Origin of the sequence: Citrobacter portucalensis (assembly GCF_002042885.1) — a bacterium.
GTDB lineage: Bacteria > Pseudomonadota > Gammaproteobacteria > Enterobacterales > Enterobacteriaceae > Citrobacter > Citrobacter portucalensis.
This window is the reverse complement of the sequence record NZ_MVFY01000020.1, coordinates 1-57671: the sequence shown is the minus strand read 5'-3', so window position 1 is coordinate 57671 and position 57671 is coordinate 1. Positions and strand designations below refer to the sequence as shown.

General features: G+C 54.5%; 46 protein-coding genes (1 of these 46 running past the window's edge). 33 read left to right on the top strand and 13 right to left on the bottom strand.

Going from position 1 to position 57671, the window contains the following annotated elements; translation table 11 throughout:
* A protein-coding gene (gene hcaE, locus BZK40_RS21870) for a 3-phenylpropionate/cinnamic acid dioxygenase subunit alpha (protein WP_032944240.1) crosses the window boundary here: on the bottom strand, nt 1-1237 show its 5' portion. It extends 125 nt beyond the left edge of the window; the window shows 1237 of its 1362 coding nt (coding positions 1-1237); its start codon is at nt 1235-1237; its stop codon lies off the left edge, out of view.
* 135 nt (nt 1238-1372) lie between these two features.
* Here hcaE and hcaR point away from each other — a divergent pair, with 135 nt between their 5' ends.
* Nucleotides 1373-2266: a DNA-binding transcriptional regulator HcaR gene (gene hcaR, locus BZK40_RS21865; RefSeq protein ID WP_079935295.1), complete on the top strand. Its 894-nt coding sequence runs from the start codon at nt 1373-1375 to the stop codon at nt 2264-2266.
* A 3-nt stretch (nt 2267-2269) separates the two neighbouring features.
* Here the strand turns inward: hcaR and BZK40_RS21860 are convergent, their stop codons facing one another.
* Nucleotides 2270-3463: an ROK family transcriptional regulator gene (locus BZK40_RS21860; protein ID WP_048215773.1), complete on the bottom strand. Its 1194-nt coding sequence runs from the start codon at nt 3461-3463 to the stop codon at nt 2270-2272.
* Nucleotides 3464-3577: 114 nt separating this feature from the next.
* On the opposite strand from BZK40_RS21860, the gene BZK40_RS21855 reads away from it, so the two are divergent.
* The 4 genes from BZK40_RS21855 to BZK40_RS21840 all read left to right on the top strand — a co-directional run bounded on the left by BZK40_RS21855 (nt 3578) and on the right by BZK40_RS21840 (nt 10435).
* Nucleotides 3578-6844 (top strand): DUF5107 domain-containing protein, encoded by a 3267-nt coding sequence (locus tag BZK40_RS21855; protein ID WP_079935294.1) that lies wholly within the window; start codon nt 3578-3580, stop codon nt 6842-6844.
* Nucleotides 6845-6916: 72 nt separating this feature from the next.
* A complete protein-coding gene (locus BZK40_RS21850; RefSeq protein ID WP_048215775.1) occupies nt 6917-8356 on the top strand; it encodes a sugar porter family MFS transporter in 1440 nt (479 codons plus the stop codon).
* On the top strand, nt 8356-9198 hold the full coding sequence (locus tag BZK40_RS21845; RefSeq protein WP_079935293.1) for an aldose 1-epimerase: 843 nt from the start codon (nt 8356-8358) through the stop codon (nt 9196-9198). Before BZK40_RS21850 ends, BZK40_RS21845 begins: the two co-directional genes overlap by 1 nt.
* Before the next feature lie 88 nt (nt 9199-9286).
* Nucleotides 9287-10435: a 3-phenylpropionate MFS transporter gene (locus BZK40_RS21840; protein ID WP_079935292.1), complete on the top strand. Its 1149-nt coding sequence runs from the start codon at nt 9287-9289 to the stop codon at nt 10433-10435.
* Here BZK40_RS21840 and csiE read toward each other — a convergent pair.
* The 7 genes from csiE to BZK40_RS21795 form a co-directional block, all read right to left on the bottom strand.
* A complete protein-coding gene (csiE, locus tag BZK40_RS21835; RefSeq protein ID WP_032944230.1) occupies nt 10430-11707 on the bottom strand; it encodes a stationary phase inducible protein CsiE in 1278 nt (425 codons plus the stop codon). The genes BZK40_RS21840 and csiE overlap by 6 nt on opposite strands.
* An 883-nt stretch (nt 11708-12590) precedes the next feature.
* The gene (locus BZK40_RS21820; RefSeq protein WP_032944227.1) at nt 12591-13190 is read right to left on the bottom strand and encodes a KpsF/GutQ family sugar-phosphate isomerase; all 600 of its coding nucleotides are present in this window, start codon (nt 13188-13190) and stop codon (nt 12591-12593) included.
* The gene (locus BZK40_RS21815; protein WP_008785469.1) at nt 13187-14824 is read right to left on the bottom strand and encodes an FGGY-family carbohydrate kinase; all 1638 of its coding nucleotides are present in this window, start codon (nt 14822-14824) and stop codon (nt 13187-13189) included. Before BZK40_RS21815 ends, BZK40_RS21820 begins: the two co-directional genes overlap by 4 nt.
* Nucleotides 14825-14841: 17 nt before the next feature.
* Nucleotides 14842-15795 (bottom strand): ABC transporter permease, encoded by a 954-nt coding sequence (locus tag BZK40_RS21810; protein ID WP_003037658.1) that lies wholly within the window; start codon nt 15793-15795, stop codon nt 14842-14844.
* A gap of 1 nt (nt 15796) precedes the next feature.
* Nucleotides 15797-16786 (bottom strand): ABC transporter permease, encoded by a 990-nt coding sequence (locus BZK40_RS21805; protein WP_008785467.1) that lies wholly within the window; start codon nt 16784-16786, stop codon nt 15797-15799.
* Nucleotides 16779-18287: a sugar ABC transporter ATP-binding protein gene (locus tag BZK40_RS21800; protein WP_079935291.1), complete on the bottom strand. Its 1509-nt coding sequence runs from the start codon at nt 18285-18287 to the stop codon at nt 16779-16781. The genes BZK40_RS21805 and BZK40_RS21800 overlap by 8 nt, the downstream gene beginning before the upstream one ends.
* A gap of 103 nt (nt 18288-18390) precedes the next feature.
* Nucleotides 18391-19374 carry an autoinducer 2 ABC transporter substrate-binding protein gene (locus BZK40_RS21795; protein WP_003037665.1) on the bottom strand — a complete coding sequence of 328 codons (984 nt, stop codon included), beginning with the start codon at nt 19372-19374 and terminating at the stop codon, nt 18391-18393.
* Between the two features lie 420 nt (nt 19375-19794).
* Here BZK40_RS21795 and BZK40_RS21790 point away from each other — a divergent pair, with 420 nt between their 5' ends.
* Entirely contained in the window at nt 19795-20433 is a 639-nt protein-coding gene (locus BZK40_RS21790) for a DUF1007 family protein (RefSeq protein WP_079935290.1), read from the top strand.
* Nucleotides 20424-21404 carry a nickel/cobalt transporter gene (locus tag BZK40_RS21785; RefSeq protein WP_079935289.1) on the top strand — a complete coding sequence of 327 codons (981 nt, stop codon included), beginning with the start codon at nt 20424-20426 and terminating at the stop codon, nt 21402-21404. The genes BZK40_RS21790 and BZK40_RS21785 overlap by 10 nt, the downstream gene beginning before the upstream one ends.
* A 103-nt stretch (nt 21405-21507) precedes the next feature.
* On the opposite strand, the gene suhB is transcribed toward BZK40_RS21785, so the two are convergent.
* A complete protein-coding gene (gene suhB, locus BZK40_RS21780) occupies nt 21508-22311 on the bottom strand; it encodes an inositol-1-monophosphatase (protein WP_003835237.1) in 804 nt (267 codons plus the stop codon).
* A 118-nt stretch (nt 22312-22429) separates the two neighbouring features.
* Here suhB and trmJ point away from each other — a divergent pair, with 118 nt between their 5' ends.
* The 11 genes from trmJ to sseB all read left to right on the top strand — a co-directional run bounded on the left by trmJ (nt 22430) and on the right by sseB (nt 31206).
* A complete protein-coding gene (trmJ, locus tag BZK40_RS21775; protein WP_003835235.1) occupies nt 22430-23161 on the top strand; it encodes a tRNA (cytosine(32)/uridine(32)-2'-O)-methyltransferase TrmJ in 732 nt (243 codons plus the stop codon).
* A 239-nt stretch (nt 23162-23400) separates the two neighbouring features.
* On the top strand, nt 23401-23892 hold the full coding sequence (iscR, locus tag BZK40_RS21770; protein WP_003037674.1) for a Fe-S cluster assembly transcriptional regulator IscR: 492 nt from the start codon (nt 23401-23403) through the stop codon (nt 23890-23892).
* A 112-nt stretch (nt 23893-24004) separates the two neighbouring features.
* The gene (gene iscS / locus BZK40_RS21765) at nt 24005-25219 is read left to right on the top strand and encodes a cysteine desulfurase (protein ID WP_003835233.1); all 1215 of its coding nucleotides are present in this window, start codon (nt 24005-24007) and stop codon (nt 25217-25219) included.
* Between the two features lie 25 nt (nt 25220-25244).
* Complete coding sequence (iscU, locus tag BZK40_RS21760; protein ID WP_002913991.1) at nt 25245-25631, top strand: Fe-S cluster assembly scaffold IscU; 387 nt, start codon at nt 25245-25247, stop codon at nt 25629-25631.
* A 20-nt stretch (nt 25632-25651) separates the two neighbouring features.
* Nucleotides 25652-25975: an iron-sulfur cluster assembly protein IscA gene (gene iscA, locus BZK40_RS21755; protein WP_003835203.1), complete on the top strand. Its 324-nt coding sequence runs from the start codon at nt 25652-25654 to the stop codon at nt 25973-25975.
* A 108-nt stretch (nt 25976-26083) separates the two neighbouring features.
* Entirely contained in the window at nt 26084-26599 is a 516-nt protein-coding gene (hscB, locus tag BZK40_RS21750) for a co-chaperone HscB (protein ID WP_003835201.1), read from the top strand.
* 15 nt (nt 26600-26614) lie between these two features.
* Nucleotides 26615-28465: a Fe-S protein assembly chaperone HscA gene (hscA, locus tag BZK40_RS21745; RefSeq protein ID WP_071667725.1), complete on the top strand. Its 1851-nt coding sequence runs from the start codon at nt 26615-26617 to the stop codon at nt 28463-28465.
* Nucleotide 28466: 1 nt separating this feature from the next.
* A complete protein-coding gene (gene fdx / locus BZK40_RS21740) occupies nt 28467-28802 on the top strand; it encodes an ISC system 2Fe-2S type ferredoxin (RefSeq protein ID WP_003037690.1) in 336 nt (111 codons plus the stop codon).
* A gap of 11 nt (nt 28803-28813) precedes the next feature.
* Nucleotides 28814-29014, top strand: coding sequence for a Fe-S cluster assembly protein IscX (gene iscX / locus BZK40_RS21735; RefSeq protein ID WP_003037694.1), 201 nt, complete (start codon nt 28814-28816; stop codon nt 29012-29014).
* Nucleotides 29015-29075: 61 nt separating this feature from the next.
* Complete coding sequence (gene pepB / locus BZK40_RS21730; protein WP_079935288.1) at nt 29076-30359, top strand: aminopeptidase PepB; 1284 nt, start codon at nt 29076-29078, stop codon at nt 30357-30359.
* Between the two features lie 70 nt (nt 30360-30429).
* Nucleotides 30430-31206 carry an enhanced serine sensitivity protein SseB gene (sseB, locus tag BZK40_RS21725; RefSeq protein WP_016157136.1) on the top strand — a complete coding sequence of 259 codons (777 nt, stop codon included), beginning with the start codon at nt 30430-30432 and terminating at the stop codon, nt 31204-31206.
* 43 nt (nt 31207-31249) lie between these two features.
* Here sseB and sseA read toward each other — a convergent pair whose 3' ends face one another.
* On the bottom strand, nt 31250-32095 hold the full coding sequence (gene sseA, locus BZK40_RS21720) for a 3-mercaptopyruvate sulfurtransferase (RefSeq protein ID WP_048225027.1): 846 nt from the start codon (nt 32093-32095) through the stop codon (nt 31250-31252).
* 206 nt (nt 32096-32301) lie between these two features.
* Here sseA and BZK40_RS21715 point away from each other — a divergent pair, with 206 nt between their 5' ends.
* From BZK40_RS21715 to BZK40_RS21650, 13 genes are all read left to right on the top strand, one after another.
* Nucleotides 32302-37236, top strand: a complete 4935-nt coding sequence (locus tag BZK40_RS21715) for an alpha-2-macroglobulin family protein (protein WP_079935287.1) — start codon at nt 32302-32304, stop codon at nt 37234-37236.
* Nucleotides 37237-39549: a peptidoglycan glycosyltransferase PbpC gene (gene pbpC / locus BZK40_RS21710; protein WP_079935286.1), complete on the top strand. Its 2313-nt coding sequence runs from the start codon at nt 37237-37239 to the stop codon at nt 39547-39549. It abuts the gene before it with no gap.
* Nucleotides 39550-39697: 148 nt separating this feature from the next.
* Complete coding sequence (ndk, locus tag BZK40_RS21705) at nt 39698-40129, top strand: nucleoside-diphosphate kinase (RefSeq protein ID WP_003037710.1); 432 nt, start codon at nt 39698-39700, stop codon at nt 40127-40129.
* A gap of 251 nt (nt 40130-40380) precedes the next feature.
* Nucleotides 40381-41547 (top strand): dual-specificity RNA methyltransferase RlmN, encoded by a 1167-nt coding sequence (rlmN, locus tag BZK40_RS21700; RefSeq protein WP_079935285.1) that lies wholly within the window; start codon nt 40381-40383, stop codon nt 41545-41547.
* 283 nt (nt 41548-41830) lie between these two features.
* Complete coding sequence (rodZ, locus tag BZK40_RS21695) at nt 41831-42829, top strand: cytoskeleton protein RodZ (RefSeq protein ID WP_079935284.1); 999 nt, start codon at nt 41831-41833, stop codon at nt 42827-42829.
* Nucleotides 42830-42855: 26 nt separating this feature from the next.
* Nucleotides 42856-43974: a flavodoxin-dependent (E)-4-hydroxy-3-methylbut-2-enyl-diphosphate synthase gene (gene ispG, locus BZK40_RS21690; protein WP_003037720.1), complete on the top strand. Its 1119-nt coding sequence runs from the start codon at nt 42856-42858 to the stop codon at nt 43972-43974.
* 110 nt (nt 43975-44084) lie between these two features.
* On the top strand, nt 44085-45359 hold the full coding sequence (gene hisS, locus BZK40_RS21685) for a histidine--tRNA ligase (RefSeq protein WP_079935283.1): 1275 nt from the start codon (nt 44085-44087) through the stop codon (nt 45357-45359).
* A gap of 13 nt (nt 45360-45372) precedes the next feature.
* Nucleotides 45373-45993, top strand: coding sequence for a YfgM family protein (locus BZK40_RS21680; RefSeq protein WP_003835172.1), 621 nt, complete (start codon nt 45373-45375; stop codon nt 45991-45993).
* Between the two features lie 10 nt (nt 45994-46003).
* The gene (gene bamB, locus BZK40_RS21675) at nt 46004-47182 is read left to right on the top strand and encodes an outer membrane protein assembly factor BamB (protein WP_008785453.1); all 1179 of its coding nucleotides are present in this window, start codon (nt 46004-46006) and stop codon (nt 47180-47182) included.
* Nucleotides 47183-47300: 118 nt separating this feature from the next.
* Nucleotides 47301-48773 carry a ribosome biogenesis GTPase Der gene (gene der, locus BZK40_RS21665; protein ID WP_003835168.1) on the top strand — a complete coding sequence of 491 codons (1473 nt, stop codon included), beginning with the start codon at nt 47301-47303 and terminating at the stop codon, nt 48771-48773.
* Between the two features lie 300 nt (nt 48774-49073).
* Nucleotides 49074-50615: a peptide MFS transporter gene (locus tag BZK40_RS21660; RefSeq protein ID WP_048225012.1), complete on the top strand. Its 1542-nt coding sequence runs from the start codon at nt 49074-49076 to the stop codon at nt 50613-50615.
* 63 nt (nt 50616-50678) lie between these two features.
* Complete coding sequence (locus BZK40_RS21655; protein WP_079935282.1) at nt 50679-51761, top strand: Gfo/Idh/MocA family oxidoreductase; 1083 nt, start codon at nt 50679-50681, stop codon at nt 51759-51761.
* Between the two features lie 52 nt (nt 51762-51813).
* A complete protein-coding gene (locus BZK40_RS21650) occupies nt 51814-52029 on the top strand; it encodes a zinc ribbon domain-containing protein (protein WP_003835160.1) in 216 nt (71 codons plus the stop codon).
* Here the strand turns inward: BZK40_RS21650 and xseA are convergent.
* On the bottom strand, nt 52026-53399 hold the full coding sequence (xseA, locus tag BZK40_RS21645) for an exodeoxyribonuclease VII large subunit (RefSeq protein ID WP_079935281.1): 1374 nt from the start codon (nt 53397-53399) through the stop codon (nt 52026-52028). The genes BZK40_RS21650 and xseA overlap by 4 nt on opposite strands.
* 160 nt (nt 53400-53559) lie before the next feature.
* On the opposite strand from xseA, the gene guaB reads away from it, so the two are divergent.
* Both guaB and guaA read left to right on the top strand, forming a co-directional pair.
* Nucleotides 53560-55026, top strand: a complete 1467-nt coding sequence (gene guaB / locus BZK40_RS21640; protein ID WP_003037756.1) for an IMP dehydrogenase — start codon at nt 53560-53562, stop codon at nt 55024-55026.
* Between the two features lie 63 nt (nt 55027-55089).
* Complete coding sequence (gene guaA / locus BZK40_RS21635) at nt 55090-56667, top strand: glutamine-hydrolyzing GMP synthase (RefSeq protein ID WP_048216398.1); 1578 nt, start codon at nt 55090-55092, stop codon at nt 56665-56667.
* Between the two features lie 120 nt (nt 56668-56787).
* Here the strand turns inward: guaA and mscS are convergent, their stop codons facing one another.
* Nucleotides 56788-57666: a small-conductance mechanosensitive channel MscS gene (mscS, locus tag BZK40_RS21630; protein WP_079935301.1), complete on the bottom strand. Its 879-nt coding sequence runs from the start codon at nt 57664-57666 to the stop codon at nt 56788-56790.
* Between the last annotated feature and the right edge of the window lie 5 nt (nt 57667-57671).

Sequence of the window (57671 nt, the reverse complement as noted above, 5' to 3'; positions counted from 1 at the left end):
TGGTGATCCCCGGAATGCCGTCTTCACGACGTTTCTCCTGGCCCAGCCCCATTTCCAGACACAATTTGGTGTTGCGTGCGCGATGACCCTTCAGCAGTTTTTGAATTTCACACCAGTTTTCCGAGTCGTCCTGCTCCAGGAATCCGGCGGGGCCAAAAGCCCGCGTTGCGCTGTTTTCAAACGCGGCTTTCACTTCATCAGAGGCGGCTTTATCGGTAATACAGAATGCCCATACTTCAACTTGATCCGGCCCGCGCGGATGCCAGACCCTTAAGGTGGCAGTACCGTTGAGCCAGGAAAGCGTTGGGAAAATGTTGTTGTGACCGGCCAGACGCAGGGCGCGAACTTTACCCAGACGCTGCTCGGCTTCCGCGTAGGTGTCGCGGTAATAGCTGGAGACTTCGCCGTCGACCCAGACGTTGGCATCGGGATTTTCGGTAAAGAAAAATCCGCTACCGTGCCCATCCTGACCGAACTGTAGCGCGTCTTTGGCGGTTTCCCACACCGGGCGGGCGGTTTGTCCGTCGCCCAGGCGTTTGTCGCTGCCGTCGTCTTTTGCCCCCAGCACCTGCACGGCCGAGGCATGGCTGAACAGCGCGTGATACTGGTCGCTGGCAAACTGTTCGGCGGGGAATTTCCAGTTACAATCGATGGTCCACTTTTGTACGCCACCGACGATTTCGGTGCCGCCTTCACGACGATCCAGCACACCGTCGAGATACCAGGCGATGTCGCCGAGATAATCGCGCAGCGCAGGCGCGGAGGTATCCCAGTTGCCGAAAATCAGTCCCTTGTAGCTCTCTACGCCAGGAACTTCGTTCAGCCCCCAGTGCGATTTGCACAGCCCTTGCGGGTAGGCGCGCGGTTCCAGCGGGACGTCGATCAGCTCGCCGTTAATGCCGTACGACCAGCCGTGATACGGGCAGGTAAAGGCGCGGGTATTGCCGCAGTCGGCGTAGCTGACGCGCATAGCGCGGTGGCGACACTGGTTGAGAAACGCTTTGATGCTGCCGTCTTTCTGGCGAACCACCACAACTGCATCCTCGCCCATGTAGGTGTTAAAAAAATCACCGGGTTTGGGGATTTGGCTTTCGTGGGCGAGAAATAACCAGCAGCGTCCGAAGATGCGTTCCAGCTCCAGTTGGTAAATTTCAGGGTCGGTATAAATTCGTGGGGTTACGCGACCGTTTTGTGTGTCGATCAGTTGGTAGATGTCTAAATTTGAGGGTGTGGTCATATTTTTTAATCCTGAAAGCTAAGATGTATTGACCTTCTTTTTTTGTACCTTAAGGATGTTGCTGGTTAGTTATCAATCTGTGAAATAGTAAATTTCTACCAGTTGAGACATTTTTTCGATAACAAGGAGAAGGGCATGGAACTGAGGCACTTACGCTATTTCGTAGCGGTGGCGAAGGCGCTGAATTTCACCCGAGCGGCAGAAAAGCTGCATACCTCTCAGCCGTCGTTAAGCAGCCAGATCCGCGATCTGGAAACGTGCGTGGGCGTTTCGTTGCTGGTGCGGGATAAACGAAAAGTTGCGCTGACGGCGGCGGGAGAGTGCTTTTTACAAGATGCGCAGGCGATCCTCGAACAGGCGGAAAACGCCAAAGTTCGTGCCCGTAAAACGGTGCAGGAAAATAATCATTTCGCCATCGGTTTTGTCCCTTCCGCAGAGGTAAATCTGCTGCCGAAGGTGCTGCCTTTGTTTCGTTTAAAACAGCCAGATACGCACATTGAGCTGGTGAGTCTGATCACCACCGAACAGGAAGAGAAGATCCTGAGTGGAGAGCTGGATGTGGGCTTAATGCGCCACCCGGTGTACAGCCCGGATCTCGATTATCTGGAGCTGATTCATGAGCCGTTAGTAGTGGTTTTACCGGTGAATCATCCGTTAGCTAATGAGCAAGCAATCTCCGCGGAACAACTACACGGCGTGAATTTTGTCAGCACCGATCCGGCCTACTCCGGTGCGTTAGCGATGATTGTCAAAAACTGGTTTCAGCAGCAAAAAAGCCAGCCCAACATTGTGCAGGTGGCAACCAACATTCTGGTGACCATGAACCTGGTCGGCATGGGGCTGGGGGTGACTTTGATACCCGGTTATATGAATAATTTTAATACCGGACAGGTGGTTTTCCGCCCTATTGTTGGCGATGTTCCGACCATTGCGCTGTTGATGGCGTGGAAAAAAGGGCCAATCAAACCGGCGTTGACCGATTTTATCGCCACGGTACATGAACGTTTAGCGGTGAGCCTGACGGAGTAATGGCTATAACTCGCTAAGCTGTGACTCGACATACAGATAGCCAATGCCCATAAGTTGCTGGGTGCGATTAAGCTTACCGAAGCTTATCTGCGTGGCTCTGGCTCGCGGGTTATCGCCGTGATCGAATGGGTTAAACCCAGTTTGCTGCACCAGCGTATTGAGCCAGCTGTCGCCAAATGCGCAGCTACGCCCATACAACCATATTTGGTTAATATTCAGTATATTCAGAAAGTTATAAAGACTCAGCCCGATGGCGCTGGCGGCATTTTCGGCCCAGGCCTGAATGCGGACATCTCCGTGCTGCCAGGCCGCAATTAGCTGGTCAGTGGTGAGCGTTTCCGGATCGTAAAGGGATGTCGGCTGCGATTTCATCCACACCCGGGCCTGCTTTTTCAATGCGCTTAATGACGCTACGGTTTCCAGACAGCCATAGCGACCACAGTCACAGGCGACACCATCGGGATGAATGATGGTATGCCCAATCTGACCGCTGCCATACAGGCTACCGCGCCAGATGTTATCGTTAATCACAAACGATGAGCCAATACCGTAATCAACGTTAATCACGCAGAAATCACCGTTTGCCGCCGGGTTTTGCCATTTTTCCGCCAGCGCCAGCATCACGCAGTCATTGTCCAGCCGGACCTGCACGCCGAGCTTCTCCTCCAGCAGATATTTTATTTCCACCGGAGTTTTCCACGGGGCCTGGGGCATGGTTTTTGATGCACCGGTTATCGGATCAACTTGACCATGAACGCCAAGCGCCAGATTAATCGTCACATCGGGAAATTCCCGACGATACTCCCGCCAGTGTGCCGCCAGGGCTGACAGCAGCGCTTTTGGCGATTCGGGGTTGATGACTTCATGCTGCCAGTCGCCTACGGCCACCAGTCGCGCGTCCGCCAGTTGACTGGTGATGCTGGTGGGGGTGACGTTGATGCACAGCGTCCAGGCGCCTTTTTCTGGCAAATGATAGCTGCCGCTGCTCAAACCGCGCTGGCTTAAGGTTTCTCGCGAATGGCTGATTCTCCCTTCATCCATCAGTTCTTCGAGGATATTGCTGACCGCCGGGATCGACAGGCTGGTGAGCTGCGCCAGCTGTGACTTGCTGAGCTGTTTTTCCCGCCACAGGTGAGACAAAAAGATCTGTTTATTCGCCTGACGGACCCTGACGTTGTTGAACCCCGAACGCTGCATTCACTTAACTCCCTTAACTATATTGCGTGAGCATTGCGCATTTTAACGCCACCTAACTGCCGCAGAATAGCATCAAGTTGAATTTTTACTTTTGTTTATTGAGTGGAGAGCGGCATGTACGGTTCAGTTAAAGTCTGGCAGGAAACGATCACCCTCCCAACGTGGGCGGCGGGTGAAGAAGATGCCAACCCAATGTTTCTGGAAAAACGGGTGTATCAGGGATCTTCTGGAGCGGTTTACCCTTACGGCGTGATTGATACGCTGACCGGCAAACGTGAAATGCGCGACTATCAGGCGGTGTGGATGGAGAATGACTTCATTCGCATCATGCTGCTGCCGGAGTTAGGCGGGCGTATTCATCGAGCGTATGACAAAGTGCAGCAGCGCGACTTCGTCTACTACAACGAAGTGGTGAAACCCGCGCTGGTCGGTCTGCTTGGGCCGTGGATCTCCGGCGGTATCGAGTTTAACTGGCCGCAACATCATCGCCCGACCACCTTTATGCCGGTGGATTTTACTCAGCAGCAGGGTGAGCAGGGTGAATACACCGTGTGGATGGGTGAGGTTGAGCCTATGCGCGGTTTACAGGTAATGACCGGATTCACGCTGTATCCGGATCGCGCGTTGATCGAGATAACCGGGAAGGTGTTTAACGGTAACGCTACCCCGCGCCACTTCTTATGGTGGGCGAATCCGGCGGTGAAGGGCGGCGACGATCATCAGAGCGTGTTCCCTCCGGATGTGACGGCGGTATTTGACCACGGTAAGCGCGATGTCTCAGCGTTTCCCATCGCCACCGGCACATACTACAAAGTGGACTATTCGGCCGGTGTGGATATCTCACGCTACAAGAACGTACCCGTACCGACCTCCTATATGGCTGAAAAATCAGATTATGATTTTGTTGGCGCGTGGCATCACGGCGAGCGTGGTGGGTTGCTGCATGTGGCCGATCACCATGTTTCGCCGGGGAAAAAACAGTGGACATGGGGATACGGCGACTTTGGTGTTGCCTGGGATCGTAATCTCACCGATGACAACGGTCCGTATATTGAACTGATGACCGGGGTCTTTACCGATAATCAGCCGGATTTCACCTGGCTTGCGCCGTACGAAGAGAAAGTCTTCGTGCAAAACTTCTTGCCCTACAGCGAACTGGGAATGGTGCAAAACGCCAGCACGCAGTTGGCGCTTCGTCTGGTGCGTGAGCGTAGCCAGCTTTCTGTGGGCGTTTATGCGATTGCGCCGCTACGCGATGTTCAGGTTACGCTTGCTGCGCACGGGCAGCCGTTCTATGAAAATACCCTCACCCTTGAGCCAGGACAGAGCTGGCTGGCCGATGTGTCTGACAATGGCCATGCCCGGGTGACGATGACCGTCACAAGCGTCGATGGCACTACGCTTTTGCAGTACGAAGAGCACATCGCGAAAGAATTACCGCTGCCTTCGGCGGCCATTGCGCCAGCGCTGCCAGAAGCGCTTTCTAATACCGATGAACTCTATTTTATTGGTCAGCATCTGGAGCAGTACAACCACGCCAGCCGCTATGCCGAAGATTATTATCGCCGCGCGCTGGACGTTGATCCGCTGGACTACCGCAATAATGTGGCCCTGGGGACGCTGGCGCTAAACCGCGCCGACTGGGCGCTGGCGGCACAATGTGCTGGCAAGGCGCTGGAGCGGGCGCATAAGCTCAATAAAAATCCGCGTGATGGTGAGGCAAGTATGCTGCTGGCCGCCGCACAGGAACGTCAGGGCGATGATGACAGCGCGTGGGATAATTATTATAAGGCCAGCTGGAGCGGCAACTGCCGGGATGCGGCTTTCTGGTCGTTAGCGCGTTTGGCGATGAAGCGTCAGGACTACGCCGGCGCCTTGGAAAAGGTCGAGCAGAGCCTGCGCTTTAACGGCAGTAATAACCTGGCGATGGGACTGAAAGCGCTGGCGCTGGCAAAGCTTGATCGCAATGTGCAAGCGCTGGACTACATTCGCCAACAACTGGTTGATTATCCGCTGAGTTACACCCTGCACTATGCGCGCTGGGCTATTTGCCAGGATGAGGCCACTGCACAGGCGCTAATCTCGATTACCGGGCGGCGCGGTACCAACGCGTGTGAACTGGCAGGCTGGCTGACTTCTTTGGGGCAAAAGGATGCTGCCCGTAGCGTGCTGGAACTGCTCGACAGCCAGGAAACGCTGCCGATGCTGTGGCGCGCTTCGCTGAGCGATAATCCACAACCGTTCATTGAACGTGCTCGTGAGTGTCTGCAAAACCGCGTGCGCTTCCCCAATACGCTGGATGAAGTGCAGATGCTGCAAACTCTTGAGCAAAGTGCTTTTGCCCGCTATTTCCTCGGCTGCTTCTGGTACAGCAAACGGCGTTATGCCGAGGCGGTTTCCTGCTGGCAGTTCACGCTTGCGCAGGAAGCGGATTTCGCACCGGTACACCGTTTACTGGGAATCTATGCCTGGAACAAACTGCACGATGCACAGCAGGCGATGCAGTATTTGTCGCAGGCCGTGGCGCTGGAACCACAGAATGCTCGCTTCCTGTTTGAACTCGACTATCTCAAGAAGTTAATGGCACAACCCGCTGAGCAGCGTCTGCAGCGACTGGAAGCCAGTAAAGAGATTGTCTTCCATCGAGACGATCTGACGGTGGAACTGCTCAGCTTGTGGAATGGGGTGGGGCGCTACGACGATGCCGCCGCAGTGTTACGTGAACGCGTGTTCCATCCGTGGGAAGGTGGTGAAGGTAAAGCCACCGGGCAATATCTGCTGAATCAGATGCATCGTGCCCTGGCTGCCGTTCATTCCGGCGACCTGCAAACCGCCATCGCGCAGCTGCAACAGGCGTTGCACTACCCACAAAACCTCGGGGAAGGACGCTTGCCAGGGCAAACGGATAACGACATCTGGTATTTGCTGGGGCATTGCGCTCAGCTGCAAGGCCATTTCGAAGAATCTCAGCGCTACTTCTCCCGTGCGACGCGCGGCGGCAGCTCACTGGATGCCGGACGTTATTACAACGACCAGCCAGTGGACTATCTCTTCTGGCAGGGTATGGCGCAGAGAAAACTTGGCGATGACGCAGAGGCGGACGCTTTGTTCAATAGCTTCCTGCAATGGGTTGAGTCGCATCACGACAACGTGCCGGATGTCGATTTCTTTGCCGTATCGCTACCCGACCTGGTGGTGCTGGATACCTCAGCACAAGCAAAACACCAGCAACACTGCCTGTTTATCAATGCGCTCGGGCATCTGGGGCTGGGAAATAGCGCCGCCTGTCAGCGTGAACTTGATGAACTCCTGCAACTCAATCCGGCACATGACAAGGCATTACTGCTGCGTCACGCCATTAACGTAAGGCTTTTCCAGTAACACCCGAAACGGGTGGGGGTAACCTCACCCGAAACCTACTGTACCCTGCGTTTCCCTGAAAGAGGAATCATAATGAATAACGCGCAGACACATTTAAAGATTGGTTACGTCTGGACTATCTGCCTGGTTGCGGCCTGCGGAGGTTTACTGTTTGGCTATGACTGGGTGGTGATCGGCGGGGCAAAACCCTTCTATGAAGCATATTTCTCGATTACCGATCCGGCACAATCCGGCTGGGCGATGAGTTCCGCGCTGGTTGGTTGTATCTTTGGCGCGCTGATTTCCGGCTGGTGCGCCGATAAATTTGGTCGAAAAATGCCGCTGATTCTCTCAGCGATCCTCTTTAGCGCTTCCGCCTGGGGAACCGCCGTCGCCAGTAACTTCGATATGTTTATTGTTTATCGCATCGTTGGCGGCGTGGGGATTGGTCTGGCGTCTGCGCTAAGCCCACTGTATATCGCCGAGGTTAGCCCCGCTGAAAAGCGTGGTCGCTTTGTGGCCGTTAACCAGCTCACCATCGTCATTGGCGTGCTGGCGGCGCAGCTTATCAACCTGATGATTGCCGAACCTGTTGCCACAGGCGCTACGCAGCAAGCAATTGTTGAAAGCTGGAACGGTCAGACGGGCTGGCGCTGGATGTTTGGCGCAGAATTAGTGCCCGCGGTAATTTTCCTGGTGCTGATGTTCTTTGTTCCTGAATCGCCGCGCTGGCTGGTGAAAGCGGGAAAAGCCGATCGTGCGCGTGCCATGCTGCAGCGCATTGGTTCGGCGGAATATGCCGGGCAAACGCTGAAAGAGATTGAACATACGCTGCAAAAAGATAATCACAAGGTCGCGTGGTCAACGCTGTTACAACCGCAGATCAAACCGATCGTGATTATTGGTATGGTGCTGGCAGTGTTTCAGCAGTGGTGTGGGATCAACGTTATTTTCAACTATGCGCAGGAGATCTTCGCTTCTGCCGGATTCGACATCAACGGTACGTTAAAATCGATCGTAGCGACCGGGATCATCAATCTGGTCTTTACCCTTGCCGCTCTGCCGCTGGTGGACAAAATTGGGCGTCGTAAACTGATGTTGTTCGGTGCGTCAGGATTAACGGTTATTTATGTACTGATTGCCGGGGCGTACGGGTTGGGCATTATGGGCTGGCCGGTTTTGGTTCTGGTGCTGGCGGCGATCGCTATTTATGCCCTGACGCTGGCTCCGGTGACCTGGGTGCTGCTGTCTGAAATTTTCCCTAATCGCGTTCGTGGGTTGGCGATGTCGCTGGGGACGCTGGCGCTGTGGATTGCCTGCTTCCTGCTGACCTATACCTTCCCGCTGCTCAATGCGAGTCTGGGCGCGTCGGGAAGCTTCCTGCTGTACGGTGTGATTTGCGCGATGGGCTTCATATATGTTCTGCGTAATGTACCGGAAACCAAAGGCGTGACGCTGGAAGCGCTGGAAGAACAGCTGGCGGCGCAACATACAAAAGCTGGCACATCAGCCCAGCAACGAAGCGCCCGATAATGGATGGTCTGCTGACGCTACAAAACGCACATCTGCGGATGTGCGTAGACTCGCAGGGCGGTTCGCTATTAAGTCTGGTTTCGTTACAACATCAACAGGCCATTTTACGCGAAGGTCATGGTCAGCAACCCGGTGATTGCGGCCTGTTCCCGATGCTGCCGGTCGCGAATCGGATGGCGGGAAATCGTTTTATGCTGCGCGGTGAAGAGGTGGTTTTACCTCAACATGGCGCAGATGACACCTTTTTCCTGCACGGTGACGGCTGGCTGCAACGCTGGCAGGTTATCACTGTCACCCAAAGCGGTTGTTTGCTGCAGTTGCGCAGTTGGCATCCCTGTGGCTACGACTATACGGCGCAGCTTTGCTATCAACTGGAAACCTCGAGCCTGCACGCCTCGTTGACGCTCACTCATTGCGGTGAGCAGCCAATGATTTACGGCTGCGGGTTCCATCCGTTTTTCGCCTTTGATAAGCGCAGTACGGCGCAGTTCACCGCCAGCGGCTACTGGCCTGAGGGGGAGCAGCATCTGCCGCTGGAATGGCAACGTGATATCCCTTCAGCGGCTGATTTCATGCATGCGCAATACGGTGAGGATAGCTGGCTGAATGTCGGATATTCTGGCTGGAGCGGGCGGGCCGTTATTCATCGTGATGTGATGAAAGTCACGATTTTAGCGCAAACTCCGTGGTTGATGCTGTTCAGAATGTCGGGTGAGGAGTTCCTGTGTCTGGAGCCGCAAACGCATCCGGTGAATGCCCACAACATGCAGGGGCAGCCGGGATTGCAGGTTTTAGCGCAGGGAGAACGCTGCCATTTTGCGATGCAAATTAGCGTCGAATAGGGCAAAAATCATGTTATCTGCCTGTTAATGCTCTCTTGCGCCAGCCTGCGTTTGTCGCCAGACTATCGCCTCCAAACGGGAGGGATTCATGGATTTGCATTCCACGCGCTGGCTGGCGCTCGGTTATTTCACCTACTTCTTTAGCTACGGTATCTTTCTGCCTTTCTGGAGCGTCTGGCTCGAAGGGCTAGGGCTGACGCCTGAAACCATCGGTTTACTGCTGGGCGCGGGGCTGATTGCCCGTTTTCTCGGTAGTTTGCTGATTGCGCCGCGTGTGAGCGATCCCTCTCGGCTGATCTCAGCGTTACGTATTCTGGCCCTGTTGACGCTGGTGTTTGCGCTGGCCTTCTGGGCGGGAACCAACGTGGCGTGGTTGATGGTGGTGATGGTCGGCTTCAACCTGTTTTTCTCACCGCTGGTACCGCTGACCGACGCGCTGGCCAACACCTGGCAGAAACAAATCACCATGGATTACGGTCGGGTGCGACTGTGGGGATCCGTGGCTTTTGTGATCGGCTCCGCGCTAACCGGCAAACTGGTGAGCCTGTTTGACTATCGGGTGATCCTGGTCCTGCTATCGCTTGGCGTCGCCTCGATGCTGCTGGGCATGATGATTCGCCCGAGCGTGCAGCCAGCGGGTGAAAACCGTCAGCAGGAGAGTGCGGGATGGCCCGCCTGGCGCGCGCTGATAACCCAGAGCTGGCGTTTTCTTGCTTGCGTGAGTCTGCTACAGGGGGCGCATGCTGCGTATTATGGTTTCAGCGCCATCTATTGGCAGTCTGCCGGATATTCCGCTTCGGCGGTGGGCTATTTATGGTCACTAGGTGTGGTGGCGGAGGTGATTATTTTCGCACTTAGCCACAAGCTGTTCCGTCGTTTCAGCGCCCGCGATCTGCTGCTGCTTTCCGCCGTTTGCGGGGTGGTGCGTTGGGGATTGATGGGCTGGAGCACCGAGCTGCCGTGGCTGATCGTGGTGCAAATCCTCCATTGCGGAACCTTTACCGTCTGCCACCTGGCGGCAATGCGTTATATCGCGGCACGCCAGGGGAGCGAAGTTATTCGTTTGCAGGCGGTGTATTCCGCGATAGCGATGGGCGGCAGTATCGCCATCATGACCGTATTCGCGGGCTATCTGTACCAGAATCTGGGCAGCGGCGTGTTCTGGGTGATGGCGCTGGTGGCGCTCCCGGCAATCGTTCTGCGCCCGAAGGTGGTCGCGCAGCCTGCAACGTTATGATTCGAGGATTTTGCGGATCTGCTGCTGCTGATGCGGCGTAAGCGCCAGATCAGCATGAATCAACGGGGGGGAAAATAGCGGTAACGGCGTGGTGTAAGGCGTAATAATCAGCGTTACGCCGCGCGGGGCACCCTCTTTTTGAAAGTCCTGCATCGGCATATGTTTTACGTTGAGCGGCAGCAGCGTCAGTTCGCGCAGCTGTTGCTCTATATGCACTTCAAGTTGTTCGTTACTACCGGTCAGCAGGATAATCTGCTTTTCGTGTAAATCCTTCTCCTGCATCAGCCAGGCGCCGAAAATAACGGCCACCAGCCCGATCTCTTCTTCTGAAAATTGCACATCGTATTCGGCCTCGAAGCCGTGAATTGCCTCACGGGTAGTACGAACCAGCCGGGGATAAAGGCGGCTGAACTCCTCCGGCAGCGTGTTATCAATGCCGATGGCAAACACGCTGCGGTTCAGTGCCTGAGCCAGGTGGATATACAACTGGTCATTCAGCCCTTGCTCATCGCTGAAGCGCACATTGCCATACTCGCGAAAACGCAGCACCAGCCGCGCAATAGCAAGACGCAAGCGGCGATCCTGCTGGTGATTATCGCGGATGGGATCGGGGATGCGAAGCATTGAGAACAGCAACGCCATAAACAGCGATTCGCCCAGCGGTGCACTCTGCATGACGTGGCGCTGCCAGTGACGGCCAATTTCCTCTGCGAGAGGATATTCCGCGCAGGATTGCGCCCAGCGTTGCTGGAGTGGGTTAAACTCCGGGGTGATCCCCGCGTGATGCTGTAGCAGGCAGTACTGTAAATACAGGCGCAGGAACTGGATGTCACGACACTCAAACGGCTTCTGCAAGCGCCGGGAGCACAGATTAATGAGCGCGTGCAGATTGGTGTCGTCATACAGCGTACGTGCGATCCCCCTTTGTTTAAGTTCTGCTTTTAACGCCGGGGTAAACTGCTGGGCGATAAAGGCAGGGCAAATCCGCAGGCCACGGCGCAGCCACTGCAACAGACACAGACGTTGATTTAGCGGGGTCCCTTCGATCGTATAGCCACCATTCTGCGCGGTGGCTATCGCGAGCCGGTGATAGCGCTGGATTTCGAGTCCTGCGCCAATAATATCTTCCTGAACCGTGGCATCATCGACACCGTTGAGGCTGCTGAAGGTTTGTGTAGTAGCGATTTGCCCCGGCAGGAAAAGCGTCAGCAGCACCTGGCAACGGCGCTGGGGAGCGGAAAGTACAGATGGTGGGGCAAGCGTTGACATCATCTGTAGGATCTCCCGTGAGTATGTTTGATAAGAATAGCTAAAGTTTGCTCATAGATTTTGAGAATGGAATGCTTTCCACCAGGAATGCTGGAGAGCGTCACAGAATTTTTAACGTGCGGAACAGATAGCGGTAGTGGAACGCAGCGAGTTAATCCGCTTTTTCACTGTTTTATCTTTTGTTTAGATATGCCAGAGATGCACTGCATGTCATGTTAAACATGATGGAGAATATTTTATTCCGCTATGGGGTTCCGTTCACCCCTGCGTTATCACTTCTCTGAATCATAGATACCCGTGAACGTGCAAGGGAGGCTCACCGCCGCCTCCCTTGCATCCCAGGCTCCCGGCGGGAAAATCGTCGCGATGCGATTCATTCGTCTTATGCCGTCTGCCTGTCGGGTCGGGGACGAGCCTGCGTCCCTGCAGGCCGTCCACTCTGCCCGCATCCATGCGGGCAGACCCGGTCAGCCGTCAACGCCTCATCGATTTTCAGCCGGACCGGGGTCATCGCTTCAACGCTCTGACTTCCAGTGAAACCCGTTTTGCTGTTTAAACAAAAAACGCAGATGGTCAGGTGTGGGCTGGTCCGGCTGAAAATTGCCGACGTGTTTCCGTCAGGCCGGGAGAGCCAGCATGGATGCTGGCTCAGGGCGCGCTTTGCAAGGACGCTACCTCGCGCCCGGCCCGGTAGCCTGAAGGAAAAAGCGGAGGGTATTGCGTAGCAACAATTTTCCCGCCGGGAGCCGGGATTGTTAAGGGTACGGCGATAGTACCCTTAACACGTTCACAGGCAGTATCGTTTCAGAGAAGTGAAAAACATAAGGTGAACGTAGCAATATACCGGAGGCAACAGATTCATTACCTCCGAAACAGCTGTCTGGCGTTACTTACCACGGCTCAGCGTTAATCCCACATCACCGCCGGGATGCACAGACAACAGCGTCTCTTTTGAGTAACCGCTTTCGCTCATCAGGCAGGCGCAGGCGGCGTCAAAGATAGCCAGCACCAGTAAAATTGATGTGGTGGCCAACATGTTGAGCGGGTCGGCCTCACGCTGGACGCCGGTGGAAATCACCAGTCTCGACGCTTTAGCAATGGCAGAATCGGCGTTTTCAGTCACGCTCAGAATCGACACATTTCGCGCATTCAGTCCGGGCAGCAGCCGGGTGAGTTCGTCCGAATTCCCCCCACGCGACAGCATAATCACCAGGTCGTTGGCGCGTAAAAAACCGAGATCGCCATGCGCCGCGTCCGTCGCGTTGAGGTAGATCGCTGGGCGTTCCACGCACGCAAGCATATGCGCCACTTTACGCGCTGCGATGCCGGAGGTACCTACGCCGGTGACGACGATTTTCCCCTGACAGCCGCGCAGCTCCGCCATCAGCGACTGCCAGAGCGGTTCAGTCAGATGCTGCCCCAGACCCGCCAGGGCATTGCTATAGAGCTGAAATACGCCGGTGGCCTGAGACCAGGAGTCGCTCATGCGTCCTCCTGCATCAACTGGCGGTATTTCATATGATCCTGATACATCTCGTGGAATACCCGATATTTGCGATCGTAGTACTGCTTAATGCGATTTGTTTGCGGGGTAACCGTTTTACCAATCCGGCTCATCGCCGACATCGCTTCCGGGAAGGTTTCGAAAACGCCCGCGGCGATAGTTCCCATCATGGCACCACCCAGCAGCATGGCTTCGCTCTCTTCAGGCAGCAGCATCGCGCAGCCGGTGGCGTTGGCATGTTCCTGAACGAAGATTGGGTTTTTCGTCCCGCCGCCGCTGGCCATTATCGTATCGATGGTGTAGCCGCTTTGATTCATCGTTTCAATGATATGGCGGGTTCCCAGCGCAATGGCCTGGATGGTCGCAAGGTACTGTAGCGCCATATCTTCCGGCGTACGTGACAGTTTCAGTCCGGTGATTGCGCCCGTAAGCGTTGGGTTAGCGCGCGGCGAGCGGTTGCCGTGGAAATAGGGCAGGATGTGCATATCGCGGGTTAAAAATGCGATATCTTCCGGCTCACCGGCCATTTTACGCAACAGCGCATTCAGCACTTCGTAAATGGTCTGCCCCTGAGATTTAGCTTGCGCCAGCAGGGTTTCGTAGCAAGGATGCGACTGAATAACGTGGTCGATTAACGCCCCTGTTGCCGACTGTCCACCTTCGTTGAGCCAGTATTCTGGCAGCACGGCTGAGTAGTAAGGACCCCAGACGCCGCCGATAAAACGCGGCTCTTTGGAAATCGCCATGTGTCCAGTGGAAGTGCCGCCAATCAGCGCGATACGACGGTCAAAATCCGCCACCTCGCCGGAAACACCGCTTGCCCCGAGCGTGCCGAGGGTACCGGCGTGGGCATCGATGATCGAGACGCTGACAGCGGTCCCCGGAATCAGCCCCATTTCGCTGGCGGCGCGCGCGGATAGCCCGTGACCGAGCGGTTCGCCCATGGTTTTCACGTAGCGACCAATTTTGGCAGCATCATGCTCCAGCAAATCTTCCAGCCCAATCTGGCGGAAATAGCTGGCATCCCATTTGTCTTCATGGCCCATATAGGTCCATTTACACACCGTCGAACACAATGAGCGCGTGTCATCGCCCGTTGCGCGCCAGGTCAGGAAATCGGGCAGGTCAAAGTAGTATCCCGCATTGGCCCAGGTGTTGGGCATATGTTGCTTCAGCCATAGCAGTTTTGGCGTCTGCATTTCCGGGGAGATAATGCCGCCAACGTAGTCCAGCACCCGATGATGCAGGGCGTTGATGCGCTCGGCCTGAGTAATGGCGCGGTGATCCATCCACACAATGATGTTCTGTTCGCTGCGCCCGGACGGGCTGATGGTCAGCGGTTTACCTTCTTTGTCCAGTACCACCAGTGAACAGGTCGCGTCAAAGCCCAGACCTTTCACCTGGATAGGGTTGATATCCGACTGGTTAATCGCATCGCGAACCGCGTTACACACCGCCTGCCAGATGTTATCGGAAGACTGCTCAACAAAATCGGCCTGCGGGCGGTAAATCTCGATGGCCCGACTGGCCTGACCGACCATTCTGCCGTTGAGATCAAACACGCCAGCACGGGCGCTTCCGGTTCCGACATCCACACCAATAAAGTAACTTGCCATAATTTTTTCTCCTGAAATCAGGCTTTACGATTCTGTAATGCGATAAAGAGGATCAGCACCGCGCCCCACAGCGCCATCGTCAGATAGCTGCTGACCCCCAGCAAGTTAAGGCCGCTTTCCAGCATTTGCAGCACAATCAGTGCCAGCACCAGGCCGATAATGCGCCCGAAGCCGCCATCCGGGTTGATACCGCCGAGGACGGAGGCAAGGATGGTGACCAGCAGGTAGGATTCACCGTATCCGGCTTTAGCTGAGTTGAATTTCGCCATCATCAAAATGGCGGCGACCCAGCCGAGCAGGGCAGAAATCACGTACACCGAAATTTGTACACGTACGGTATTTACGCCGCTGTAGCGGGTAGCCTGTTCATTGGAACCAACGAGATACAGGCTGCGCCCAAGCGTGGTGTGTTCCAGCAGTACCCACAGCAGGATTGCCACCAGGAAAAAGAGCAGTAGCGCCACCGGAATACCGGCAATCGTGGCGTTACCAAGGTACTGAATGGCGGTCGGGAAACCGGAAATCACCGTCCCGTTGGAAAGCAGAATATTCAGCCCGGAGATAAGCGTCATCGTGCCGAGCGTGGCGAGAATAGGCGAAACCCCGACCCAGGCAATCAGCGCACCGTTGAGCGTGCCGATAGCCACCGCCACGGCAGCGCCTGCCAGCAGCGCCAGCACCAGAAACAGCGGGTTATCCGGATGGGTGACGATAATCGCCGCCATCACCAGCGAGCATGCGTTCGCCCCGGCAATAATCGACAAGTTAATGCCGCCGGTCAGCATGGTCATGCCCATCCCGAGGGCCAGCATGCCGAGGATTGGTAGCTGTGAGCCAATCGACTGGAAGTTAGCGACGCTGAAGAAACGGCTGCCGAGTAGGGCCGAGAAGACCAGGGCGACGACCACAATAATCACGCATTGCAGGCGAATGATGGCATCACCGGGTAAAAATCTGGCGATTGTTTTCATCTCAAAGCTCCCTTGCCAGTTTGCGTTTTTCGTTCCAGGCCGTGGCGCTAATGCTGACCAGGATAATGGCGCCGCTGAACACGGTGTGCCAGTAAGAGGAGACGCTGAGCAGCGTCAGGCCATTTTGTAAGAAGGCCAGCAGAACCACGCCGAGCAGGGTTCCGGTCAACGTACCGCGCCCGCCGCTCATGCTGGTTCCGCCGAGTACTACCGCCGCCAGCACCGTCAGCTCAAAGCCGAGCAGCGAATTGGGCGCAACTGACTGGGTGATTTGCGCCTGAACCACGGCGGCAACGCCTGCCAGAATGCCCATGTAGCCATAGACGTAAAAATGCAGCTTCAGCAGATTCAGCCCCAGGCGCGAGGCCGCGTCTCGGTTGCCGCCCATGGCGTAAACCTGACGGCCAAGACGGGTATAGTTCATCAGCACGGCGGTAAAAATGATCACCGCCGCCAGGCACAGCAGGGGGAGGGTCAAACCGTAGTCGTAGCCATCCGCCGCGGTGAACGAGAACCAGTTAATGCCGTTCATAAACCAGTCCGGGAAGCCGTACAGCCAGGTGCCTTTGGTGGCGTAAACCAGCAGACCGTAGTAGACGTTCAGCGTGGCGATGGTAATGATGATTGCCGGAACGCGTAGCCAATAGACCAGAAAACCGTTGATCAGCCCAAGCAGCAGGCCCACCGCAATGGCGATGATTAACGCCAGCGCGAAGTTACCGCCGTGACCGATAACCCAACTGGCCATTGCATACTGGGCTATCGCGGTCATCGCCGGAAATGAGATGTCGATCCCGCCGGAAATCAGCACCACAAACAGCCCACAGGCCAGGATGCCGAGAATCGCGTAGCTGGTGGCCACATCCGTCAGGTTCCCCAAAGACAAGAACTCGTCGGTGCTGATGCTTAGCCCAACGGCAAGGGCTACAACCAGCAGGCCCAGCCAGAACTCATGTTGCCCGATTAAACGGGAGAGATGCATCTTATTCATTGATTACCTCGACCACTTCAGCAATCTCCTCTTCACTGCATTGATGAGGATTAAATTCCGCCACCAGCTTGCCGCGACGCATTACCAGCACACGGTGGCTGTTGTAATACGCTTCCGGGATTTCATCGCAAATCATCAGCACCGCCATACCCTGTTCCGCCAAATCGCGGGCTATCTGGTAAATGCCCTCTTTGTTGGCGATATCCACGCCGACGGTAGGCGAGTCGAGGATCAGGATGCGGGGATTGGTCGCCACCCATTTGGCAATGGCGATACGCTGGGCATTACCGCCGGAAAGGGTTTTGACCGGCAGGAGCGGATCGGACACTTTGATATTCAGTTCGCGGATTAAATCGGCGACCAACTTTTGCGCTTTACGATGATCGAGCAGACCGCTACCGGTGTGCAGTTGATCAAACACCGTGACGATGGTGTTGTCGTAGATCGACTGCTCCATGATCAGCCCCTGCGTCAGGCGATCTTCTGAGACATAGCCGATCCCGTGTTGGATGGCGTCATGGTTATTGCGCAGAGTAACCGGCTGACCGTTAATGCGAATCTCGCCACTTTCCGGGTGCGTCATACCAAACAGGCTCAGACAAAGCTCAGTGCGCCCGGCACCCAGCAGACCAACAATGGAGACGATCTCGCCGCCGTGCAGCGACAGATTAATGTTTTGGTATTTGCCTCTGCGGCTCAGATTGCGCAGCTCAAGCAGCGGCTCTTGCTCAATCGCGGGCCTTCCCGGCAACGGGCTGTAGTGGAAGCGTTGTCCGGTCATCAGGAAGGCCAGCTCGTGGCTGTCGAGTTCGCTGGCAGGGTATGTGCCCACCAGTTTGCCGTCGCGCATTACGCTGATGCGGTCAGCCACTTCCATCACCTCATCCAGACGATGGCTGACAAACACGACGCAAATTCCGGCCGCTTTCAGTTCATTAACTACTCGCAGCAGGCCATTAACCTCCTGGCGGGTTAGCGAGGCGGTGGGCTCGTCCATAATCACCAGACGCGCATCGGCGGCAATCGCCCGGCAAATGGCGACCAGCTGTCGATCAGCAATTGAGAGTTTTTCAACTTTTTTATCGGGATCGATATTCACCCCAATACGTTTCATGGCTGCCAGCGCCTGCTGCTTCATGGCGCCGCGACGCACCCAGATATCGCCACCCGGCAGATAGCGGTTGACCGCGATATTTTCTGCGACGCTAAAGTTGGGGAACAACGACAGGTCCTGATAAATAACCTGAATGCCATAATGGGAAGAGAGCTGCGGCGTCAGATGATGGAACAATTTTCCGTCGAGTAAAATCTGCGCGCCTTTTTCCGGATGATAAACCCCGGAGATCACTTTAATAATGGTACTTTTACCACAGCCGTTTTGACCCGCCAGACAGTGAACTTCGCCTTTTCTCAGCGTCAGATTCACGTTATCCAGCGCCAGCACGCCCGGGAATTGTTTGCTGATATTCTCAAGAGTGATAAATGCGGTGGTGTCTGCCATGGACAATACCCCTGCGCGCGTCCGGGGGGACGCTGAGTGTTAGTTTGGTTGATAGCGCCGACCAGACGGTCGGCGTTAAGGTTCCCTGGTGTTGGCTAAAGCCTTAGAAACCAAGTGATTGTGCGTTGTCTTTGGTGACTTCGAGGATCTTGTTAAAGCGGATCACTTTCTTCTCCGTGTCGATATCGGCTTTCCCTAAACCATCGATACTCAGATCGGCGTTCACTTCTTTGCCCTGCAACAGCTGATCGGCAACGGTGACCAGCGCGTAGCCCGCGTCTTTTGGATCCCACAGCAGCGCTTTTTTGATATCACCGCGCATCAGGTAAGGTGCTGCCTGCGCTGGCATAGCGATCCCGACGACGGCGATCTTATCTTTGGCGCGTTTTTTCTGCACAGCCTGACCCGCACCGATTGGACCCAGTGAGCCGAAGCCGATAATGCCCTTCATCTGCGGGTAGGTTTTCATCAGATCCAGCGTTGTGGCGTAGGATTTATCGATACTTTCCGCGACCGGCAGACGTGAAGTGACTTCGAACATTTCCGGATATTTTTCTTTCTGGTACTTAATCGCATAATCCGCCCACGCGTTATGCAGTGGGACCGTCAGCGAACCAACATAGATGGCATATCCGCCTTTGCCGCCCATATTTTTCGCTAACTCATCGACGTTAGCCTGTGCGTATTTTTCACTATCGATGGTTTCGATATCCCACTGGCCAATTTGCTCATCCGGGGATTCGTGCGTCAGCACCACGATGCCTTTATCGCGCGCTTTTTTCAGTACCGGCTCAAGGACCTTGGCATCATTCGGCACCACGATGATCGCATTAACGTTTTTGGCGATCAGATCCTCAATCACTTTCACCTGCTGCGCCGGGTCCGGCGTTGAAGGTCCGGTCTGGTAAGCATTCACATCCAGTTTTTTTGCTGCTTCATTTACGCCGGTTTCCATCCGGTTAAACCATGGGATCCCGGTGACTTTGGCAACCACAGCAATTTCATATTTTTCCGCCGCAAAGGACGTGCCGGACAACATGCATGCAGAAACCAGGGTTGCACTGAGTAATGCGAGTTTGAATTTCATAGTTGTACCTTTCGTAGGGGGCAGGACATGTCACGGCGTGAAGTTAACAATGAATGGAAGAGGGAATGAATCATAAGTTTTGTGAATGTGATCTATGCCCATTATTGTGAATTTATAGAAATAAAATGGTTAATAATTAGTTAAATTTGCATGGTTTTACATTCAGGTTTTCAAATTAAGTGTTAATTAAATATTAAAATGAAACTATTAATTAACATTTTGTTATCATTTGACTTGAGTTTTGACGCCTAAAAGGTGTTTGGGGGGAATTTCCCGAAGAAGAAATTATCGAAATTGAGAACTGAATCGATACCGGAAAAGGGTGCTCAATATTTTTTCGTTCAATGGTATCCTCAGCACACTTTCGCCAAACCCGGCATCATTATTTGTGGCGGTGTAGATTTTCATCGTGGAGAACTCATGCAAGGCGTTAAACGTATCATTATCACGTTGTTTCTCGCTGTCCTGTCCTTTGGCGCAGGCGCGCATCCCCACAGCTTTATCCATCTGAAAACTGAGATAGTGAGCGAGAATGACCAGTTCGTCGCGCTGAAAATGCGCTGGACGATGGATGAAATTACCTCGGCGGATCTGCTTTACGATGCGGGGAATGCCAAACCTGGTGATGAGATCTGGAAGAAACTGGCGGCGGAAGTGATGGCCAACGTTCTCGGGCAGCACTATTTCACCGAAGTGTGGCACGACGGGAAAAAGGTAAAGTTTAAAAACAGGCCGACGGATTATGGCATGGCGCGGGAGGAACACCAGGCAGTGCTGACGTTCGTTTTACCGCTGGCCGAAGCTCAGCCGCTGAGTGGTCAAAAATATACCATTTCAACCTTCGACCCGACCTACTACGTTGATATGAGCTATGACAAAGATAGCGATGCCAGGCTGGGGCAGTCCATAAGCCAAAAATGCCGGATTTCAGTACATACGCCGACGCCGAATGAACAAACGCTGAGCTTTGCGCAGTCGCTGGATAAAGAAGACGCACCGCCGGAGGATATGGAGTTGGGTAAACAGTTTGCACAGACGGTAACGCTGCAATGTCAGTAGTGTATCAACAACGCGCAGCCAGACGTCGCTGGCTCATGCTATGGCCGCTGGCTGTCTTTTTGCTGCTGGCGGCAGGCGGCATACTGTGGCTATGGCAGGCCTGGCCGCAGGTGATGATGAAAAGTGTCGTCTGGCAGCGCGACGTTAACCAACAGATGAGCGGGTTGCTGAAAGCGGTTGCCGCCAGGCCGGCCCAGGCCGGGGGATCGCTGCTGCTATTTAGTTTTCTCTACGGCGTTCTGCATGCGCTGGGACCGGGACATGGAAAAGTCGTTATTACCACCTGGCTGGCAACGCACCCTTCGAAGCTGAAGTCGAGTATTGGCCTGACGCTGGCCTCATCTTTACTACAGGGGCTGGTCGCTATCGGACTGGTGGTTGTGGTGCTTACCATCTTGCAGTTGCCTGCACGACAGCTACATATGAGTAGTTTCTGGCTGGAGAAAGGGAGTTATGCGCTGGTTGGCGTGTTGGGCGTTTTATTGTGCGTCCGTGCGCTGAAGAAATTGCGCCAGCTGCTGCGCCGCCCAAAATTCACTGCCTTCACGCCGCATCATGTGCATCACGAGGGTTGCGGCTGCGGGCATCAGCATTTGCCCGATCCTGAACAGCTGCAAAGTGGTGATGATTGGCGTGCCCGGTTGATGATCGTGCTGTCTATGGGGATGCGCCCGTGCTCGGGGGCCATCATGGTTTTACTGTTCAGCAAAGTGGTTGGCGTGTTTAGCTGGGGTATGGCGTCGGCGCTGGCGATGGCGGCAGGAACCTCTTTGACGATTACGTCACTGGCTCTGCTGGTACACAGTTTCCGCTCGCTGGCGGTGAAACTTAGCGGGCATAAAGCGCCGGTATTGTGGCGACAGATTGGCTGGACGACGCTGGCATTAGCCGGTGGTGCGGTGCTGATCGCTGCTGCGGTAGTGATGTGGATGAGTGCGGTGCCGGTGGGGCGAGGGATAAGACCGTTTTAGCACTGTTGTAGGATGAATGCCTGATGGCGCTTCGCTTATCAGGCCTACGGGGAATTCCCTGGTAGGCCGGATAAGGCGCTAGCCGCCATCCGGCATCAAACGGTTAACGCTTCAGCGCATCGCTCAGTTCATCACGCATGTTAGCCAGCATGGCTTTCACTACGCGCGGGTTACCTGCAACGATGTTGCCGGTCGCCATGTAGTTATGACCACCAGTAAAGTCGCAAACCAGTGCGCCAGCTTCACGGGCAATCAGTTCACCTGCGGCGAAATCCCACGGGCGCAGGCCAATTTCGAAATAACCGTCAACGCGGGCTGCGGCAACGTAGGCCAAATCCAGCGCAGCAGAACCGGTGCGGCGGAAGTCCGCACATTCGGTAAACATGTTGCCAAGAATTTTCATGTAAGAAGCGGCGTGCTGTTTGGCTTTGAACGGGAAACCGGTGGCGATGATGGTGCCATCCAGATCGCGGGCGGTGCTGCCACGCAGACGGTAGCCGTTCAGCTGTGCGCCCTGGCCACGGGTTGCGGTGAACAGTTCGTTACGCATTGGATCGTAAACAACGGCGACTTCAGTACGGCCTTTGATGCGTACTGCGATGGATACCGCGAAGTGCGGCAGACGTTTTACGAAGTTAGTGGTGCCATCCAGTGGATCGATAACCCATTGAACATCCAAATCTTCACCAACATGTTCACCGCTTTCTTCGGTGATGATGGTGTGCTGTGGGTAAGATTTGCGAATCGTTTCGATAATAATCGCTTCGGCGGCTTTATCGACGTTAGTCACGAAATCATTGCTGCCTTTCTGGCTGGTTTCTACAGAGTCTGGGGTTTCGTAGTGTTTGGCAATTACATTACCCGCCTTGCGCGCTGCGCGCACGGCGATGGTCAGCATCGGATGCATCGGTCTCTCTCACTGGATGTTAAAGAACGGGAAAACGGCGCAGAGTATAGCAGCGAGTTCGGAATATGTCTTCGTTTTATGATAATATGCCCGAATAATCTTTAGCCGAAGAAATACAATGCTGCAAAATATTCGAATCGTGCTGGTGGAAACCTCTCACACTGGCAACATGGGCTCTGTAGCCCGCGCAATGAAAACCATGGGTTTAACCAATCTGTGGCTGGTAAATCCACTGGTTAAACCGGACTCCCAGGCCATCGCCCTGGCAGCGGGTGCCAGTGATGTGATCGGCAGCGCGCAGATCGTCGATACGCTCGATGAAGCGCTGGCGGGCTGTAGCCTGGTGGTAGGCACCAGTGCGCGTTCCCGCACGCTGCCGTGGCCGATGCTGGATCCGCGTGAATGCGGTTTAAAAAGTGTCTCTGAAGCGACGAACTCGCCGGTGGCGCTGGTCTTTGGTCGTGAACGTGTTGGTCTGACCAACGAAGAGCTGCAGAAGTGCCATTATCACGTCGCCATTGCCGCGAACCCGGAATACAGTTCGCTCAACCTGGCGATGGCAGTGCAGGTCATCTCTTATGAGGTGCGCATGGCCTGGCTGGCGACGCAGGAAAGCGACAAGACCGTAGATTACGAAGAAGCAGAGTATCCGCTGGTCGATGATTTAGAGCGTTTTTACGGTCATCTGGAGCAAACGCTGCTGTCGACCGGGTTTATCCGCGAAGGGCACCCGGGGCAGGTGATGAATAAGCTGCGCCGTCTGTTTACCCGTGCGCGTCCAGAGAGCCAGGAGTTGAACATCCTGCGCGGGATTTTAGCTTCAATTGAGCAGCAGAATAAAAGCAAGTAACTGTACGAATGCCGGATGCGCTTCGCTTATCCGGCCTACGAATCGTGCAGCCTGTAGGCCGGATAAGCGAAGCGCATCCGGCAAGTGAAAATGGCACTGAAGGTTAAATACCTGACTAAATTAGTCAAGTAAATAGTTGACTGATTTAGTCGGGAATGTCAGACTTGCCCCTGCTATGCAATACCCCCATTTTACAATAAAAAACCCCGGGCAGGGGCGAGTTTGAGGCTAAGTAAGACATGAGACTGACATCAAAAGGGCGTTATGCCGTGACCGCAATGTTGGACGTTGCGCTCAACTCCGAAACGGGCCCGGTACCGTTGGCTGATATTTCTGAACGTCAGGGAATTTCCCTGTCATATCTGGAGCAGCTGTTTTCCCGTTTGCGTAAAAACGGTCTGGTTTCCAGCGTACGTGGACCAGGCGGCGGGTATCTGCTGGGTAAAGATGCCGGCAGCATCGCAGTAGGTGAAGTGATTAGCGCTGTTGACGAGTCTGTAGATGCGACCCGTTGCCAGGGCAAAGGCGGTTGTCAGGGCGGCGATAAATGCCTGACCCACGCGCTGTGGCGCGATCTGAGCGATCGTCTGACCGGTTTCCTCAACAACATTACGTTGGGCGAACTGGTAAATAATCAGGAAGTCCTGGATGTGTCTGGTCGCCAGCATACCCATGACGCTCCACGCACTAATCGTGCTCAAGACGCGATCGACGTTAAGTTACGCGCATAATAAAAGTATTTTAGAATCAGGCCGGGGTGCTACACACCCCGTTAACTCGGTCGTACATCCAGCCGGTTGCCTGATTCCTTGCATTGAAGCGATGTACGGAGTTTATAGAGCAATGAAATTACCGATCTATCTCGACTACTCCGCAACCACGCCGGTGGACCCGCGTGTTGCCGAGAAAATGATGCAGTGTCTGACCCTGGACGGAAACTTTGGTAACCCAGCGTCTCGTTCACACCGTTTCGGCTGGCAGGCTGAAGAGGCGGTAGATATCGCCCGTAACCAGATTGCCGACCTCGTGGGCGCTGACCCGCGTGAAATCGTATTTACTTCCGGTGCGACTGAATCCGATAACCTGGCGATTAAAGGTGCAGCCAACTTTTATCAGAAAAAAGGCAAGCACATCATCACCAGCAAAACCGAACACAAAGCCGTGCTGGATACCTGTCGTCAGCTGGAGCGCGAAGGGTTCGAAGTCACCTACCTCGCCCCGCAGCGTAACGGCATTATCGACCTGAAAGAACTTGAAGCAGCAATGCGTGACGACACCATCCTCGTGTCCATCATGCACGTGAACAACGAAATCGGCGTGGTGCAGGATATCGCGACTATCGGCGAAATGTGCCGTGCTCGCGGCATCATCTATCACGTTGATGCGACCCAGAGCGTGGGCAAACTGCCTATCGATCTGAGCCAACTGAAAGTTGACCTGATGTCCTTCTCCGGCCACAAAATCTATGGTCCGAAAGGTATCGGCGCGCTGTACGTTCGTCGTAAACCGCGTATTCGTATTGAAGCGCAGATGCACGGCGGCGGTCACGAGCGCGGTATGCGTTCCGGTACGCTGCCTGTGCACCAGATCGTCGGCATGGGTGAAGCATACCGTATCGCTAAAGAAGAGATGGAAACCGAGATGGCGCGCCTGCGCAGTCTGCGTAACCGTCTGTGGAACGGCGTGAAAGATATGGAAGAGGTGTACCTCAACGGTGACCTCGAGCAGGGCGCACCGAACATTCTCAACGTCAGCTTCAACTTTGTTGAAGGCGAGTCGCTGATTATGGCGCTGAAAGACCTGGCTGTATCCTCCGGTTCTGCATGTACTTCTGCAAGCCTGGAGCCATCCTACGTGCTGCGCGCGCTGGGGATGACCGACGAGCTGGCGCACAGCTCAATTCGTTTCTCTTTAGGTCGTTTCACTACCGAAGAAGAGATTGACTACGCCATCAATCTGGTTCGCAACTCCATCGGCCGCCTGCGCGACCTTTCTCCGCTGTGGGAAATGTTCAAACAGGGCGTGGATCTGAACAGCATTGAATGGTCACATCACTAATCGGTACCGATAAGGAGAATTCAGCATGGCTTACAGCGAAAAAGTAATCGATCATTACGAGAATCCACGTAACGTGGGCTCTTTTGACAACAGCGACGAGAACGTGGGCAGCGGCATGGTGGGTGCACCGGCCTGTGGCGACGTGATGAAGTTGCAGATCAAAGTCAACAATGAGGGTATCATTGAAGACGCGCGTTTCAAGACTTACGGCTGCGGTTCCGCTATTGCTTCCAGCTCTCTGGTTACCGAATGGGTAAAAGGGAAATCTCTGGACGAAGCACAGGCGATTAAAAACACCGATATCGCCGACGAGCTTGAACTGCCACCGGTGAAAATTCACTGCTCTATTCTGGCTGAAGACGCGATTAAAGCCGCGATTGCGGATTACAAAAGCAAACGTGAAGCAAAATAATTAAGAGTTGAGGTTTTATTATGTCGATTACCTTAAGCGACAGTGCAGCAGCGCGTGTAAATACCTTCCTGGCAAACCGCGGTAAAGGGTTTGGTCTGCGTCTGGGCGTGAGAACCTCCGGCTGCTCAGGTATGGCCTATGTACTGGAATTTGTTGACGAGCCGGCGGCTGAAGATACCGTGTTTGAAGACAAAGGCGTAAAAGTCGTGATCGACGGTAAGAGCCTGCAATTCCTCGACGGTACGCAGTTAGATTTCGTCAAAGAAGGTCTGAACGAAGGGTTTAAGTTCACTAACCCGAACGTGAAAGACGAATGTGGATGCGGCGAAAGCTTCCACGTGTAACGCGCTTACTGATAACCCCACCGTGGTCGCCTGCGCGTGGGGTTTGTTTTACCTGACTCTCTGGTTTTGCCTCATCGAACAACAGAGAATCGATGCCCTGAGAATGTTATGGACTACTTCACCCTCTTTGGCTTACCGGCCCGTTATCAGCTCGATACTCAGGCGCTGAGCCTACGTTTTCAGGATCTACAACGTCAGTATCATCCTGATAAATTCGCCAGCGGTTCCCAGGCGGAACAACTTGCTGCGGTTTCGCAGTCCGCCACTATCAACCAGGCCTGGCAAACGCTGCGTCATCCTTTGATGCGCGCCGAATACTTATTGTCTTTACACGGTTTTGATATCCGCAGCGAGCAGCACACGGTGCGCGATACCGCGTTCCTGATGGAGCAACTTGAGCTGCGTGAAGAGCTGGACGAGATTGAACAGGCAAAAGACAGTCAACGTTTAGATGCGTTTATGAAACGCGTCAGCGAAATGTATAACGTTCGCCATCAACTGATGGTGGAACAGCTGGATAGCGAGACGTGGGACGCAGCGGCAGATACCGTGCGTAAGCTGCGTTTTCTCGATAAACTGCGAAGCAGTGCAGAACAACTCGAAGAAAAACTGCTCGATTTTTAATTTCCGGAAGCGAAAATGGCCTTATTACAAATTAGTGAGCCTGGTCTGAGCGCCGCGCCGCACCAGCGTCGTCTGGCGGTAGGTATCGATTTAGGCACCACCAACTCCCTGGTTGCTACCGTACGCAGCGGCCAGGCCGAAACGCTGGCAGACCATGAAGGTCGCCACCTGTTGCCGTCAGTGGTTCACTATCAGCAGCAGGGCTACTCTGTCGGTTACGATGCCCGCGCCAATGCAGCGTTGGATACGGCAAACACCGTTAGCTCGGTAAAACGCATGATGGGCCGCTCTCTGGCGGATATCCAGGCGCGTTACCCGCATCTGCCATATACGTTCCGGGCGAGCGAAAACGGTCTGCCGATGATTGAAACCGCTGCCGGTTTGCTTAATCCGGTGCGCGTCTCCGCTGATATTCTGAAAGCGCTGGCCGCGCGGGCTACCGAATCGCTGTCCGGCGAACTGGACGGCGTGGTAATCACTGTTCCGGCTTACTTTGACGATGCACAGCGTCAGGGGACCAAAGACGCCGCGCGTCTGGCGGGCCTGCACGTATTGCGTCTGCTGAACGAACCGACCGCAGCGGCGATCGCGTATGGTCTGGACTCCGGTCAGGAAGGCGTGATCGCAGTCTACGATCTTGGCGGCGGTACTTTTGATATTTCTATTCTGCGCCTGAGCCGTGGCGTGTTTGAAGTGCTGGCGACCGGCGGTGATTCCGCGCTCGGCGGCGACGATTTTGACCATCTGCTGGCCGATTACATTCGCGAGCAGGCGGGCGTGGCCGATCGCAGCGATAACCGCGTACAGCGTGAACTGCTGGATGCCGCGATTGCAGCGAAAATCGCACTTAGCGACGCTGATTCTGTAACGGTTAACGTGGCAGGATGGCAGGGTGAAATCACCCGTGAAACCTTTAATGAACTCATTTCCGCACTGGTCAAGCGTACGCTGCTGGCCTGCCGTCGCGCGCTGAAAGATGCGGGCGTGGAGCCGCAAGATGTGCTGGAAGTGGTGATGGTTGGCGGTTCAACGCGCGTGCCTCTGGTACGTGAACGCGTCGGTGAATTTTTTGGCCGTACACCGTTGACCTCTATTGACCCGGACAAAGTGGTCGCTATCGGTGCGGCAATCCAGGCGGATATTCTCGTCGGAAATAAACCGGACAGCGAAATGCTGCTGCTGGACGTTATCCCGCTGTCTCTGGGACTGGAAACCATGGGCGGTCTGGTGGAGAAGGTGATCCCGCGTAACACCACTATCCCAGTGGCGCGCGCGCAGGACTTTACCACCTTTAAAGATGGCCAAACCGCGATGTCCATTCACGTGATGCAGGGCGAGCGTGAGCTGGTGCAGGACTGCCGTTCACTGGCGCGTTTTGCGCTGCGCGGCATCCCGGCATTGCCGGCTGGCGGTGCGCACATCCGCGTGACCTTCCAGGTGGATGCCGATGGGCTGCTGAGCGTCACCGCCATGGAGAAATCCACAGGCGTTGAGTCCTCAATCCAGGTTAAACCGTCCTACGGTCTGACCGACAGTGAAATCGCCTCCATGATTCAGGATTCGATGAGTTTTGCCGAGCAGGACGTTAAAGCCCGTATGCTGGCAGAACAGAAAGTCGAAGCGGCACGCGTACTGGAGAGTTTATCCGGTGCGCTGAATGCTGATGCCGCGCTGTTAAGCGCCGCAGAACGTCAGGCTATCGACACCGCCGCCGCGCACTTGAGCGAGGTTGCACAGGGTGACGATGTTGACGCGATAGAACAAGCCATTAAAAACGTAGACAAACAAACCCAGGAATTCGCCGCTCGCCGCATGGACAAATCCGTCCGTAGCGCGCTGAAAGGCCATTCCGTGGACGAGGTTTAATATGCCAAAGATTGTTATTTTGCCTCATCAGGATCTCTGTCCCGATGGCGCAGTTCTGGAAGCTGAGACCGGCGAAACCATTCTCGACGTTGCCCTGCGTAACGGGATCGAGATTGAACACGCCTGTGAAAAATCCTGTGCCTGCACTACCTGCCACTGCATCGTGCGTGAAGGTTTTGATTCTTTGCCGGAAAGCACAGAAGAAGAAGACGACATGCTGGATAAAGCCTGGGGACTGGAGCCGGAGAGCCGTTTAAGCTGTCAGGCGCGGGTAACCGAGGACGATTTAGTGGTCGAAATCCCACGTTACACAATCAATCATGCGCGTGAGCATTAACAGAGGGTAGTATGGGACTGAAGTGGACCGATAGCCGCGAAATCGGCGAGGCGCTGTATGACGCTTTCCCCGATCTCGATCCCAAGACCGTTCGTTTCACCGATCTGCACCAGTGGATCTGTGACCTGGAAGAGTTCGATGATGATCCTCAGGCATCGAACGAAAAAATCCTTGAGGCCATTTTGCTGGTCTGGCTGGACGAAGCCGAATAAGTCAACGGGCTGCCCACGGGTGGCCCGTTTTCCTGTATGCGCGAAAATAAGGATAAATAAAATGACAGAAGCCATGAAAATTACGCTTTCCACGCAACCTGCCGATGCCCGCTGGGGTGAAAAGGCAACATACAGCATTAATAATGAAGGCATTACCCTGCACCTGAACGGAAAAGATGACCTCGGCCTTATCCAGCGTGCCGCGCGTAAAATCGACGGCCTGGGTATTAAACACGTTCAACTGGACGGTGAAGGCTGGGATACCGAACGTAGCTGGGCGTTCTGGCAGGGCTACAAGGGACCAAAAGGCACCCGCAAAGTTGAGTGGGCCGCTCTGGACGAAGCGCAGCGCAAAGAGCTGGATAGCCGTCTGAAGATTATTGACTGGGTGCGTGATACCATTAATGCCCCGGCAGAAGAGCTGGGCCCGGAACAGCTGGCGCAGCGCGCTGTTGATCTGCTGTGCTCCGTCGCGTGCGATAACGTCTCTTACCGCATCACCAAAGGTGAAGATCTGCGCGAGCAGAACTACATGGGCCTGCATACCGTGGGTCGCGGATCTGAACGTCCTCCAGTGCTGCTGGCGCTGGACTACAACCCAACAGGCGACAAAGAAGCCCCGGTTTATGCCTGCCTGGTTGGTAAGGGAATTACTTTTGATTCCGGTGGTTACAGCATCAAGCAAAGCGCATTTATGGACTCAATGAAGTCCGACATGGGCGGTGCGGCAACGGTCACCGGCGCGTTGGCATTTGCCATCACCCGTGGTCTGAACAAGCGCGTGAAGCTGTATCTGTGCTGCGCGGATAACCTGATTAGCGGCAACGCCTTTAAGCTCGGCGACATTATTCACTATCGCAACGGTAAAAAAGTTGAAGTGATGAATACCGATGCCGAAGGACGTCTGGTGCTGGCCGATGGCCTGATCGATGCCAGCGCGCAGAAACCGGAACTGATCATTGATGCTGCCACGCTGACCGGCGCGGCGAAAACCGCGCTGGGCAACGATTACCACGCGCTGTTTAGCTTTGATGATCAGCTGGCTGCTCGCCTGCTGGCAAGTGCGGCGCAAGAAAACGAACCGTTCTGGCGTCTGCCGCTGGCAGAGTTTCACCGTAGCCAGTTGCCGTCGAACTTTGCCGAACTGAATAACACCGGTAGCGCGGCTTACCCGGCTGGCGCAAGCACCGCGGCGGGCTTCCTGTCCCATTTCGTGGAAAACTACCAGCAGGGCTGGCTGCATATCGACTGCTCTGCAACCTATCGCAAAGCGCCGGTTGAGCAGTGGTCTGCGGGCGCAACCGGTCTGGGTGTGCGCACGATTGCGAATCTGCTGACCGCATAATTTATTACTGTATTGCCGGATGGCGCTACGCTTATCCGGCCTACATGTATTCATCCAATTTGTGATACTTATGTCCGAAACAAAAAACGAATTAGAAACATTGCTGGAACAAGCGGCAACAGAGCCTGCGCATCGTCCGGCATTTTTCCGTACTTTACTGGAATCCACAGTCTGGGTGCCGGGTACTGCCGCAGAAGGCGAGGCGGTGGTTGAAGACAGCGCTCTCGACCTGCAGCACTGGGAAAAAGAAGACGGAACGACCGTGATCCCGTTCTTCACTTCTCTGGAAGCACTGCAGCAGGCGGTGGAAGATGAGCAGGCATTTGTCGTTATGCCGGTGCGTACGTTGTTTGAAATGACGCTCGGCGAAACGCTCTTTCTCAACGCGAAACTGCCGACCGGCAAAGAATTTATGCCGCGTGAAATCAGCCTGCTGATGGGGGAAGAGGGGAATCCGCTCAGCACCCAGGAAGTACTGGAAGGCGGTGAATCGCTGATCCTCTCTGAAGTCGCTGAACCTCCGGCGCAGATGATTGACTCGCTGACTACGCTGTTTAAAACCATTAAGCCGGTAAAACGCGCGTTTCTCTGCTCAATCAAAGAAAGCGCGGAAGCCCAGCCGAATCTGCTGATTGGTATTGAAGCGGAAGGGGATATTGAAGAGATCATCCACGCTGCTGGCAGCGTCGCGACCGATACGCTGCCGGGCGATGAACCTATTGATATCTGCCAGGTGAAGAAGGGTGAGAAGGGCGTGAGCCACTTTATCACTGAGCATATCGCACCGTTCTACGAACGCCGCTGGGGCGGTTTCCTGCGCGACTTTAAACAGAACCGGATTATCTAAATTGTAGGCCGGATAAGCGAAGCGCTATCCGGCTTTTCCAGCTTTATAATTGCGGTTCTACCGGTAAATCGTTGCGCGCTCCCCATTCGCTCCATGCGCCGTCATACAATGCGACGTCAGAAACGCCCAGCGTGGCAAGTGCCAGCACGACGACGGCAGCCGTTACGCCGGAGCCGCAGCTGGCGATAATAGGGCGGTCAAAGCTCACGCCGTGGCTGAAGAAAATAGCATCCAGCTCATCGGTGGTTTTCAGTTCGCCGTCACGAACCAGTTCTGTCCACGGTACGTTAAGCGCACCCGGCACATGACCACGTTTCAGACCAGGACGCGGCTCGTCAACTTCGCCATTAAAACGCGCAGCCGGACGGGCATCGACGATCTGCGCCGTTTTTTCATGACTGGCCAGCAGTACATCGGTAACGCGCACAACTGCGTCAGGCGTAAAGGCCACGTTAAATTCACCTTCAGGTAAATCCTCATCGCCTTCCTTGAGCATTAGCTCATCGCGCTTCCAGCCTGCCAGACCGCCCGCCAGAATGGAGACATTTTCGACGCCAAATGTCCGCAGCATCCACCATGCGCGTGGCGCGGAAAACAGATTACCGTCATCGTAGATAACCAGATGCTTATCCTGATCAACGCCCAGCTCGCGCATCGCAACGGCAAAGGCTTCGGGGCGTGGCATCATATGCGGTAGCGGTGAGGTATGATCGGAAAGCGCTTCAATATCAAAAAATACTGCGCCAGGAATATGGCCCGCACGATACTCCTCGCCAACATCGCGATCTTCCTGTCCTGGAGGTGCCATCCGGGCATCAAGAATTTGTATTTCCGGGTCGTCAATGTGTTCGGCAAGCCAGTCGGCAGCGACAAAGAAGGCGGTGGTCATAGGCATCTCCATTTTTACCAGGTTTTGGCAAATTGTCGGATGTTTACCGTAAAGCGACAAGTAAAACAGGCTGATTTGTCAGGTGAATCCACATTAATCACTTAAATTAAGACAACGTTGTTCAGTTACTGACTTCCACAGCCGGAAATCTGACGCATAATAGTTGTTCTACGTAGCTAACGGGCCACTACGGCCAGGGATGAAAAATGAAACATTTACGCGTAGCGGCCTGCATGCTGATGCTGGCACTGGTCGGGTGCGATAATAATAACGAAAAATCACCGACGGCTGCGAAACCTGATGCGCCTGCGGCACAGACTGCGCCAGCAAAAGATAAAGCTCAATTACAAAAGCTGATGCAGCAAAGCCAGGGCAAGTCGCTGACGCTGCTGGATGCCTCAGAGGTCCAGCTCGACGGTGCGGCAACGCTCGTTTTGACCTTCTCCATTCCCCTCGATCCAGAACAAGATTTTTCCCGCGTCGTGCACGTTGTTGATAAAAAAAGCGGCAAAGTGGATGGTGCCTGGGAGCTAGCGCCAAATCTGAAAGAGCTGCGCTTACGCCATCTGGAACCTAACCGGGAACTGGTGGTGACCATTGAGCGTGATTTGCTGGCGCTGAATAAAGCGACGTTCGCTATTGATTATGAAAAAAACATTACCACGCGCGATGTACAGCCAAGCGTTGGGTTTGCCAGTCGCGGCTCGCTGTTGCCGGGAAAAGTAATTGAAGGCCTGCCGGTAATGGCCCTCAACGTTAACAGCGTGGATGTGAACTTCTTTCGTGTGAAGCCTGAATCGCTCGGCGCATTTGTCAGCCAGTGGGAATACCGCAATTCGTTGACGAACTGGGAATCTGACAATCTGCTGAAAATGGCGGAACTGGTGTATACCGGACGCTTTGACCTCAATCCTGCGCGTAACACCCGTGAGAAGTTGCTGCTGCCGCTGAGCGATATCAAGCCGTTGCAGCAAGCAGGAGTTTACATCGCGGTGATGAATCAGGCTGGACAATACAACTACAGTAATGCCGCTACGCTGTTCACGCTCAGCGATATTGGTGTGTCTGCGCACCGTTACCATAATCAACTGGATGTCTTTACGCAGAGTCTGGAAAACGGCGCTGCGCAGCAGGGTATAGAGGTCACCTTACTCAACGAAAAAGGACAGACGTTGGCGCAGGCTACCAGCGACGCGCAGGGTCATGTCAAACTGGAGACTTATAAAGACGCGGCTTTATTGCTGGCCCGCAAAGACGGGCAAACCACGCTGCTGGATTTGAAACTCCCGGCGTTGGATCTGGCTGAATTTGATATTGCCGGTGCACCGGGATACAGCAAACAGTTCTTTATGTTTGGTCCCCGTGACCTCTATCGTCCTGGCGAAACGGTGATCCTCAACGGATTACTGCGTGACAGCGACGGCAAAACGTTGCCCGACCAGCCGGTGAAGCTGGAGGTCGTGAAGCCCGACGGGCAAGTGTTACGTTCGGTGGTTAGCCAGCCGGAGAACGGTCTGTACCGTTTTAGCTGGCCGCTGGACACCAACGCGCCAACCGGTATGTGGCATATTCGTGCTAATACGGGCGACAACCAGTCACGTATGTGGGATTTCCACGTCGAAGATTTTATGCCTGAGCGGATGGCGCTCAATCTCTCCGCTAATAAGATTCCGGTGGCTCCGGCTGATGAAGTGAAGTTCTCGGTAGTGGGCTACTACCTGTACGGCGCGCCCGCTAACGGCAATGCTCTGCAAGGGCAGCTTTTCCTGCGCCCGCTGCGCGAAGCGGTGCAGGCATTGCCGGGGTTCCAGTTTGGTAATATTGCCGAAGAAAACCTGTCCCGCAGCCTCGATGAAGTTCAGCTTACGCTGGATGAACACGGTCGCGGCGAAGTGAGCACCAACAGCCAATGGCAGGAGACGCATTCCCCGTTACAGGTGATCCTGCAAGCCAGCCTGCTGGAATCAGGTGGCCGCCCGGTGACGCGTCGGGCTGAACAAGCCATCTGGCCTGCGGACATGCTGCCGGGTATTCGTCCGCAGTTTGCGGCAAAAGCCGTCTATGACTACCGCACTGATACCACTGTGAATCAGCCTATCGTTGATGAAAACAGCAACGCCGCTTTCGACATTGTTTATGCCGATGCGCAGGGCGAGAAAAAAGCGGTGTCCGGTTTGCAGGTGCGTTTGATCCGCGAGCGCCGGGATTATTACTGGAACTGGTCTGAAGGCGAGGGTTGGCAATCACAGTTCGATCAAAAGGATCTGGTTGAAGGTGAGCAGACTCTGGATCTTAAGGCCGATGAAACCGGTAAAGTCAGCTTCCCGGTTGAGTGGGGTGCCTATCGTCTGGAAGTGAAAGCCCCGAATGATGCGGTGAGCAGCGTACGCTTCTGGGCAGGTTATAGCTGGCAGGATAACAGCGACGGCAGTGGGGCTGTGCGTCCCGATCGCGTGACTCTGAAACTGGACAAACCCAGCTACCGTCCTGGCGATACCATGAAGCTGCACGTTGCCGCTCCTGCTGCTGGCAAAGGTTATGCGATGGTGGAATCCAGCGAAGGCCCGCTGTGGTGGCAAGAAATAGACGTACCGGCGGATGGTCTCGATATCTCCATCCCGATTGATAAAACCTGGAATCGCCACGATTTGTATCTCAGTGCGCTGGTGGTTCGTCCTGGCGACAAGTCCCGTTCGGCCACGCCAAAACGGGCGGTTGGTTTACTGCATTTGCCGTTAGGTGATGAAAACCGTCGTCTGGCGCTGGCGCTGGAAAACCCGGCGAAAATACGTCCAAACCAGTCGTTGACCGTCAAGATTAAAGCCAGCGTCAAAAATGGCGACATACCAAAACAGGTCAACGTGCTGGTCTCTGCCGTTGATAGCGGGGTGTTGAACATTACCGATTACGCCACGCCAGATCCGTGGCAGGCATTTTTCGGACAAAAACGCTATGGCGCGGATATTTATGATATTTACGGCCAGGTGATCGAAGGGCAAGGGCGGCTGGCGGCGCTGCGTTTTGGTGGTGATGGCGATGAATTAAAACGCGGCGGTAAGCCACCGGTCAATCACGTCAATATCGTGGCGCAACAGGCGCTGCCGGTCACGCTCAACGAGCAGGGCGAAGGTACGGTGACGCTACCGATTGGTGATTTCAACGGCGAGCTACGGGTAATGGCACAGGCCTGGACGGCGGATGACTTTGGCAGCAGTGAAAGCAAGGTGATTGTTGCCGCGCCGGTAATTGCTGAACTGAATATGCCGCGTTTTCTGGCGGGAGGCGATACCTCGCGACTGACGCTGGACGTGACTAACCTGACTGACAAACCGCAAACACTGAATATTAAGCTCGCGGCCAGCGGTTTACTGGAGCTGATGGGACAAGATCCTGCTCCATTGAATCTGGCACCAGGCGTACGGACTACGTTGTTTGTTCCGGTGCGTGCGCGGGAGGGGTTTGGCGATGGCGAAATTCAGGCAGAAATTAGCGGTCTGACTTTACCGGGTGAAACGCTGCCAGTTCAGCATAAACAGTGGAAGATTGGCGTGCGTCCGGCGTTCCCGGCGCAAACCGTTAATAACGGTGTCGCACTTCAACCGGGCGCAACCTGGCAGCTTCCGGGCGAAGAACTGACCAATTTCTCCCCTGCAACGATGCAGGGACAACTGCTGTTCAGCGGTAAGCCGCCGCTGAATCTGGCGCGTTATATCCGCGAACTGAAGGCTTACCCTTACGGCTGCCTGGAGCAAACGGCGAGCGGGTTGTTCCCATCCTTATACACCAATGCTGCGCAATTGAAGGCGTTAGGTATTGTGGGCGACAGCGATGAAAAACGCCGCGCGGCAGTCGATATTGGGATTTCTCGTTTAGTGCAGATGCAGCGTGATAACGGTGGTTTCGCGCTGTGGGATAAAAACGGATCAGAAGAGTACTGGCTGACTGCGTATGTCATGGATTTCCTCGTCCGTGCGAACGAACAAGGCTACAGCGTCCCGGTTGAGGTGATTAACCGTGGCAACGAGCGGCTGCTGCGCTATTTGCAGGATCCAGGAATGTTGTCGATTCGCTATACCGACGACTCTTCAGCAAGCCGATTTGCCGTACAAGCCTACGCCGCGTTGGTTCTGGCGCGTCAGCAAAAAGCCCCGCTTGGCGCACTGCGTGAAATCTGGGAGCGACGCGCTCAGGCGGCTTCTGGTTTACCGCTGTTGCAACTGGGGATCGCGCTGAAAAATATGGGCGATGCTAACCGCAGTGAACAGGCGTTGACGCTGGCGCTGAATACGCCGCGCCGCGATACGCAACAGTGGATGGCGGATTACGGCAGTGCGTTACGGGATAACGCGTTGATGCTGGCCTTGCTCGAAGAGAACAAGCTCAAACCTGACGTGCAGAATACGCTGCTGAACACGTTGTCAGAACAGGCCTTTGGGCAGCGCTGGCTCTCGACTCAGGAAAATAATGCGTTGTTCCTTGCCGCGCGTACGTTACAGGACTTGCCAGGCACATGGCAGGCGCAAACGTCACTCTCGGAGCAACCGTTAGCCGGGGAGAAATCACAGACGCGTAATCTGGATGCCGATGCGCTGTCTACGCTGAGCGTCACCAATACCGGTAATCAACCGCTGTGGCTGCGTCTGGATGTGAGCGGTTATCCGCAAACCTCACCGACGCCTGCCAGCAACGTTCTGCATATTGAGCGTCAAATTCTGGGGCTCGACGGAAACAGCAAATCGCTGGATTCGCTGCGCAGCGGCGAGCTGGTGCTGGTCTGGCTGGAGGTGAAAGCCAGCCAGAACGTGCCGGATGCGCTGGTGGTCGATTTACTGCCAGCAGGACTGGAACTGGAAAACCAGAATCTGGCCAACGGCAGCGCCAGCCTGCAGGATAGCGGTAGCGAAGTGGCGAATTTGCTTAATCAGATGCAGCAGGCAGATATCCAGCACGTTGAGTTCCGTGACGATCGCTTTGTCGCTGCGGTGGCGGTCAATGAAGGACAACCGGTTACGCTGGTGTATCTGGCGCGTGCGGTAACGCCGGGGACCTACCAGGTTCCCGTCCCACAGGTGGAATCAATGTATGTTCCGCAGTGGCGCGCGACCGGTGCGACAGAGGGACTTTTGATTGTCAGACCGTAAATGATGCGCCGGTTGGGTAAACGCGGCTGCTGGTTCTGGCTGGCAGCCGTTGCGCTATTGATTGTGGCGGCAGTTTGGGCGGCAGATAAAATCTGGCCGCTGCCCTTGCGCGAAGTCGATCCGGCACGGGTCGTGGTGGCACATGATGGTACGCCACTCTGGCGCTTTGCCGATGCCGAAGGTATCTGGCGGTATCCGGTAACGATTGATGAGGTGTCGCCCCGCTACCTTGAGGCGCTAATTAACTACGAAGACCGCTGGTTCTGGAAGCATCCCGGCGTCAATCCGTTTTCAGTACTGCGCGCAGCATGGCAGGACCTCTCCTCTGGGCGTGTGGTTTCGGGCGGCAGTACGCTCACCATGCAGGTCGCACGATTACTCGATCCCCATCCGCGAACCTTCGGCGGCAAGTTTCGCCAGCTTTGGCGCGCATTGCAGCTGGAATGGCATCTCTCCAAACGCGACATCCTGACACTGTATCTCAACCGTGCGCCGTTTGGCGGTACGCTGCAGGGTGTCGGGGCGGCAAGTTGGGCCTATCTTGGTAAATCACCCGCGCATTTGAGTTACTCCGATGCCGCGCTACTGGCTGTTTTGCCACAGGCACCGAGTCGCCTGCGTCCGGATCGCTGGCCGGACCGTGCTGAAGCGGCGCGTAATAAAGTACTCGAACGTATGGCGAGCCAGGGTATTTGGCCTGCCAGACAGGTACAGGAGTCGCGTGAAGAGCCAGTCTGGCTGTCGCCCCGGCAAATGCCGCAGTTAGCGCCGTTATTCTCGCGCATGATGCTGGGAAAAAGCCGGAGCGATAAAATCGTGACTACCCTTGATGCCGGATTGCAGCGTCAACTGGAAGAGCTGGCGCAGAACTGGAAGGGGCGCTTACCTGCACGCAGTTCGCTGGCAATGATTGTGGTCGATCACACCGATATGAGCGTGCGTGGTTGGGTGGGGTCGGTAGATATGAATGACGACTCCCGCTTTGGTCATGTGGATATGGTGAATGCTATCCGTTCGCCTGGCTCGGTATTGAAGCCGTTTGTTTACGGTCTGGCGCTGGATGACGGACTCATTCATCCCGCTTCGTTGTTGCAGGATGTCCCGCGGCGAACCGGAGATTATCGACCGGGGAATTTTGACAGCGGTTTTCATGGCCCGGTGAGTATGAGCGAAGCGCTGGTAAGGTCGTTGAATTTACCCGCCGTGCAGGTGCTCGAAGCCTATGGTCCGAAGCGCTTTGCCGCATCGTTACGTAACGTCGGCTTACCGCTGTATCTGCCCGCAGGGGCTGCGCCGAATCTGTCGCTGATTTTAGGTGGCGCGGGGGCAAGGCTGGAAGATATGGCCGCAGCGTACAGCGCCTTTGCCCGTAAGGGAAAAGCGGGAAAACTGCGTCTGCAGCCGGGTGACCCACTGCTTGAACGTCCGTTGATGTCGGCGGGCGCGGCGTGGATTATTCGCCGTATTATGGCCGACGAAGCGCAACCGCTGCCGGATAACGCACTGAGCAGAGTGGTTCCGCTGGCGTGGAAAACGGGCACCAGCTATGGCTATCGCGATGCCTGGGCGATTGGCGTTAATGCCCGTTATGTGATCGGTATCTGGACTGGCAGACCAGACGGAACGCCGGTGGTGGGCCAGTTTGGATTTGCCAGCGCCGTGCCGCTGCTCAATCAGGTCAACAATCTTTTGCTCTCTCGCGGGACCAATCAGCCGGAAGATCCACGTCCTGATTCCGTGAGTCGCGGCGTGGTGTGCTGGCCGGGCGGGCAATCCCTTGCCCCAGGAGACAGCAACTGCCGTCGCCGTCTGGCAACCTGGTTACTGGATGGCAGTCAGCCGCCAACGTTATTATTGCCCGAGCAGGAAGGGGTTAATGGCATTCGTTTTCCTGTCTGGCTGGATGATGAAGGCAAACGTGTGGCGGCGGATTGCCCGCAGGCGCACGAGCAAACATTAATCGTCTGGCCGTTGCCGCTGGAGCCATGGCTACCTGAATCAGAACGCCGTGGGGCGAGATTACCGCCAGTTTCTGCCATGTGTCCGCCGCTGGGACAAGACGCTTCGCAGCCATTGCAGTTGACAGGCATTCGTGATGGCGCGATTGTGAAGCGTTTACCCGGTTCTGCTCAAGCCTCATTGCCGGTGCAAACCAGTGGTGGGAGCGGTGAACGCTGGTGGTTTCTTAACGGTGAAAGGCTGGAAGAACGAGGACGTCGTCTTACGCTACGGCTGGCGACTAAAGGGGATTATCAACTGCTGGTGATGGATGACGCTGGTCAGGTAGCGACGGTGAGATTTTCGATGCAGTAGACCAGTTGGTGACTGTTTGTTGCTAAAATTCATCTTATTTTAAAGAAATGTTACCTTCATCAATAGTCAATTGCCGGGATGCTCTTTATAATCCGCGCCAGGTCGTACATCTATATAGACAACAACAGAACACATTACAGAGGTTATCATGGCTATTGAACGTACTTTTTCCATCATCAAACCAAACGCGGTGGCAAAAAACGTTATTGGGAGCATCTTTGCGCGCTTTGAAGCAGCAGGGTTCAAAATTGTCGGCACTAAAATGCTGCACCTGACCGTTGAGCAGGCACGTGGCTTCTATGCTGAGCACGATGGCAAACCGTTCTTTGACGGTCTGGTTGAATTCATGACCTCCGGTCCGATCGTTGTTTCTGTTCTGGAAAGCGAAAATGCCGTACAGCGTCATCGCGATCTGCTGGGCGCAACCAACCCGGCGAATGCGCTGGCCGGTACTCTGCGTGCAGACTACGCTGACAGCTTCACCGAGAACGGTACTCACGGTTCCGACTCCGTTGAGTCAGCGGCGCGCGAAATCGCCTATTTCTTTGGTGAAGGTGAGGTTTGCCCGCGCACTCGCTAATAAGCTCGTGGGGTAGGCCGGATAAGCATTTGCGCATCCGTCTCTGCTTTGCCTGATGGCGATGCTGATGCGTCTTATCAGGCCTACGATCTTCCTTTACATATTATTTTCGCTAATGCTTCGTGCAAACGTGGCATCCCTGCGCCAGACTTTGTACAATGCAACGCCCCGGAAGAGCAGATCGCTTGCCGGGGCGTTTCTTTTTAACCCTCCACGGGCCACAACGTGTAACAACGAGGCCGGAAAAAATTATGTCTGAATTAGTTAACACCTCTGAAGTCGTCATTCCTGCGGTTCCAAATAAAAATGGAAAAATTAACCTGCTGGATCTGAACCGTCAGCAAATGCGCGAATTCTTCAAAGAGATGGGCGAAAAACCGTTTCGTGCCGATCAGGTCATGAAGTGGATGTACCACTATTGCAGCGACAACTTTGATGACATGACTGACATCAACAAGGTGCTGCGTAACAAGCTGAAAGAAGTGGCTGAAATTCGCGCCCCGGAAGTGGTGGAAGAGCAGCGTTCTTCTGACGGTACGATCAAATGGGCTATCGCGGTTGGCGCTCAGCGCGTTGAAACGGTGTATATCCCGGAAGACGATCGTGCGACCCTGTGTGTTTCTTCACAGGTCGGGTGCGCATTAGAGTGTAAATTCTGCTCTACGGCGCAACAGGGCTTTAACCGTAACCTGCGGGTATCGGAGATCATTGGTCAGGTCTGGCGCGCGGCGAAGATCGTCGGTGCGGTGAAGGCTACGGGCGTGCGTCCTATTACCAACGTGGTGATGATGGGGATGGGCGAGCCGCTGCTCAACCTGACCAACGTGGTTCCGGCGATGGAAATCATGCTCGATGACTTCGGTTTTGGGCTGTCCAAGCGTCGCGTCACGCTCTCCACCTCAGGTGTTGTCCCTGCGCTGGATAAGCTGGGTGATATGATTGACGTCGCGCTGGCGATTTCTCTGCATGCGCCGAACGATGAAATTCGTGACGAAATTGTACCTATCAACAAAAAGTACAATATCGAAACATTCCTTGGCGCGGTTCGTCGTTATCTGGAGAAGTCCAACGCTAACCAGGGTCGTGTAACCATTGAGTATGTGATGTTAGATCACATCAATGATGGCACTGAACACGCGCATCAGCTGGCAGAACTGCTGAAAGATACGCCGTGTAAGATCAACCTGATCCCGTGGAACCCGTTCCCGGGCGCGCCGTATGGCCGTAGTTCTAACAGCCGTATCGATCGTTTCTCCAAAGTGTTGATGAGCTATGGTTTCACTACCATCGTGCGTAAAACACGTGGTGATGACATCGATGCAGCCTGCGGTCAGCTGGCGGGCGACGTTATCGACCGTACCAAGCGTACTCTGCGTAAGCGTATGCAGGGCGACGCTATCGAGATTAAGACCGTTTGATGTTGGCGCACTACGGTATAATTCCTGTACCGTAGTGCAACGTAAGCCATATGAGGTTTTTTGTTGTCGTCGTCAGGTCAATAATAACGGTGCGTTTTTGTCGACTTTAAGGCAGTATGTAACGGCGTAACAAGTGTTTAGCCCTCAGGTTTACGCCGTTTTGTCATTGATAGTCTGACCGTTTTATACTGTCTGACGAAGGTTAACTGACCAGATGTTTCGCGGTGTGGGTGAGCATTGTGGCTCGCCGGCATCAGAACCCAAATTTACGCAGCTGTAGCGAATGAATACTGAAGCCACGCACGACAAAAATGAAACACTATCCACCGGCATTCGTCTGCGCAATGCCCGTGAACAACTCGGATTCAGCCAGCAGGCAGTCGCGGAGCGACTTTGCCTGAAGGTCTCCACGGTACGCGATATTGAAGAAGATAAGGCGCCAGCCGATCTTGCTTCAACATTCCTGCGCGGGTATATCCGTTCTTATGCGCGTCTGGTGCATATTCCTGAAGAAGAACTGTTGCCAGGGCTGGAAAAACAGGCTCCGATTCGACCAGCTAAAGTCGCACCGATGCAGAGCTTCTCGCTCGGCAAACGTCGTAAGAAACGCGACGGCTGGTTAATGACCTTTACCTGGCTGGTACTGTTTGTCGTTGTCGGACTGACAGGCGCCTGGTGGTGGCAGAACCATAAAGCACAGCAGGAAGAGATCACCACCATGGCCGATCAATCCTCTGCTGAGCTGAATGCCGGTAAAGAGGGCGCGCAGAACGTACCGTTAGATACCAGCGCAGCAGCAGGGCAGGATACCCCTCCGGCTCCTGACGATGGTGCGGTAGCGGACGCAGCGCCAACGCCAGACGTTGCTGCGACCCCGGCCCCCGCCGCTGATGCGCAACAGAACGCCGTTGTTGCCCCATCTCAGGCTAACGTCGATACCGCAACCGCAGCGCCAACAGCGCCAGCTACAGCGGCTCCTCTGCCAACCGATCAGGCAGGTGTGACTACACCTGTAGCCGATCCTAACGCGCTGGTGATGAACTTTACCGCCGATTGCTGGCTGGAAGTAACCGATGCGACCGGTAAAAAACTGTTCAGCGGGATGCAGCGTAAAGACGGCAATCTAAACCTGACCGGTCAAGCGCCGTACAAACTGAAAATTGGCGCCCCGGCGGCAGTGCAGATTCAGTTCCAGGGTAAACCTGTCGATCTGAGTCGTTTTATCAGAACTAACCAGGTTGCGCGTCTGACCGTTAATGCCGAACAATCACCGGCTCAGTAACAGACGGCAATGCGGGAGATTTTTTAATGCATAACCAGGCTCCAATTCAACGTAGAAAATCGACACGCATTTACGTTGGGAACGTGCCGATCGGCGATGGTGCGCCCATCGCCGTACAGTCTATGACTAACACGCGTACCACGGATGTGGAAGCGACGGTTAATCAGATTAAAGCGCTGGAACGCGTAGGCGCAGATATTGTTCGTGTCTCTGTACCGACAATGGATGCCGCAGAAGCGTTCAAGCTTATCAAACAGCAGGTTAACGTCCCGCTGGTTGCCGATATTCACTTCGACTATCGTATCGCGCTGAAGGTGGCGGAATACGGCGTTGATTGCCTGCGTATTAACCCAGGTAATATCGGCAGTGAAGAGCGTATTCGCATGGTGGTGGATTGCGCTCGTGATAAAAATATTCCAATCCGTATCGGCGTCAACGCCGGATCGCTGGAAAAAGATCTGCAGGAAAAATACGGTGAACCGACGCCGCAGGCGCTGCTGGAATCCGCTATGCGCCATGTGGATCACCTCGATCGTCTGAACTTCGATCAATTCAAAGTCAGTGTTAAAGCGTCTGACGTTTTCCTCGCCGTAGAATCCTATCGCCTGCTGGCGAAACAGATCGATCAACCGCTGCATCTGGGGATCACCGAAGCCGGTGGCCTGCGTAGTGGTTCGGTGAAGTCCGCGATCGGCCTTGGCCTGCTGTTATCTGAAGGGATCGGCGATACGCTGCGTGTTTCTCTGGCAGCCGATCCGGTGGAAGAGATCAAAGTGGGTTTCGATATCCTGAAATCGCTGCGCATTCGCGCGCGCGGGATCAACTTCATCGCTTGCCCAACCTGTTCGCGTCAGGAATTTGACGTTATTGGTACGGTTAACGCGCTGGAGCAACGCCTGGAAGATATCATTACGCCAATGGACGTTTCGATCATCGGTTGCGTGGTAAACGGTCCTGGTGAAGCGCTGGTTTCTACGCTGGGCGTGACGGGCGGTAACAAGAAAAGCGGCCTGTATGAAGACGGCGTGCGTAAGGACAGACTCGATAACGACGATATGATTACGCAGCTTGAAGCCCGCATCCGCGCTAAAGCGAGTATTCTGGACGAAGCGCGTCGTATCGACGTGCAGCAGCTTGAAAAATAACAACGTGATGGGAAGCGGCGTGCTTCCCGTGTATGATTGAACCCGCATGGCGCCCGCATTGTTCGGGTTAGCGCTGAGGGTTCATTTTTATATTCATAAAGAGAATAAACGTGGCAAAAAACATTCAAGCCATTCGCGGCATGAACGATTATCTGCCTGGCGAAACCGCCATCTGGCAGCGCATTGAAGGCACTCTCAAAAACGTGCTCGGTAGCTACGGTTACAGTGAAATCCGCTTGCCGATTGTAGAGCAGACCCCGTTATTCAAACGCGCGATCGGTGAAGTTACCGACGTGGTTGAAAAAGAGATGTATACCTTTGAGGACCGTAATGGCGACAGCCTGACGTTGCGTCCTGAAGGGACTGCGGGCTGCGTACGCGCCGGCATCGAACATGGTCTCCTGTACAATCAGGAACAGCGTCTGTGGTATATCGGGCCGATGTTCCGCCACGAACGTCCGCAGAAAGGACGCTATCGTCAATTCCATCAGCTGGGTGTCGAAGTATTTGGCCTGCAAGGCCCGGACATCGATGCGGAGCTGATTATGCTGACCGCTCGCTGGTGGCGCGCGCTGGGTATTTCTCAGCATGTTAGCCTTGAGCTGAACTCAATCGGTTCGCTTGAAGCCCGCGCTAACTACCGTGATGCGTTGGTCGCCTACCTGGAACTGCATAAAGAGAAACTGGACGAAGACTGCAAGCGTCGTATGTACACCAATCCGCTGCGCGTTCTCGACTCCAAAAACCCGGAAGTACAGGCGCTGCTCAACGACGCGCCTGCACTGGGCGACTATCTTGATGACGACTCTCGCGAGCACTTCGCGGGCTTGTGCAAACTGCTGGAATCCGCAGGCATTGCCTACACCGTCAATCAGCGTCTGGTTCGTGGTCTTGATTACTACAACCGCACCGTATTTGAGTGGGTCACCAGCAGCCTTGGTTCTCAGGGCACCGTGTGTGCCGGTGGTCGTTACGACGGTCTGGTAGAGCAACTTGGCGGTCGTGCAACGCCAGCCGTGGGCTTTGCTATGGGGCTGGAACGACTTGTTTTGTTAGTTCAGGCAGTTAATCCGGAATTTAACGCAGATCCTGTTGTCGATATATACCTGGTTGCTTCAGGGGCGAACACGCAGTCGGCGGCAATGACGCTTGCAGAACGTCTGCGCGATGAAGTTCCTGGTGTGAAACTGATGACAAACCACGGTGGCGGCAACTTTAAGAAACAGTTTGTCCGTGCCGATAAGTGGGGCGCCCGCGTTGCACTGGTACTGGGCGAGTCCGAAGTGGCTGACGGTACTGTTGTAGTGAAGGATTTGCGCTCTGGTGAGCAAACGGCAGTAGCGCAGGATAGCGTTGCCGCGCATTTGCGCACTTTACTGTGCTAAGGAGAAGGACAGCGTGGAAATTTACGAGAACGAACACGACCAGGTTGATGCGGTAAAACGCTTCTTTGCTGAAAACGGCAAGGCGCTGGCTGTTGGGATCATTTTAGGGGTTGGCGCGCTGGTTGGTTGGCGTTACTGGACCAGCCATCAGACGGAGTCCGCACGCTCTGCTTCTTTGGCATATCAAAATACGGTGACTGCGGTTAGCGCGGGTAAACCGGACAGCATTCCTGCCGCTGAGAAATTTGCTGCAGAGAATAAAAATACCTACGGCGCGCTAGCTTCACTGGAACTTGCGCAGCAGTTTGTTGACCAAAATGAACTTGAGAAAGCCGCAAGTCAGCTGCAACAGGGCTTGGCTGCGACCAGCGATGAAAATCTCAAAGCGGTGATTAACCTGCGTCTGGCTCGTGTTCAGGTTCAGCTTAAACAGGCTGATACCGCGCTGAAAACACTCGACACCATTAAAGGTGAAGGGTGGACGGCCATTGTTGCCGATCTGCGCGGTGAAGCGTTGCTGAGCAAAGGCGACAAACAAGGTGCGCGTAGCGCATGGGAAGCGGGTGTGAAAAGCGATGCCTCTCCTGCTCTGAGCGAAATGATGCAGATGAAAATCAATAATTTGTCCATCTGAGAGGGACCCGATGCAATTGCGTAAATTACTTCTGCCAGGGCTGCTTTCCGTTACCCTATTGAGCGGCTGTTCACTGTTTAGTGGCGAAGAAGATGTCGTTAAGATGTCCCCATTACCGGTGGTTGAAAACCAGTTTACTCCGTCTACGGAATGGAGCACCTCCGTAGGTAACGGTATTGGTGATTTCTATTCCAATCTTCACCCTGCGCTGGCGGATAACGTTGTCTATGCAGCCGATCGCGCTGGTGTAGTGAAAGCATTGAACGCAGGCGACGGTAAAGAAGTCTGGTCTGTGAATCTGGGAGAGAAAGACGGCTGGTTCTCCCGTGCATCTGCACAGCTTTCTGGCGGCGTAACCGTGTCCGGCGGACATGTTTACATTGGCAGCGAAAAAGCACAGGTTTATGCGTTGAATACCAGCGACGGTACCACCGCATGGCAGACGAAAGTCGCCGGTGAAGCGCTGTCTCGTCCTGTTGTGAGCGATGGCGTAGTTTTGATCCACACCAGCAACGGCCAGTTGCAGGCATTAAACGAAGCTGATGGCGCCATCAAATGGACCGTTAACCTCGACATGCCTTCCCTGTCTCTGCGTGGTGAATCCGCTCCGGCAACCGCCTTTGGCGCAGCTATTGTCGGCGGTGATAACGGTCGCGTGAGCGCCGTGCTGATGCAGCAAGGCCAGATGATTTGGCAGCAGCGTATCTCACAGGCGACAGGCCCAACGGAAATCGATCGTCTGAGCGACGTTGATACCACGCCGGTTATCGTCAATGGCGTTGTTTACGCGCTGGCTTATAATGGTAACCTGACGGCGCTGGATCTGCGCAGCGGTCAGATTATGTGGAAACGCGAACTGGGCTCGGTGAATGATTTCATCGTCGACGGTAACCGTATCTACCTGGTTGACCAGAATGACCGCGTACTGGCGCTGACCACCGATGGCGGCGTGACGCTGTGGACGCAAAGCGATCTGCTGCACCGTCTGCTGACGTCCCCGGTATTGTATAATGGCAATCTGGTCGTCGGTGATAGCGAAGGCTACCTGCACTGGATTAACGTTGACGATGGTCGTTTTGTTGCCCAGCAGAAAGTCGACAGCTCAGGTTTCCTGACCGAGCCGGTCTCTGCTGATGGTAAACTGCTGATCCAGGCGAAAGACGGTACGCTGTACTCCATTACGCGTTAATCGTCCCGGCCGCTCGCTTTGAAAAACGGCTCCTGGTGCAGGGGCCGTTTTACTGTTTTTAACAACGGGGCAAAAAATGTGCCCGTTGTCTGATGATTTTTTAAATGAGGCTTTAAACATGGTACCTGTGGTCGCGCTTGTCGGGCGCCCTAACGTTGGCAAATCCACGTTATTTAACCGTCTAACTCGCACCCGAGATGCGCTGGTTGCGGATTTCCCGGGTCTGACTCGTGACCGTAAGTACGGTCGTGCGGAAATTGAAGGCCGTGAGTTTATCTGTATTGATACCGGCGGTATTGATGGCACCGAAGACGGTGTTGAAACCCGTATGGCGGAACAGTCGCTGTTGGCTATCGAAGAAGCAGACGTTGTGCTGTTCATGGTGGATGCGCGTGCTGGCCTGATGCCAGCGGATGAAGCTATTGCTAAACATCTGCGTTCGCGCCAGAAACCGACGTTCCTGGTCGCCAACAAAACTGACGGACTCGATCCTGACCAGGCGGTTGTTGATTTCTACTCATTGGGTCTGGGTGAAATTTATCCGATCGCGGCGTCCCATGGTCGTGGTGTTCTCAGCCTGCTGGAGCATGTTCTGCTGCCGTGGATGGATGACGTTGCTCCTCAGGAAGAAGTGGATGAAGACGCAGAATACTGGGCGCAGCTGGAAGCCAAAGAAAACGGCGAAGAAGAGCCTGAGGACGATTTCAACCCGCAGGACCTGCCGATCAAACTGGCGATTGTTGGTCGTCCGAACGTAGGTAAGTCCACACTTACTAACCGTATTCTCGGCGAAGACCGCGTAGTGGTTTACGACATGCCGGGAACCACGCGTGACAGTATTTATATTCCGATGCAGCGCGATGAACGCGAATATGTGCTCATTGATACCGCGGGCGTGCGTAAGCGCGGCAAAATTACCGAAGCGGTAGAAAAATTCTCAGTAATCAAAACGCTGCAGGCAATTGAAGATGCCAACGTGGTGATGCTGGTGATTGACGCGCGTGAAGGGATTTCCGATCAGGACCTGTCGCTGCTGGGCTTTATCCTCAATAGTGGGCGCTCACTTGTTATCGTAGTCAACAAGTGGGATGGCCTGACGCAGGAAGTAAAAGAGCAGGTCAAAGAGACGCTGGACTTCCGTCTGGGCTTTATTGATTTTGCGCGCGTACACTTTATCTCTGCGCTACACGGTAGCGGCGTGGGTAATCTGTTTGAATCGGTCCGTGAAGCATACGATAGCTCCACACGTCGAGTGAGCACCGCGATGCTGACGCGCATCATGACCATGGCAGTAGAAGATCATCAGCCGCCGCTGGTGCGTGGTCGTCGTGTGAAGCTGAAATATGCCCACGCTGGTGGTTATAACCCGCCAATCGTGGTGATTCACGGCAACCAGGTCAAAGACCTGCCGGATTCCTACAAGCGCTATCTGATGAACTATTTCCGCAAGTCTTTGGACGTGATGGGGACGCCAATCCGTATTCAGTTCAAAGAAGGGGAAAACCCGTTTGCGAATAAACGTAATACACTGACGCCGACCCAGATGCGTAAACGTAAGCGTTTGATTAAGCACATTAAAAAAAGCAAATAATCGTTGCTGATGTTGATAAAAACCCGCGCTTGTCGCGGGTTTTTTTTCGGTATTCCATCGCCAGCCTCAGCCCGTGCGATGTCAATCACTATTCGATTTTTACCAAGTTTAAATCTAAGAAAGTAGACATTTGTCGAGTTTTCATCTTAAAGTCCGGGGGCTGGTACTAGACAAAACTAGCCTTAGGTTATCAAATGGTTAAATAACTTTTCGCCGCATGTAAAAAATCGGTCAGATACGTAACTGGCTGGCGTACATCGCGGTGTTTACACGCACGACGACATAACTTTCGGGAGAATTATGCAATCCTCTGTTAATCAAAAAGAAAGCCGAACTTTCTTCGGTCATCCTTATCCGCTCGGCTCGCTGTTTTTCACAGAGATGTGGGAGCGCTTCTCGTTTTACGGCATTCGCCCGTTACTGATCCTGTTTATGGCTGCTACCGTTTATGACGGCGGCATGGGGCTGGCGCGTGAAAATGCTTCGGCGATTGTGGGTATCTTTGCCGGTACGATGTATCTCGCCGCGCTGCCAGGTGGCTGGCTGGCGGATAACTGGCTCGGCCAACAGAAAGCGGTGTGGTACGGTTCCATTTTGATTGCGCTCGGTCACTTGTCGATCGCGCTCTCGGCCATTATGGGGAACAACCTGTTCTTTATCGGCCTGATGTTTATCGTACTCGGTTCCGGTCTGTTTAAAACCTGTATCTCAGTGATGGTTGGCACGCTGTATAAAAAAGGCGATGCGCGTCGCGACGGCGGTTTCTCGCTGTTCTATATGGGCATCAATATGGGGTCGTTTATCGCGCCGCTGATCTCCGGCTGGCTGATTAAATCCCACGGTTGGCACTGGGGCTTTGGCATCGGTGGTATCGGGATGCTGGTGGCGTTGATCATCTTCCGCGTGTTTGCCGTTCCATCGATGAAACGTTATGACAGCGAAGTGGGTCTGGACTCAACCTGGAACAGCCCGGTAGTGAAACGTAACGGTGTGGGCGCGTGGCTGCTGGCGCTGGCCGTCGGCGTAGCCGTTATCGTTACGCTGATTGCGCAGGGCGTGATTGTGATAAATCCGGTCGCGGTTGCCAGCATACTGGTATACGTGATTGCAGCCTCCGTTGCCTTGTACTTTATCTACCTGTTCATCTTTGCCGGTTTGAACCGTAAAGAGCGCGCCAGACTGCTGGTCTGCTTTATCCTGCTGGTTTCCGCCGCGTTCTTCTGGTCTGCATTTGAGCAGAAGCCAACCTCATTTAACCTGTTCGCTAATGACTACACTAACCGTATGATCGGCGATTTTGAAATCCCGGCGGTCTGGTTCCAGTCGATAAACGCACTCTTTATCATTCTGCTGGCACCGGTATTCAGCTGGGCGTGGCCGAAACTGGCGAGCATGAACATTCGCCCGAGCAGCATCACCAAGTTCGTTATCGGTATTCTCTGTGCCGCTGCAGGCTTTGGTCTGATGATGCTGGCAGCGCAAAACGTTCTCAGTAACGGTGGCGCAGGCGTCTCCCCATTCTGGCTGGTGGGCAGCATCCTGATGCTGACGCTTGGTGAGCTGTGCCTGAGCCCGATCGGTCTGGCGACCATGACGTTGCTGGCCCCGGAAAGAATGCGCGGTCAGATGATGGGCCTGTGGTTCTGCGCCAGTGCGCTGGGTAACCTGGCCGCAGGTCTGATTGGTGGTCATGTGAAGGCCGACCAACTGGATATGCTGCCGGATCTCTTCGCTCGCTGCTCGATTGCGTTGCTTATCTGCGCCGCGGTACTGATCGTCCTCATTGTGCCGATCCGTCGCATGCTGGAGAATACGCAAACTAAACCGGCTACTAGCGCCTGATAACACCTCGATTGTGCCGGGGCAGACGTGATGTCCCGGCCAATTCATTTACGAGGTGAGAACATGCTGTTAGGGTTTGTTGGGCTTGGCGCAGTCGTTGAAACGGCATACTTGCCCGCATTGCGTAAACTTTACGGTGATTCCCTGTGCTGTGTGGGATTTGACGTGCAACCCGCAAAACAGCCCGCTGGTGTGACACGCTGTGCATCGCTCGCTGAACTTCTTGCAACACCGCTTGATACCCTGTTTATCACCACCGCTTCTCTGCATCATCTCGATGTGCTTGAACAGGCGCTGGCCGCTCCCATCGCACGAATCGTGGTTGAAAAACCGATTGTTGCCACGCTTTCCCAAATTGAAAAACTGAAAACGCTGCTGGAGCAACCCGACGCTGCCGACCGTGTGCTGGCGCTCGACCACTGGATGGCGCGTAATGGCGCAATGCAGCTGGCATTGGGAAAACTCGGTGCGCAGTGGCAGGGCGATAACCCACAACAGGCACTTGTCTCTCACTTTTCAGACGTTGTTAAAATCGACGGTTTTTTGCAGGAGCCGAGCGGATATAACGCTACAGGAGAGCCGATCGCGCTCAACTTTGCCACTGGTGAGCCAGATACGCGTGAGCTTCGCCACCCGGACGGTGTGATTCTGGACATTGGCACACACGTACTGGCCATGCTGCGTGAAACAGTGCGTTACCTGGGCGGTGATGACAGCATGACCCTGCAGGTGAAGAGCGCTAAAGACCGTCTGGGACGTAACATCATCCAGGGTGACCTGACCACGGCTGAAGGAGAGGCGCATCTGCAAGGACTGATTAGCGGTGTACCGTTGGATATCTGGCTGAATAAATACGCGGGGCCTGCTGGCGGACAAAAAGGTCTGCGCCTTTATCTGCGTGATGGGCGTATCATCAGCTACGACCGACAGGGTGCCGACGATGTGCTCGAATTGATTGACGGTGATGTTGTGCAACGCTGGTGTCTGCCTGGTACGATTTATGCCCATTGTCTGGCGGAACATATTCTGGGGACGCAAAGTCTGTTTGAACGCAGCCCGCAGGAAGTGAGCCACACGACGCAGCGCAGGCTGGATGAGGTAGAACGATTACTGATCCTACAGCAACAGTTGCGTGGTTCACACTAAGCGTATCATGGTAAAATTAGCGCAGAATTGAACACCATTTAAAGGAGTCACCATGTCGATGACCTGCCCGGATTGTCATGCAGAACTGGAACCACAAAACGGTGTGGCACACTGTGAAAACTGTAAAAAAGATATTCCGTTAGAAGCGCGCTGCCCGGAGTGCCATCAGCCACTCCAGGTGTTAAAAGCCTGCGGGGCGGTGGACTACTTCTGTCAGAATGGCCATGGTCTGATCTCGAAGAAACGTGTGGAATTTGTGCCGGTTTAATCTGGCTTTTTCTTACGCGTTTTCTTTGCCGTCGTTACGCCTTTCACTTCGCTCTCTACCCAGCCGTCTGACAGGCGGGTAGTGACCACATCACCGGTTTTTACCTGTTTGGTCTGCTTCAGCACTTTGCCGTCGGTCGCGGTAGTGACGCTATAGCCGCGAGCGAGCGTCGAGAGAGGACTCACCGCTTCAAGGTGCGTCACCACATTACCGAAGCGTTCTCGCTGTGCGCTTAAACGCGCGCGGATATTTTCTGCCAGACGGTACTCCAGTTGCTGAATACGGGTTTGCGCCCGATAAATTCGCGGCTGTGGGTTTTGCTGGCTCAGGCGTTGGCTTACGCGCTGTTGGCGCTGATTGGCCTGCTTAATCTTATTCTCAAGAGCGAAATTCATCCGCTGACGCAGCCGCTCCAGCACGGTCTGCTGACGGGCCAGACGCAGTTGCGGATGTTGCTGTTGCAAACGGTGATGAAGCTGGGTAAAGCGACGAGTACGGTTGGCGATGTAGTAGTCCATCGCCATCTCCAGACGCTGCTGGCCATGCTGAATTTGACGCAGCAGTTCCAGTTGATTGCGGCTGACAATTTCCGCCGCTGCTGATGGCGTAGGCGCCCGTAAATCTGCAATAAAATCGGCAATAGTGACATCTGTTTCGTGGCCGACGGCGCTTACTACCGGAATGCGGCTGGCAAAGATTGCCCGTGCTACGCGTTCATCGTTAAAACTCCACAAATCTTCCAGAGAACCGCCGCCGCGCCCGACGATAAGCACATCGCACTCGCCCCGCGCGTTCGCCAGCTCAATGGCGCGAACGATCTGTCCTGGCGCATCGTCGCCCTGGACCGCGGTCGGGTAGATAATAACGGGCAGGGATGGGTCACGGCGCTTCAGCACGTGGAGAATGTCGTGCAGCGCAGCCCCGGTTTTCGAGGTAATGACCCCAACGCAGTGAGCCGGTGAGGGTAGTGATTTTTTGAACTGCTGATCGAATAGCCCTTCAGCCTGCAGTTTGGCTTTGAGTTGCTCATATTTTTGCTGCAACAAACCTTCACCAGCTGGCTGCATGCTCTCAACAATTATCTGGTAGTCGCCACGCGGTTCGTACAACGTAATGTTGGCGCGTACCAGGACCTGCTGACCGTGCTGTGGGCGGAACGTTACCCGTCGATTGCTGTTGCGAAACATCGCGCAGCGTACCTGGGCGGTGTCATCTTTGAGCGTGAAATACCAGTGACCGGAGGACGGTTGAGTGAAATTCGAGATTTCACCGCTGATCCAAACTTGTCCCATTTCCTGCTCAAGCAGCAAACGAACCGTCTGATTTAGGCGGCTTACGGTAAAAATTGAGGTGGTCTGAGAGGATAACATGTGAGCGGGATCAAATTCTAAATCAGCAAGTTATTCAGTCGAAAGTAACATGCTCACAGAGGAGCGCAAGGTTTTTTTGCAAAAAAGTGTGGATGCAATCGGTTACGCTCTGTATAATGCCGCGGCAATATTTAATAACCTCCCAGGTGAGATATTGCCCATGCTACGTATCGCAAAAGAAGCCCTGACGTTTGACGACGTCCTCCTCGTTCCCGCTCATTCTACCGTTCTGCCGAATACTGCTGACCTCAGCACCCAGTTGACGAAAACCATTCGCCTGAACATTCCTATGCTCTCCGCAGCAATGGACACCGTGACGGAAGCGCGCCTGGCAATTGCCCTGGCCCAGGAAGGCGGCATCGGTTTTATCCACAAAAACATGTCCATCGAGCGCCAGGCTGAAGAAGTTCGCCGCGTGAAGAAACACGAATCTGGCGTGGTAACTGACCCACAGACCGTACTGCCAACCACTACTCTGCGCGAAGTGAAAGAACTGACCGAGCGTAACGGCTTTGCTGGCTACCCGGTAGTGACTGAAGATAACGAACTGGTCGGCATCATCACCGGCCGTGACGTGCGTTTTGTGACTGACCTGAACCAGCCGGTTAGCGTATATATGACGCCAAAAGAGCGTCTGGTGACCGTTCGTGAAGGCGAAGCGCGCGATGTCGTTTTTGCCAAAATGCACGAAAAACGCGTTGAGAAAGCGCTGGTTGTTGATGACAGCTTCCACCTGCTCGGCATGATCACCGTAAAAGATTTCCAGAAAGCAGAACGTAAACCTAACGCCTGTAAAGACGAGCATGGTCGTCTGCGCGTTGGTGCAGCGGTAGGTGCTGGCGCAGGTAACGAAGAGCGTGTAGACGCGCTGGTTGCCGCTGGCGTAGACGTTCTGCTGATTGACTCCTCTCACGGCCACTCTGAAGGCGTTCTGCAGCGTATCCGTGAAACTCGCGCTAAATATCCTGACCTGCAGATCATCGGCGGTAACGTTGCTACGGGCGCAGGTGCTCGCGCGCTTGCTGAAGCTGGCTGCAGCGCAGTTAAAGTGGGTATCGGCCCTGGCTCCATCTGTACTACCCGTATCGTGACCGGCGTCGGTGTTCCGCAGATCACTGCCGTTTCTGATGCCGTTGAAGCGCTGGAAGGCACCGGTATTCCGGTTATCGCCGACGGCGGTATTCGTTTCTCCGGCGACATCGCTAAAGCGATTGCTGCTGGTGCTGCCGCAGTGATGGTTGGCTCCATGCTGGCGGGTACTGAAGAATCCCCGGGCGAAATCGAACTGTACCAGGGCCGTTCTTACAAATCTTACCGCGGTATGGGTTCTCTGGGCGCGATGTCCAAAGGGTCTTCTGACCGTTACTTCCAGAGCGATAACGCTGCTGACAAACTGGTCCCGGAAGGTATCGAAGGTCGCGTTGCCTATAAAGGTCGCCTGAAAGAGATCATTCACCAGCAGATGGGCGGCCTGCGCTCCTGTATGGGTCTGACCGGCTGTGGTACTATCGACGCGCTGCGAACGAAAGCAGAGTTTGTACGCATCAGCGGTGCGGGTATTCAGGAAAGTCACGTTCACGATGTGACCATCACCAAAGAGTCCCCTAACTACCGCATGGGCTCCTGATAAGTTTCCGCGCCCGGCTATATGCCGGGCGAATTTGTTTCACTTGCCTCGGAATTAGCGTCAATGACAGACAATATTCATAAACATCGCATTCTCATCCTCGATTTCGGCTCGCAGTACACTCAGCTGGTTGCACGTCGCGTACGTGAACTGGGCGTCTACTGTGAACTGTGGGCATGGGATGTTACGGAAGCACAAATTCGCGAATTCAACCCAAGCGGTATCATTCTTTCCGGTGGTCCGGAAAGTACCACCGAAGAAAACAGCCCGCGTGCGCCGGAATACGTTTTCAATGCGGGCGTGCCGGTGTTCGGCGTGTGCTACGGCATGCAGACCATGGCAATGCAGCTCGGTGGTCATGTTGAAGGTTCTAACGAACGTGAATTCGGCTATGCGCAGGTTGAAGTTCAGACCGACAGCGCGCTTGTCCGCGGTATTGAAGACTCCCTGACCGCAGACGGCAAACCGCTGCTGGACGTGTGGATGAGCCACGGCGACAAAGTGACCGCCATTCCGGAAGGTTTCGTGACCGTTGCCAGCACCGACAACTGCCCGTTCGCTATCATGGCGCACGAAGAAAAACGCTTCTACGGCGTGCAGTTCCACCCGGAAGTTACCCACACCCGTCAGGGTATGCGCATGCTGGAGCGTTTTGTGCGCGACATCTGCCAGTGTGAAGCGCTGTGGACGCCGGCAAAAATTATCGATGACGCCGTTGCCCGCATTCGTGAGCAGGTTGGCAATGATAAAGTTATCCTCGGTCTGTCCGGCGGCGTTGACTCCTCCGTGACCGCGATGCTGCTGCACCGTGCTATCGGCAAAAACCTGACCTGCGTGTTCGTCGACAACGGTCTGCTGCGTCTCAACGAAGCTCAGCAGGTGATGGATATGTTCGGCGACCACTTTGGCCTGAACATCGTTCACGTGGAAGGCGAGCAGCGTTTCCTGGACGCGCTGAAAGGCGAGAACGACCCAGAAGCTAAACGTAAAATCATTGGCCGCGTATTCGTGGAAGTATTTGATGAAGAAGCGCTGAAGCTGGAAGACGTTAAGTGGCTGGCGCAGGGCACCATCTACCCGGACGTGATCGAATCCGCGGCATCTGCCACCGGTAAAGCGCACGTTATCAAATCTCACCACAACGTGGGCGGTTTGCCGAAAGAGATGAAGATGGGTCTGGTTGAGCCGCTGCGTGAGCTGTTCAAAGACGAAGTGCGTAAGATTGGTCTGGAGCTGGGCCTGCCGTACGACATGCTGTACCGTCACCCGTTCCCGGGACCGGGTCTGGGCGTACGTGTGCTTGGCGAAGTGAAGAAAGAGTACTGCGACCTGCTGCGTCGCGCGGATGCTATCTTCATTGAAGAGCTGCACAAAGCTGACCTGTACAACAAGGTAAGCCAGGCGTTCACCGTGTTCCTGCCGGTTCGTTCCGTTGGTGTGATGGGCGATGGCCGCAAGTACGACTGGGTTGTTTCCCTGCGTGCGGTAGAAACCATCGACTTTATGACCGCGCACTGGGCACACCTGCCGTATGACTTCTTAGGCCGCGTCTCTAACCGCATTATCAACGAAGTGAACGGTATTTCCCGCGTGGTGTATGACATCAGCGGTAAGCCGCCAGCTACCATTGAGTGGGAATAATATCCCTTTCCGTTAGCGGTTTTTGAACCGGTAATATGCAAAAACCCTCTGTTTACAGAGGGTTTTTTATTGCACGCATTTCAGCAAATACTTCAGGCGCATGTTCTGCAGGAAAGTACGCTAATCGACCAGTTGCAGCTGAGACTTTTGCTGAGGTGCGACATTCTGAATACGCACATCCATCTGTGGATAGGGTAGGTCGATGTGGTTGGCGTCCAGCGCCTCTTTAATGTTTTCCAGCAGATCGTAATAGGTATTCCAGTATTCGATATTGGGCACCCATACGCGCACGTAAAAATTCAACGCTGAAGCGCCCAGTTCGCCCAGACGAACGGTTACCCCACGTTGCTTATCGATGCGGCTGTCCTGCTCGATAATGTGATTAATAACTTGTTTAACCTCTGCAATCCGACTCTGATAACCCACACCAATCACCAGAACGATACGACGAAAAGGGTGACGGGAATAGTTAATGATGTTGTCAGCGATGATCTTACCGTTTGGAATCACAACTTCTTTGCTGTCCGCGGTGAGCAGGGTGGTGGAGAAGATGTGCACCTTTTCTACTGTTCCGGTGACTGCACCAATCTGCACTACTTCTCCGGCGCGAAAAGGTCGCAGGGAAACCAACAGCACGCCAGCGGCAAAGTTGGAAAGCGAGCTTTGTAACGCGAGGCCAATGGCCAGTCCGGCGGCACCGATGACGGCAATAATGGAGGATGTTTCAATACCGATGCGACCTAATGCGGCGACGACGGAAAAGGCGAGGGTAATGTAACGTACCAGCGCGGTGAAGAACTGAATGATCGTTCTGTCGACTTTACGTTTAAGCAGTAACTTTTCCAGCCCACGAGAGAGCAGACGAGCGATAAATTTACCGATAAACAATAAGATCACGGCGGCAACGATATTCCAGCCGAATTGAATGACAGCATCGCTGTGCCCGGCGATCCACTCAAGGCCGCTTCTTATTTTCGGGAATAATAAAAAACCACTCATGGTAT

Bases quoted from the DNA above. Each gene is read 5' to 3' on its own strand.
- hcaR (WP_079935295.1), top strand. From the start codon at position 1,373: ATGGAACTGAGGCACTTACGCTATTTCGTAGCGGTGGCGAAGGCGCTG.
- BZK40_RS21860 (WP_048215773.1), bottom strand. From the start codon at position 3,463: ATGCAGCGTTCGGGGTTCAACAACGTCAGGGTCCGTCAGGCGAATAAA.
- BZK40_RS21855 (WP_079935294.1), top strand. From the start codon at position 3,578: ATGTACGGTTCAGTTAAAGTCTGGCAGGAAACGATCACCCTCCCAACG.
- BZK40_RS21850 (WP_048215775.1), top strand. From the start codon at position 6,917: ATGAATAACGCGCAGACACATTTAAAGATTGGTTACGTCTGGACTATC.
- BZK40_RS21845 (WP_079935293.1), top strand. From the start codon at position 8,356: ATGGATGGTCTGCTGACGCTACAAAACGCACATCTGCGGATGTGCGTA.
- BZK40_RS21840 (WP_079935292.1), top strand. From the start codon at position 9,287: ATGGATTTGCATTCCACGCGCTGGCTGGCGCTCGGTTATTTCACCTAC.
- csiE (WP_032944230.1), bottom strand. From the start codon at position 11,707: ATGATGTCAACGCTTGCCCCACCATCTGTACTTTCCGCTCCCCAGCGC.
- BZK40_RS21820 (WP_032944227.1), bottom strand. From the start codon at position 13,190: ATGAGCGACTCCTGGTCTCAGGCCACCGGCGTATTTCAGCTCTATAGC.
- BZK40_RS21815 (WP_008785469.1), bottom strand. From the start codon at position 14,824: ATGGCAAGTTACTTTATTGGTGTGGATGTCGGAACCGGAAGCGCCCGT.
- BZK40_RS21810 (WP_003037658.1), bottom strand. From the start codon at position 15,795: ATGAAAACAATCGCCAGATTTTTACCCGGTGATGCCATCATTCGCCTG.
- BZK40_RS21805 (WP_008785467.1), bottom strand. From the start codon at position 16,786: ATGAATAAGATGCATCTCTCCCGTTTAATCGGGCAACATGAGTTCTGG.
- BZK40_RS21800 (WP_079935291.1), bottom strand. From the start codon at position 18,287: ATGGCAGACACCACCGCATTTATCACTCTTGAGAATATCAGCAAACAA.
- BZK40_RS21795 (WP_003037665.1), bottom strand. From the start codon at position 19,374: ATGAAATTCAAACTCGCATTACTCAGTGCAACCCTGGTTTCTGCATGC.
- BZK40_RS21790 (WP_079935290.1), top strand. From the start codon at position 19,795: ATGCAAGGCGTTAAACGTATCATTATCACGTTGTTTCTCGCTGTCCTG.
- BZK40_RS21785 (WP_079935289.1), top strand. From the start codon at position 20,424: ATGTCAGTAGTGTATCAACAACGCGCAGCCAGACGTCGCTGGCTCATG.
- suhB (WP_003835237.1), bottom strand. From the start codon at position 22,311: ATGCATCCGATGCTGACCATCGCCGTGCGCGCAGCGCGCAAGGCGGGT.
- trmJ (WP_003835235.1), top strand. From the start codon at position 22,430: ATGCTGCAAAATATTCGAATCGTGCTGGTGGAAACCTCTCACACTGGC.
- iscR (WP_003037674.1), top strand. From the start codon at position 23,401: ATGAGACTGACATCAAAAGGGCGTTATGCCGTGACCGCAATGTTGGAC.
- iscS (WP_003835233.1), top strand. From the start codon at position 24,005: ATGAAATTACCGATCTATCTCGACTACTCCGCAACCACGCCGGTGGAC.
- iscU (WP_002913991.1), top strand. From the start codon at position 25,245: ATGGCTTACAGCGAAAAAGTAATCGATCATTACGAGAATCCACGTAAC.
- iscA (WP_003835203.1), top strand. From the start codon at position 25,652: ATGTCGATTACCTTAAGCGACAGTGCAGCAGCGCGTGTAAATACCTTC.
- hscB (WP_003835201.1), top strand. From the start codon at position 26,084: ATGGACTACTTCACCCTCTTTGGCTTACCGGCCCGTTATCAGCTCGAT.
- hscA (WP_071667725.1), top strand. From the start codon at position 26,615: ATGGCCTTATTACAAATTAGTGAGCCTGGTCTGAGCGCCGCGCCGCAC.
- fdx (WP_003037690.1), top strand. From the start codon at position 28,467: ATGCCAAAGATTGTTATTTTGCCTCATCAGGATCTCTGTCCCGATGGC.
- iscX (WP_003037694.1), top strand. From the start codon at position 28,814: ATGGGACTGAAGTGGACCGATAGCCGCGAAATCGGCGAGGCGCTGTAT.
- pepB (WP_079935288.1), top strand. From the start codon at position 29,076: ATGACAGAAGCCATGAAAATTACGCTTTCCACGCAACCTGCCGATGCC.
- sseB (WP_016157136.1), top strand. From the start codon at position 30,430: ATGTCCGAAACAAAAAACGAATTAGAAACATTGCTGGAACAAGCGGCA.
- sseA (WP_048225027.1), bottom strand. From the start codon at position 32,095: ATGACCACCGCCTTCTTTGTCGCTGCCGACTGGCTTGCCGAACACATT.
- BZK40_RS21715 (WP_079935287.1), top strand. From the start codon at position 32,302: ATGAAACATTTACGCGTAGCGGCCTGCATGCTGATGCTGGCACTGGTC.
- pbpC (WP_079935286.1), top strand. From the start codon at position 37,237: ATGATGCGCCGGTTGGGTAAACGCGGCTGCTGGTTCTGGCTGGCAGCC.
- ndk (WP_003037710.1), top strand. From the start codon at position 39,698: ATGGCTATTGAACGTACTTTTTCCATCATCAAACCAAACGCGGTGGCA.
- rlmN (WP_079935285.1), top strand. From the start codon at position 40,381: ATGTCTGAATTAGTTAACACCTCTGAAGTCGTCATTCCTGCGGTTCCA.
- rodZ (WP_079935284.1), top strand. From the start codon at position 41,831: ATGAATACTGAAGCCACGCACGACAAAAATGAAACACTATCCACCGGC.
- ispG (WP_003037720.1), top strand. From the start codon at position 42,856: ATGCATAACCAGGCTCCAATTCAACGTAGAAAATCGACACGCATTTAC.
- bamB (WP_008785453.1), top strand. From the start codon at position 46,004: ATGCAATTGCGTAAATTACTTCTGCCAGGGCTGCTTTCCGTTACCCTA.
- der (WP_003835168.1), top strand. From the start codon at position 47,301: ATGGTACCTGTGGTCGCGCTTGTCGGGCGCCCTAACGTTGGCAAATCC.
- BZK40_RS21660 (WP_048225012.1), top strand. From the start codon at position 49,074: ATGCAATCCTCTGTTAATCAAAAAGAAAGCCGAACTTTCTTCGGTCAT.
- BZK40_RS21655 (WP_079935282.1), top strand. From the start codon at position 50,679: ATGCTGTTAGGGTTTGTTGGGCTTGGCGCAGTCGTTGAAACGGCATAC.
- BZK40_RS21650 (WP_003835160.1), top strand. From the start codon at position 51,814: ATGTCGATGACCTGCCCGGATTGTCATGCAGAACTGGAACCACAAAAC.
- xseA (WP_079935281.1), bottom strand. From the start codon at position 53,399: ATGTTATCCTCTCAGACCACCTCAATTTTTACCGTAAGCCGCCTAAAT.
- guaB (WP_003037756.1), top strand. From the start codon at position 53,560: ATGCTACGTATCGCAAAAGAAGCCCTGACGTTTGACGACGTCCTCCTC.
- guaA (WP_048216398.1), top strand. From the start codon at position 55,090: ATGACAGACAATATTCATAAACATCGCATTCTCATCCTCGATTTCGGC.
- mscS (WP_079935301.1), bottom strand. From the start codon at position 57,666: ATGAGTGGTTTTTTATTATTCCCGAAAATAAGAAGCGGCCTTGAGTGG.